General features: G+C 63.8%; 51 protein-coding genes. 13 read left to right on the top strand and 38 right to left on the bottom strand.

Features of this window, described 5'->3' with window-relative positions:
* Positions 1 to 357: 357 nt before the first annotated feature.
* The 4 genes from JQ604_RS38970 to JQ604_RS38955 form a co-directional block, all read right to left on the bottom strand.
* Entirely contained in the window at positions 358 to 1233 is an 876-nt protein-coding gene (locus JQ604_RS38970) for a PCC domain-containing protein (RefSeq protein ID WP_212366062.1), read from the bottom strand.
* Between the two features lie 4 nt (positions 1234 to 1237).
* A complete protein-coding gene (locus JQ604_RS38965; protein WP_249159319.1) occupies positions 1238 to 2818 on the bottom strand; it encodes an acyl-CoA synthetase in 1581 nt (526 codons plus the stop codon).
* Between the two features lie 539 nt (positions 2819 to 3357).
* Positions 3358 to 3759, bottom strand: a complete 402-nt coding sequence (locus JQ604_RS38960; RefSeq protein WP_212366061.1) for an SPW repeat protein — start codon at positions 3757 to 3759, stop codon at positions 3358 to 3360.
* Between the two features lie 165 nt (positions 3760 to 3924).
* Positions 3925 to 4869 carry a tetratricopeptide repeat protein gene (locus tag JQ604_RS38955; RefSeq protein WP_212366060.1) on the bottom strand — a complete coding sequence of 315 codons (945 nt, stop codon included), beginning with the start codon at positions 4867 to 4869 and terminating at the stop codon, positions 3925 to 3927.
* Between the two features lie 100 nt (positions 4870 to 4969).
* Between JQ604_RS38955 and JQ604_RS38950 the strand changes: the two genes are divergently transcribed.
* The gene (locus JQ604_RS38950) at positions 4970 to 5242 is read left to right on the top strand and encodes a GNAT family N-acetyltransferase (protein WP_212366059.1); all 273 of its coding nucleotides are present in this window, start codon (positions 4970 to 4972) and stop codon (positions 5240 to 5242) included.
* Positions 5243 to 5250: 8 nt separating this feature from the next.
* Here the strand turns inward: JQ604_RS38950 and JQ604_RS38945 are convergent, their stop codons facing one another.
* Both JQ604_RS38945 and JQ604_RS38940 read right to left on the bottom strand, forming a co-directional pair.
* Complete coding sequence (locus JQ604_RS38945; RefSeq protein WP_212366058.1) at positions 5251 to 6042, bottom strand: fumarylacetoacetate hydrolase family protein; 792 nt, start codon at positions 6040 to 6042, stop codon at positions 5251 to 5253.
* A gap of 99 nt (positions 6043 to 6141) precedes the next feature.
* Positions 6142 to 6555 (bottom strand): DUF3597 domain-containing protein, encoded by a 414-nt coding sequence (locus JQ604_RS38940; RefSeq protein WP_212366057.1) that lies wholly within the window; start codon positions 6553 to 6555, stop codon positions 6142 to 6144.
* 301 nt (positions 6556 to 6856) lie between these two features.
* On the opposite strand from JQ604_RS38940, the gene JQ604_RS38935 reads away from it, so the two are divergent.
* Together JQ604_RS38935 and JQ604_RS38930 are read left to right on the top strand one after the other, a co-directional pair.
* Positions 6857 to 7777 (top strand): DUF2189 domain-containing protein, encoded by a 921-nt coding sequence (locus JQ604_RS38935; RefSeq protein ID WP_212366056.1) that lies wholly within the window; start codon positions 6857 to 6859, stop codon positions 7775 to 7777.
* Positions 7778 to 7969: 192 nt separating this feature from the next.
* The gene (locus JQ604_RS38930; RefSeq protein ID WP_212366055.1) at positions 7970 to 8794 is read left to right on the top strand and encodes a lytic murein transglycosylase; all 825 of its coding nucleotides are present in this window, start codon (positions 7970 to 7972) and stop codon (positions 8792 to 8794) included.
* 124 nt (positions 8795 to 8918) lie between these two features.
* On the opposite strand, the gene JQ604_RS38925 is transcribed toward JQ604_RS38930, so the two are convergent.
* Positions 8919 to 9179 carry a hypothetical protein gene (locus JQ604_RS38925; RefSeq protein WP_212366054.1) on the bottom strand — a complete coding sequence of 87 codons (261 nt, stop codon included), beginning with the start codon at positions 9177 to 9179 and terminating at the stop codon, positions 8919 to 8921.
* A gap of 19 nt (positions 9180 to 9198) precedes the next feature.
* Positions 9199 to 9441 (bottom strand): hypothetical protein, encoded by a 243-nt coding sequence (locus JQ604_RS38920; protein WP_212366053.1) that lies wholly within the window; start codon positions 9439 to 9441, stop codon positions 9199 to 9201.
* 639 nt (positions 9442 to 10080) lie between these two features.
* On the opposite strand from JQ604_RS38920, the gene JQ604_RS38915 reads away from it, so the two are divergent.
* The 4 genes from JQ604_RS38915 to JQ604_RS38900 all read left to right on the top strand — a co-directional run bounded on the left by JQ604_RS38915 (position 10081) and on the right by JQ604_RS38900 (position 13321).
* Positions 10081 to 10233, top strand: a complete 153-nt coding sequence (locus JQ604_RS38915; protein WP_212366052.1) for a DUF1127 domain-containing protein — start codon at positions 10081 to 10083, stop codon at positions 10231 to 10233.
* Positions 10234 to 10342: 109 nt separating this feature from the next.
* On the top strand, positions 10343 to 11773 hold the full coding sequence (gene trmFO / locus JQ604_RS38910; protein ID WP_212366051.1) for a methylenetetrahydrofolate--tRNA-(uracil(54)-C(5))-methyltransferase (FADH(2)-oxidizing) TrmFO: 1431 nt from the start codon (positions 10343 to 10345) through the stop codon (positions 11771 to 11773).
* 5 nt (positions 11774 to 11778) lie between these two features.
* Positions 11779 to 12882, top strand: a complete 1104-nt coding sequence (locus JQ604_RS38905; protein ID WP_212366050.1) for a serine/threonine protein kinase — start codon at positions 11779 to 11781, stop codon at positions 12880 to 12882.
* Between the two features lie 163 nt (positions 12883 to 13045).
* Positions 13046 to 13321, top strand: a complete 276-nt coding sequence (locus JQ604_RS38900) for a DUF1488 family protein (protein WP_212366049.1) — start codon at positions 13046 to 13048, stop codon at positions 13319 to 13321.
* Positions 13322 to 13327: 6 nt separating this feature from the next.
* Here the strand turns inward: JQ604_RS38900 and JQ604_RS38895 are convergent, their stop codons facing one another.
* The 5 genes from JQ604_RS38895 to yajC are packed head-to-tail and all read right to left on the bottom strand — an operon-like array spanning position 13328 to position 17621.
* A complete protein-coding gene (locus tag JQ604_RS38895; protein ID WP_212366048.1) occupies positions 13328 to 14191 on the bottom strand; it encodes a phytoene/squalene synthase family protein in 864 nt (287 codons plus the stop codon).
* Complete coding sequence (locus JQ604_RS38890) at positions 14188 to 14571, bottom strand: Mth938-like domain-containing protein (RefSeq protein WP_212366047.1); 384 nt, start codon at positions 14569 to 14571, stop codon at positions 14188 to 14190. Before JQ604_RS38890 ends, JQ604_RS38895 begins: the two co-directional genes overlap by 4 nt.
* A 4-nt stretch (positions 14572 to 14575) precedes the next feature.
* Positions 14576 to 15604, bottom strand: coding sequence for a protein translocase subunit SecF (gene secF, locus JQ604_RS38885; protein ID WP_212366046.1), 1029 nt, complete (start codon positions 15602 to 15604; stop codon positions 14576 to 14578).
* Positions 15605 to 15620: 16 nt separating this feature from the next.
* Positions 15621 to 17219: a protein translocase subunit SecD gene (gene secD / locus JQ604_RS38880; RefSeq protein ID WP_212366045.1), complete on the bottom strand. Its 1599-nt coding sequence runs from the start codon at positions 17217 to 17219 to the stop codon at positions 15621 to 15623.
* A 42-nt stretch (positions 17220 to 17261) separates the two neighbouring features.
* Complete coding sequence (gene yajC / locus JQ604_RS38875; RefSeq protein WP_212366044.1) at positions 17262 to 17621, bottom strand: preprotein translocase subunit YajC; 360 nt, start codon at positions 17619 to 17621, stop codon at positions 17262 to 17264.
* Between the two features lie 193 nt (positions 17622 to 17814).
* On the opposite strand from yajC, the gene JQ604_RS38870 reads away from it, so the two are divergent.
* Positions 17815 to 18786 carry an ATP-binding protein gene (locus JQ604_RS38870; RefSeq protein ID WP_212366043.1) on the top strand — a complete coding sequence of 324 codons (972 nt, stop codon included), beginning with the start codon at positions 17815 to 17817 and terminating at the stop codon, positions 18784 to 18786.
* Positions 18787 to 18850: 64 nt separating this feature from the next.
* Here the strand turns inward: JQ604_RS38870 and JQ604_RS38865 are convergent, their stop codons facing one another.
* A complete protein-coding gene (locus tag JQ604_RS38865; protein ID WP_212366042.1) occupies positions 18851 to 20212 on the bottom strand; it encodes a peptidoglycan DD-metalloendopeptidase family protein in 1362 nt (453 codons plus the stop codon).
* A 109-nt stretch (positions 20213 to 20321) separates the two neighbouring features.
* On the bottom strand, positions 20322 to 20942 hold the full coding sequence (locus tag JQ604_RS38860) for a protein-L-isoaspartate(D-aspartate) O-methyltransferase (protein WP_212366041.1): 621 nt from the start codon (positions 20940 to 20942) through the stop codon (positions 20322 to 20324).
* Positions 20943 to 21242: 300 nt separating this feature from the next.
* Here JQ604_RS38860 and JQ604_RS38855 point away from each other — a divergent pair, with 300 nt between their 5' ends.
* Positions 21243 to 21620, top strand: coding sequence for a response regulator (locus JQ604_RS38855; protein ID WP_212366040.1), 378 nt, complete (start codon positions 21243 to 21245; stop codon positions 21618 to 21620).
* A gap of 9 nt (positions 21621 to 21629) precedes the next feature.
* Here JQ604_RS38855 and surE read toward each other — a convergent pair whose 3' ends face one another.
* The 12 genes from surE to JQ604_RS38795 form a co-directional block, all read right to left on the bottom strand.
* On the bottom strand, positions 21630 to 22397 hold the full coding sequence (gene surE, locus JQ604_RS38850) for a 5'/3'-nucleotidase SurE (RefSeq protein ID WP_212366039.1): 768 nt from the start codon (positions 22395 to 22397) through the stop codon (positions 21630 to 21632).
* Positions 22398 to 22578: 181 nt separating this feature from the next.
* The gene (locus JQ604_RS38845) at positions 22579 to 23055 is read right to left on the bottom strand and encodes a hypothetical protein (RefSeq protein WP_212366038.1); all 477 of its coding nucleotides are present in this window, start codon (positions 23053 to 23055) and stop codon (positions 22579 to 22581) included.
* Between the two features lie 15 nt (positions 23056 to 23070).
* Entirely contained in the window at positions 23071 to 24402 is a 1332-nt protein-coding gene (serS, locus tag JQ604_RS38840; protein WP_212366037.1) for a serine--tRNA ligase, read from the bottom strand.
* 84 nt (positions 24403 to 24486) lie between these two features.
* Positions 24487 to 25290 (bottom strand): twin-arginine translocase subunit TatC, encoded by an 804-nt coding sequence (tatC, locus tag JQ604_RS38835; protein WP_212366036.1) that lies wholly within the window; start codon positions 25288 to 25290, stop codon positions 24487 to 24489.
* Positions 25287 to 25787 carry a Sec-independent protein translocase protein TatB gene (gene tatB, locus JQ604_RS38830; RefSeq protein ID WP_212366035.1) on the bottom strand — a complete coding sequence of 167 codons (501 nt, stop codon included), beginning with the start codon at positions 25785 to 25787 and terminating at the stop codon, positions 25287 to 25289. Before tatB ends, tatC begins: the two co-directional genes overlap by 4 nt.
* A gap of 161 nt (positions 25788 to 25948) precedes the next feature.
* A complete protein-coding gene (locus JQ604_RS38825; RefSeq protein ID WP_212366034.1) occupies positions 25949 to 26182 on the bottom strand; it encodes a twin-arginine translocase TatA/TatE family subunit in 234 nt (77 codons plus the stop codon).
* A gap of 149 nt (positions 26183 to 26331) precedes the next feature.
* Positions 26332 to 27153 (bottom strand): SMC-Scp complex subunit ScpB, encoded by an 822-nt coding sequence (gene scpB, locus JQ604_RS38820; RefSeq protein ID WP_212366033.1) that lies wholly within the window; start codon positions 27151 to 27153, stop codon positions 26332 to 26334.
* A 21-nt stretch (positions 27154 to 27174) separates the two neighbouring features.
* Positions 27175 to 28002, bottom strand: a complete 828-nt coding sequence (locus JQ604_RS38815; protein WP_212366032.1) for a segregation and condensation protein A — start codon at positions 28000 to 28002, stop codon at positions 27175 to 27177.
* Complete coding sequence (gene nagZ, locus JQ604_RS38810) at positions 27999 to 29021, bottom strand: beta-N-acetylhexosaminidase (RefSeq protein WP_212366031.1); 1023 nt, start codon at positions 29019 to 29021, stop codon at positions 27999 to 28001. The genes JQ604_RS38815 and nagZ overlap by 4 nt, the downstream gene beginning before the upstream one ends.
* A 46-nt stretch (positions 29022 to 29067) precedes the next feature.
* Positions 29068 to 30540: an SPOR domain-containing protein gene (locus JQ604_RS38805; protein WP_212366030.1), complete on the bottom strand. Its 1473-nt coding sequence runs from the start codon at positions 30538 to 30540 to the stop codon at positions 29068 to 29070.
* A 117-nt stretch (positions 30541 to 30657) separates the two neighbouring features.
* Positions 30658 to 32457 carry an arginine--tRNA ligase gene (argS, locus tag JQ604_RS38800; protein WP_212366029.1) on the bottom strand — a complete coding sequence of 600 codons (1800 nt, stop codon included), beginning with the start codon at positions 32455 to 32457 and terminating at the stop codon, positions 30658 to 30660.
* 9 nt (positions 32458 to 32466) lie between these two features.
* Entirely contained in the window at positions 32467 to 33675 is a 1209-nt protein-coding gene (locus tag JQ604_RS38795; protein WP_212366028.1) for a deoxyguanosinetriphosphate triphosphohydrolase, read from the bottom strand.
* 152 nt (positions 33676 to 33827) lie between these two features.
* On the opposite strand from JQ604_RS38795, the gene erpA reads away from it, so the two are divergent.
* Positions 33828 to 34157, top strand: a complete 330-nt coding sequence (erpA, locus tag JQ604_RS38790; RefSeq protein ID WP_212366027.1) for an iron-sulfur cluster insertion protein ErpA — start codon at positions 33828 to 33830, stop codon at positions 34155 to 34157.
* Positions 34158 to 34163: 6 nt separating this feature from the next.
* Here the strand turns inward: erpA and JQ604_RS38785 are convergent, their stop codons facing one another.
* The 3 genes from JQ604_RS38785 to JQ604_RS38775 are packed head-to-tail and all read right to left on the bottom strand — an operon-like array spanning position 34164 to position 39277.
* Entirely contained in the window at positions 34164 to 35006 is an 843-nt protein-coding gene (locus JQ604_RS38785; RefSeq protein WP_249159307.1) for an amidohydrolase family protein, read from the bottom strand.
* Between the two features lie 2 nt (positions 35007 to 35008).
* Entirely contained in the window at positions 35009 to 38140 is a 3132-nt protein-coding gene (locus JQ604_RS38780) for an efflux RND transporter permease subunit (protein ID WP_212366026.1), read from the bottom strand.
* Between the two features lie 3 nt (positions 38141 to 38143).
* A complete protein-coding gene (locus tag JQ604_RS38775) occupies positions 38144 to 39277 on the bottom strand; it encodes an efflux RND transporter periplasmic adaptor subunit (protein WP_212366025.1) in 1134 nt (377 codons plus the stop codon).
* A gap of 158 nt (positions 39278 to 39435) precedes the next feature.
* On the opposite strand from JQ604_RS38775, the gene xth reads away from it, so the two are divergent.
* Complete coding sequence (xth, locus tag JQ604_RS38770) at positions 39436 to 40233, top strand: exodeoxyribonuclease III (protein ID WP_212366024.1); 798 nt, start codon at positions 39436 to 39438, stop codon at positions 40231 to 40233.
* A gap of 52 nt (positions 40234 to 40285) precedes the next feature.
* Here xth and JQ604_RS38765 read toward each other — a convergent pair whose 3' ends face one another.
* Genes JQ604_RS38765 through JQ604_RS38755 form a run of 3 tightly spaced genes read right to left on the bottom strand, consistent with a single transcriptional unit; the run spans position 40286 to position 43331 of the window.
* A complete protein-coding gene (locus tag JQ604_RS38765) occupies positions 40286 to 41317 on the bottom strand; it encodes an L-idonate 5-dehydrogenase (protein ID WP_212366023.1) in 1032 nt (343 codons plus the stop codon).
* A gap of 42 nt (positions 41318 to 41359) precedes the next feature.
* The gene (locus JQ604_RS38760) at positions 41360 to 42127 is read right to left on the bottom strand and encodes a glucose 1-dehydrogenase (RefSeq protein WP_212366022.1); all 768 of its coding nucleotides are present in this window, start codon (positions 42125 to 42127) and stop codon (positions 41360 to 41362) included.
* A gap of 7 nt (positions 42128 to 42134) precedes the next feature.
* Complete coding sequence (locus JQ604_RS38755; RefSeq protein WP_212366021.1) at positions 42135 to 43331, bottom strand: mandelate racemase/muconate lactonizing enzyme family protein; 1197 nt, start codon at positions 43329 to 43331, stop codon at positions 42135 to 42137.
* Positions 43332 to 43531: 200 nt separating this feature from the next.
* Between JQ604_RS38755 and JQ604_RS38750 the strand changes: the two genes are divergently transcribed.
* Positions 43532 to 44293 carry a GntR family transcriptional regulator gene (locus tag JQ604_RS38750; RefSeq protein ID WP_212366020.1) on the top strand — a complete coding sequence of 254 codons (762 nt, stop codon included), beginning with the start codon at positions 43532 to 43534 and terminating at the stop codon, positions 44291 to 44293.
* A 30-nt stretch (positions 44294 to 44323) separates the two neighbouring features.
* Positions 44324 to 45688: an MFS transporter gene (locus JQ604_RS38745; protein WP_212366019.1), complete on the top strand. Its 1365-nt coding sequence runs from the start codon at positions 44324 to 44326 to the stop codon at positions 45686 to 45688.
* Positions 45689 to 45760: 72 nt separating this feature from the next.
* Here the strand turns inward: JQ604_RS38745 and JQ604_RS38740 are convergent, their stop codons facing one another.
* The 5 genes from JQ604_RS38740 to JQ604_RS38720 form a co-directional block, all read right to left on the bottom strand.
* Positions 45761 to 46582: a tetratricopeptide repeat protein gene (locus JQ604_RS38740; RefSeq protein ID WP_212366018.1), complete on the bottom strand. Its 822-nt coding sequence runs from the start codon at positions 46580 to 46582 to the stop codon at positions 45761 to 45763.
* Complete coding sequence (ilvD, locus tag JQ604_RS38735) at positions 46569 to 48293, bottom strand: dihydroxy-acid dehydratase (RefSeq protein WP_212366017.1); 1725 nt, start codon at positions 48291 to 48293, stop codon at positions 46569 to 46571. The genes JQ604_RS38740 and ilvD overlap by 14 nt, the downstream gene beginning before the upstream one ends.
* Positions 48294 to 49306: 1013 nt before the next feature.
* Positions 49307 to 50431, bottom strand: coding sequence for a DNA methyltransferase (locus tag JQ604_RS38730; RefSeq protein WP_212366016.1), 1125 nt, complete (start codon positions 50429 to 50431; stop codon positions 49307 to 49309).
* Between the two features lie 2 nt (positions 50432 to 50433).
* Entirely contained in the window at positions 50434 to 51306 is an 873-nt protein-coding gene (locus JQ604_RS38725; protein WP_212366015.1) for an SIR2 family protein, read from the bottom strand.
* Positions 51303 to 51929 (bottom strand): ParA family protein, encoded by a 627-nt coding sequence (locus JQ604_RS38720; protein WP_349631187.1) that lies wholly within the window; start codon positions 51927 to 51929, stop codon positions 51303 to 51305. Before JQ604_RS38720 ends, JQ604_RS38725 begins: the two co-directional genes overlap by 4 nt.
* Positions 51930 to 52002: the final 73 nt, after the last annotated feature.

Genomic DNA, 52002 nt, shown 5'->3' with positions numbered 1-52002 from the left:
CATCGCGCAGGGAAGGCCGGATGCCTCCGCCGAACCTGTATGCTCGTGCGCGCACTTTCTTTTGTGCACATGGCGCATGAGACCGCGGGTGCGGCGTGCACCCGGTCTTCCCTGCGCCCTCGTTATCGAGCGAGGGCGGAACGAGATGCAAGACTCGGACAGATCATGTCGCGAGAATGCGAAGCTGCGTCCTCACATTCAGTGTCATCGCCCGCCTTGTGCGCAATTGCGCACTGGAGCGGGCGACCCAGTACGCGGCCCATCGGCCCAATCACAACCGTCTCTGGAATACTGGATCACCCGCGTGCGCGGGTGATGACACCGAGAGTATTGCTCCAGATCCGCCCTACCGGCGTCCTACGGCCGCTCCGCCTCGTCGAGCACTTCCAGCACCAGCTCCATCGTCATCAGCACCGGATTGTCGCCGCGCACCAGCTGCCCCTCGGCGATGCCGCCGAGATAGTCGACCAGCGCAATGTCGAGCTCAGCCGCGAGCCGCCCGTCGGCATCGAGCGCGATGCAGCCTGTGGTCACCGCGAGCTCGGTGGCGAACGGCACCACGCTGCGGCCATCGGTGAAACGCGCGCCGATGGTCGAGCCGACGCCGCCATGCAGCCGCGCGCGCAAAATGCCGTGCTGCCGGCAAAAGCCCTCCAGGGCGCCGGCGAAATCCTGGTTCGGCCGCAGCCGCAGCGCAAAGGCGCGGCTGGCCGTCTTCGCGTCGGTGGGCGGGCTGGCGACCGGGCCGAACAGCTTGAAATTGGTCTCGCTGTCCACCTCGGCCAGGAAGCGCGCGCCGTCGACCCCGAAGGCATGCACCTCGAACGGCCGCGCCACGATCGTCGCCTCCGGCAGCATGTGGCCGCCGTTGAAGCGGCCACCGGCCTCGGTCCACAGGCCATGACAGTGGAAGAACGGCGCGCCGTCGCGCTCACCCAAGGTCAGCGCCGCGAGCTTGAGCTCGGTGACGCCGTCGGGCCGGAACGTGTCGCTGTAGAACGCGGCATTGGCGCCGTCCTTGGAGAGCGCCGGCATCACATAGGCGAACGGGCCGAGCGCCCCGCCCTTCGCCGTCAAGACGCCGCCGGAAAATCCCTCCGCCGCAAATCCACGTCTGACAGCTTCGAGCAAGGGAATGCCGGGATCCAGCATGAATGAGAAGGCGCGGCCGCGCGCTTCGACCCACTGGATGCGCTCGGCGACGGGAGCGCCGGGCTGGGCGATGCTGCGCATCGCCCTAACCGTTCGTCGACTTGGCGATGACCTCGAGCAGCCCGCGCGCCTCGAGCTCGTCGCGGATCAGCCGCTTCGGCACCTTGCCATAGCCGGACTTCGGCAGCGCCTCCCAGAAGAAGAACCGCTTCGGCATCTTGTAGCGCGGCACCTTCGGCGCGAGATACGCCGCAAGCTCGGCTTCATCGACTGCGCTCGCGCCCTCGCGGGCGACGCAGACGGCAACACCGACCTCGCCCCAGAAGGGATCGGGCACGCCGAGCACGGCGACCTCGCCCACGGCCGGATGCGTCAGGATCTTCTCCTCGATCTCCCGCGGGTAGATGTTGGAGCCGCCCGAGATGTACATGTCGGACGCGCGGCCGGTGATATAGACAAACCCCTCCTCGTCCATGTGGCCGAGATCGCCGGTTCGGAACCAGCCGTCGCGGAAGGCCTTCGCATTGGCCTCGGGATTGTCGTAGTAGCCCGCGAACACGCCGGGGCCGATCACGCAGATTTCGCCGGTCTCGAACGGTTTCAGCTCACGGCCGTCGTCGCCCTGGATCTCGACCTGCATGCCGGTGCGCTCGAAACCGCAGGTGCCGATCCGCGCATGCGGGCCGTCCTCGGGATCGTGCAACGCCGGCGGCAGCACGGTGATGTTGCCGGTGACCTCGCCGAGCCCGAAATACTGCACCAGCACGCCGCCAAGCTTGGCCAACGCGGCCTTCTGGTCCTCCCGGTACATCGGCGCGCCCGCATAGATGATGTAGCGCAGCGAGGAATGGTCGTGCTGGTCGGCGGCGGGATGCTCGACCATCATCTTCAAAATCGTCGGCACCGTGAACATGTTGCTGACGCGGTGTTTTGCGATCAGCCGGTAGGCCTCCGCGATATCGAACTTCTCCGACGGCAGCAGGATGGTCGGCACGCCGCGCGCGCTCTGCACCAGCTGGTGCACGCCGGCGCCATGCGACAGCGGCGCCACCACCAGCGAGGCGTCCGCTTCCGTCGTGCCGGGCATCAGGTCGCAGAGATGATTGGTCACCACAAAGGCCATCTGGCCATGGGTCAGCACCGCGGCCTTGGAGCGGCCGGTGGTACCGGAAGTGAAGAAGAACCAGCAGGGATCGTCGTAATCGACCGCGGTATTCTCGACCACGGCGCCGGAATGCTTTGCAATGACGTCGCCGACGGTCGCCTCGCCGAGCGTGCCCTCCTCGCCGATCCGCCAGGTGAATTCCAGCGCGGGATTTTTCGCCGCCTTGGCATGCTCGGGGAAGTCGCCATGGCAGAGGAACGCCTTGGCGCCGGAGGCGATGGCGAGATAGGCGACCTCGTCCGGCATCAGGCGGAAATTGGTGGGCACCCAGACCGCGCCCAGACGAAATGCCGCGAACATCGACCAGAACATCTCGTCGCAGTTCTTGGAATGCACCAGGATGCGGTCGCCCTTGCCGATGCCGCGCGCGGCAAGCCCGGCGGCCAGCGCCGAGACGTTGCGGTCGATATGATGCCAGGACCAGGTCTTCTCGCCCCAGATGAAACCGGGCCGGTCGCCGTGGCGGCGGGCATTCTGGGTCAGCAGGTAGGCGAGGTTCATCACCCGGCGCGACACCCGCGCGATACCGCCGCGCGGTGCTGTCGTCTCGCTGCTCGCCATCTTGGAGCCCAGTGTCTCACCCATACGCATTTCCCCGGCCGAGAACGGGGCCTCTTCGAGCGCCGTCTGATGTATCCGAGACCCGGTTTATCGCCTCGCCGCAGGGTTCGGCAAGGCCCGCAACGTCCTGCCTTGGTTCGGCATTTTGAAGTCGACCGGAGGGCGATCGACTTCGATCCCGTGACCCATGCACGGGATCCCGACGTGATATCGTTCAAGGTGAAACCGGAGACGATCGAGGCCCGCAAGGCATTGATCGCCGTGACGCTCAAAGCCCACGAAAGCCGCAAATTTTCCGCCGACGAGACCGTGCGCTACGACTTCATTCGCGAGGATGGCGTATGGAGGATCGACGACATCCGCTGTCCGGTCGACGGCAAGCCGCGAACGGTTCGAAGCCAGCTCATGGAGAACCTGAGGCCTACAAGGCGGCAGCCGTGCCGGGACGCGCCCGGCAGGGCTCGCCCAGCAAATAAACATCACTGCGGATGCCTGGCCAGGTCCTGCTCGCTCAGATTCCAGTCTTGCCAGAGCTGCAGCGCGCTGATCGCCGCGACCGCAGCGCCGAGCACAGCGTGCCAGAGCTGCAGCAGATGGTCGCCCGCATAGCCGAAGATGAAGGGCGATGCGATCAGCCACAGCCCGAGCACAAGGCTCGCGATCTCCTCCCAACGGTGCAGCGCGACATATTCAAGCTGGGCCAGGCCCAGCACCAGCATGCCGACGATGAAGCTGTTGAGGATCAGGTGACTGCGTTCCGCATCGATGGCGTCACTGGCCTGCATCGGGAACCAGGGCGAGACCATGATCAGCACGCCGAGCAGCATGCCGACCCAGTCCTCCCACGGACGATGGATCCTAAAGAAACGAAAGTCCGACATGGTCAACCTCCTCCGGAAAGAGGCATACGTCGGCGGCCGGCAGAGACACTCCGTACCAAACGACCGTCCGGCCGCGTCAGTGGCGTATGTCTGCCTCAAAGCGTAATCGAGTCCTATCCGCTTGCAAGTCCCTTTGCGGCGGTGCGACCGCAAAGCCCGGCCCGGCTAGCGCCTGGCGCTGACCTGTGCGAGGCCCGATTGGGCGTTGCGCAGGTCCGGCTGCAACTCCAGCGCCTTGCGGAAGTCGGCGGCCGCGCCCTGCATGTCACCCAGCCGCAGTTTGGCCTGGCCGCGGTTGTTCCAGGAATCGGCGTCGGACGGGTCGTATCGCAGCGCCTTGTCGTAATCGGCGATGCCGCCCTTGTTGTCGCCCTTGAACAAGCGGATCAAGCCGCGATTGCGCCAGCCGCGGGCATCGGTCGGCGCGATCTTCGTCGCCTCGCCGTAATCGGCGGCGGCGCGGTCGAGCTGCTCGGCATCGCGGTAGACATTGCCGCGGTTGATATAGGCCAGCAGGTTCGGCTTGAGCCTGATCTCCGTCGTGTAGTCGGCGATCGCGTGCGCAGCGTCGCGCTTGCGGTAGTAGAGGAACCCGCGGTTGGCATAGGCGATCGCAAGCTGCGGATTGAGCTTGATCGCGAGATTGAAATCAGCGAGCGCGTGGTCGAGATCGCCCTTGTTGAACCAGGCATCGCCGCGGTTGTTGTGGGCCAGCGCAAAACCGGGATCGATCCGGATCGCCTCGTCATAATCGGCAATGGCGTGGTCGAGGTCGTCCTTGAAGCCATAGACCCGGCCGCGATTGACATAGAGACAGGCATAGGTCGGGTCGATCTTGATCCCTTCATTGAGGTCGGCGAGCGCGGCGTCCAGCTCACGCTTCTCGGTCAGGCCATGGCCGCGGTTGCAATAGGCCGCGGCGAGCCGCCTGCCCGTCTCGGTCCGCCCCTCGATCACCGTGTTGCAGGCCGAGACCCGATCTGCCGGTGTCGTCGTCATGCCGACGCAGGCCTGCCAGGCCGGATCATCGGCGGCGGAAGCTTTGGGGGCTTGGGAGATCGCGACAACGGTGCCGAGCAAGGCGGCCGTCAGACAGGACAAAAGACGCATTTCTTCAATCCACGAATGCCAATTTGCCGGTTGGTCGCGGCTTTGCACGGAAGGGTTCACGCGCTTACATCAAGGCAACTGAATCAGCCGGGATTTTGCGATGGCCGCCGTGCGCGACAACAGGGATCTGAACCGCTTCGAACTCGACGTCGAGGGCGGCCTCGCCTTTGCCAATTATCGGCTGACGCCGCTGGCTGTCATCATCACCCACACCGAGACACCGCGGGCCCTGCGCGGCCGCGGTATCGCCTCGGAGCTGGTCAAGGGCGCGCTGGATCTGATCCGCGCCGACGGCAACAAGGTGATCGCCGGCTGCGGCTTCGTGGTCGATTACCTGCGCAAGCATCCGGAATACGCGGATATTGCACGCTAAGGACGCCCTCAGACGATCTTGATCGACATGTCAGGCAGGCCGTCGAGCTTGCAGAGCAGCACGTCGCCCTTGACCACCGGGCCGACATTCTCCGGCGTGCCGGAATAGATGATGTCGCCGGCCTTCAGCTCGAAGGCTTCGGAGAGCTTTGCGATCTGCTCGGCGACGCTCCAGATCATGTTCTTCAGATCGGAGCTCTGCTTCACCGTGCCGTTGATCGCAAGCGAGATCGCGCCGGCCGTGAAGTGGCCGGTCTTGCTCGCCGGATGGATCGGGCCGATCACGGCGGCATGGTCGAAGCTCTTGCCGATCTCCCAGGGCTTCTTCTCGGCGGCCATGCCGTTCTGCAGGTCGCGCCGGGTCATGTCGAGGCCGAGCGCGTAGCCGTAGACATGCTCGAGCGCCTTGTCGGCGGGGATGTTGGTGCCGCCCGACTTCAGCGCGGCCACCAGTTCGACCTCGTGGTGGTAGTTCTTGGTCAACGACGGATAGGAATGATCGGCCACGGTGCCGACGGCCACGACCTGGATCGCGTCGGTCGGCTTCTGGAAGAAGAATGGCGGCTCGCGCGTCGGATCGGAGCCGCGCTCGATCGCATGCGCCGCATAGTTGCGGCCGATGCAGTAGATGCGGCGGACCTGGAACACCTCCGCCTCTCCGACGATCGGGATCGTGGTCGCGGACACCGGAAACATCGCCTTCGGCGCGGCCTGCGCCGCGGCCGGGGTGGTCTGCACCGCGGCGCCAGCCAGGGCCAGGGCGCCGGTCGCCAACATGGTCCGGCGGTCGAATTCAGTCATGAGCGTTGTCCTTTTTGTTGTTGGTCTTCTCGTTCTTGTCCGGCCTTACGAAAAAGGCCCGCGTCGCAGCGGGCCTTCCTCGCATCTTGGATCATGCGATCAGTGCTTGATCTCCGGCGGCAGCTTGCCGCCATTGGCCGCGAGCTTGGCCATCATCTGCTTGTGCAGCCAGATGTTCATGCTCGCGGAGTCATTCGTGTCACCGGTGTAGCCGAGCTCCTTGGCGAGTTCCTTGCGCGCCGACAGGCTCGAATCGATGTCGAGCGCTTTCATCAGGTCGACGATCGAAGTCTTCCATTCCAGCTTCTCGTGCTTGGCGGCGACCGCCTTGTCGAGGATCGCGGCAACGTCGACGGTCTCCGCGGGCGCGGAGGCAGGGGCAGCCGCGGGCGACGACGAGGCTCCGGACGATCCCGCGGCGGGCGGAGCTGTGCCCGCGGCCGCTCCGCCAGCCGGCGCGGCGGTCGCGCTGCTGCCGAAGATCGCGCTCATGATTTTTCCGAAAATGCTCATCGTTCGCTCCCAAAGGACTGGAGATGGTGTGAGTGTTTTACGGCGCTGGAGGACCGGCAGCACCTGACCGGGATCGAGTTTGGATTGTACCGACCCCACCCTAGCTTGCCAATGCGACATTCACTGAAGCGTGAGTGCTTTTGTCCGGGTTTGGGAGTACGCTTGATGCTCAGTTCGCGACATGGCCAGTTCCCTGCTCTGTCTTGCGCGTCTGGCCTGCTCGTGACCGGTCTTGAGAAGCGGCACATGTGTGCCCGTCCCCTGGGCGCAGAATGCGGCTGCTCGTAGGGAGACAACGACCATGGCCGCATCATATCAAGGCGCTCCACATCAAAGCACTGTCACATCCATGACGCAGAGCGGACAAACTGTCGCGTCTGCTCCGATCATTCGCACCATCGGCCTGTCCGACCTGCACGAGGCGCTGCGGCTCGGCTGGGAGGATTTCAAGGCGGTGCCGACCCACGCCATCATCCTGTGCCTGATCTATCCCGTGCTCGGCCTCGTGCTGGCGCGCACGGTGCACGGCTATTCCGTGCTGCCCCTGCTGTTTCCAATGGCCGCGGGCTTCGCCCTGCTCGGCCCGTTTGCCGCGATCGGCCTCTACGAGATGAGCCGCCGCCGCGAGACCGGCGAAGAAGCGACCGCGTGGGATGCGATGGAGGTATTCCGCTCGCCGTCGTTCGGCGCAATGCTCGGTCTCGGGGTGCTGCTGTTCGCGTTGTTCGTGACCTGGATTGCGACCGCGCAGGCGGTCTATACCGCCGCTTTCGGCTACGAGACGGCTGCGAACATTCCCGACTTCGCGAAGCGGATCCTGACCACCCCGCAAGGCTGGTGGCTCATCGTGGTCGGCTGCGGCGTCGGCTTCCTGTTCGCGCTGGTGGCGCTGTGCATCAGCGTGGTCTCGTTCCCGATGATGCTGGACCGCCATGCGAGCGCCGGCGAAGCGATCGCGACCTCGCTGCGCGTCGTCGCCCGCAATCCGGTGCCGATGGCGGCCTGGGGCGTGATTGTCGCAGTGCTGCTGGTGTTGGGGACGTTCCCGTTCTTCCTTGGATTGGCGATCGTGCTTCCCCTGCTCGGCCACGCCACCTGGCACCTCTACCGCGAGGTGATCGTCAAGGACGCCAATGTGCGCCCGATCATTCCGAAGCCGCGCGAGCGCAAGCCCGCCGCCGACTTCCCCGCCAACCTCTTCCCATGGAAGCGCAGCCAATAGCCAAACGACCTTCAACGTACCTTAATGACCGCCGGCCTATCCTCAGCCGGCGGTCATGGCGTGACATTTGCCGCATGAGCGGCGGTCGACGGGCCGGTAACGGGCCTTGTTTTAGCCGCTCTTGCCGCGAACATACGGCCGGTTTCCGCGACCAATGTCGATGACGGCATCGACTCCGGAGAATGTGGCCATATGACCTCCCGATTTTCGACCTCCCGATTGTCTCGTTGCGCGCTGGCCCTCGGCGCTTTGTTGCTGGCATCGCCCGCGCTCGCCGCGCCCTGCGGCACCGGTTCGTTCGACGCTTGGCTCGACGACTTCAAGAAGGAAGCCGCCGCCAAGGGTATTTCCAAGAATGCCATCGATGCCGGGCTCGCCGGCGTCACCCAAGACAAGGCGATCCTGCAGCGCGACCATTCGCAGCAGGTGTTCAGCCAGACCTTCGAGCAGTTCTCCGGCCGCATGGTGCCGCCGCGCATGACCCGCGGCTCCAACATGCTCAAGCAATACGGCTCGGTGCTGTCGCGGATCGAGCAGGCCTATGGCGTGCCCGGCGAGGTGATCGTGGCGATCTGGGGCCTGGAGACGGATTTCGGCGTCAACATCGGCAAATTCCCGACCCTGCGCTCGCTGGCGACACTGGCCTATGACTGCCGCCGCTCCGACATGTTCAAGGCCGAGCTGATGGACGCGCTGCGCATCGTCGAGCGCGGCGACATCGCCCCACAAGACATGAAAGGCGCGTGGGCCGGCGAGCTCGGCCAGACCCAGTTCATGCCGTCGTCCTACATCAAGTTCGCCGTCGACTTCGACGGCAACGGCAAGCGCGACCTGATGCGTAGCGCGCCGGACGTGCTGGCCTCGACGGCAAACTATTTGAAGAGCTATGGCTGGAAGAAGGGCAAGGATTGGGAGCCGGGCAGCGAGAATTTTGCGGTGATCCAGCAGTGGAACAAGAGCGAGGTCTACGCCAAGACCGTCGGCTTTTTCGCCTCCCAGCTCGCGCGCGCCCCCTAAAGCGGTTTCGAGCGGATTGGGCGCCGGTTCGCATTAGGAAAACGCGTCAAAATAAAAGACAACCACAGCAAATCAAAAGGGCCGATTGCCCCAGGCAATCGGCCCTTTGCAGTTCAACAATGGCTTACTTCGCCATCGAGGCGCGCGCCGCCTTGCTGAGATGCATGCCGCAGGCACCCATCTTGCCATTGAGCATCGCGTCCTGCGCGAGCGAGATTTCCTTCTCGGCCATGAACTTGACGTCGTTGTCTGCCATGGCTTCCACCGCGCTTTCGGTCTTGGCGAGATTGTCGCCGCTGCAGCCAACGCCGCCCTTGGCGTGAGCGGGGGCGACGGCGAAAGCGACCGCAGCCATTGCAGCTGCGCCGATCAGGTTCTTGAGCATGGTTTTCCACCTTTTGTTTCTAAGCAGAAACAAGCATCATTGCCGGAATCTGCAGCGCGATTATTCGCTGCGAAGCTGCGCCGGCAGAATGAAATTCGCGCGATACGAATGTGATGAGCGCAGCACGCAACACGCGCATGCGTTGCGCGTCATTTTCATTACGCGCAGTTAAGAAATGCGTGCGCTGCAAAACAGAAAGTTGCCCGCGCAACTTATGCGACCGAGATCGGCGCATTCTCGTTCGCAGTTGCAAGATGTACATCATACATCCGCAGCGGTGGGCAGCCGGTGCGCCGCGCTTCGACTCGCCAGGCGTTCGTCTGCCGACGTGAGCGCCGTGCCGCTTGACCACATGTGCTGGAACCATCGCGCACCGACCATGGCTCTTTCGTCAAGCGAGAGAACCTGATCGATGCAAGGCGAGGTCCGGGCCTGCCTGGCGCGGGTCTCAGCCTTGGTGTGCCCTCAACCTACGCAGTCTAGGTGAACCCGTGACCTCGCTATAGAAGTGATTTAAAATTCATCATTATGGCGCGATCCGCACGCGAATCGCGCATCGGCCAAGGTGCTAACTTGGAACCAACTGCCGTCTCGGCCCGGCTCACCTTGATTCTCGGTTACTAATTACCATTTAGAGTCCTATTCCAGTGCATGACGGATTTGAGACGTAGCTGCCTATATCTCGGCAAAATTACGGGAATTGAGGCAGTTAATGGCTGGTTGAAGCTCGCGGATCAGGCACAGGCGCTGATAAGTTAAGCGCTCCTTACCCACGCCATGCGTTTTGCGTTTAGCTGCATCGCAACATAGGAACTTCCGCACTGCGATATATCATCTATATTCACTTCAACGATGAGGCTACTCCAAGGGCTGAATCGGAACTACTAGAAGGACTACACCTATGCTGCTCTCGCTCATCCGCATGATCCAGGCTTTCCGCGACTATCAGCGCAACGTCAGCGAACTGTCCCAGCTCAGCGATCGCGAACTGGCCGATATTGGCCTCGATCGCTCGGACATTCCGCGCGTTGCAGCCGGCACCTACGTCGGCTGATATCGTCAGCCAACTGCTGAACGGATAACGCCCGCTCATCACAGCGGGCGTTGTCGTTTCCGGCTTGATTTCAAATGCATGCCGGATCGAAACGCGCTAACCCAGCGCGATGACTCACACTCCCCCTTCCCAGCCCGTCCACATCGTGGGCGCGGGCCTCGCCGGCTCGGAAGCCGCCTGGCAGGTCGCCAATGCCGGCGTTCGCGTGGTGCTGCATGAGATGCGCCCACAGCGGATGACGGAAGCGCACCGCACCGAAGGCTGCGCCGAACTGGTCTGCTCGAATTCGTTCCGCTCGGATGACGCCGCCAACAACGCGGTCGGCCTGCTGCATGCCGAAATGCGCCGGCTCGGCTCGCTCATCATGCGTTCGGCCGACGCCAACCAGGTGCCAGCCGGCGGCGCGCTGGCGGTCGACCGCGACGGGTTCTCGGCCGCGGTCACCAAGGCGCTGCACGAACATCCCCTGATCGAGATCAGCCGCGAGGAAGTCGCGGGCCTGCCGCCGGCCGACTGGAGCAACGTCGTCGTTGCAACCGGCCCCCTCACCTCGGCGCCGCTGGCGGATGCGATCCGGCAGCTGACCGACGAGAGCGCGCTCGCTTTCTTCGATGCGATCGCGCCGATCGTCCACAGGGACTCCATCGACATGTCGGTGGCCTGGTTCCAGTCGCGCTACGACAAGGTCGGTCCCGGCGGCACCGGCGCCGACTACATCAACTGCCCGATGACCAAGGAGCAGTACGAGACCTTCGTCGCGGATCTTCTGGCCGGCGAGAAGGTCGACTTCAAGGATTGGGAGACCAACACGCCCTATTTCGACGGCTGCCTGCCGGTCGAGGTAATGGCCGAGCGCGGACCAGAGACGCTGCGTCACGGCCCGATGAAGCCGGTCGGGCTGACCAACCCACACAATCCGACGGTGAAGCCTTACGCGATCGTCCAGTTGCGCCAGGACAACAAGCTCGGCACGCTCTACAACATCGTCGGCTTCCAGACCAAATTGAAGCACGGCGCGCAGCAGCGCGTATTCCGCACCATTCCCGGCCTCGAGAAGGCCGAGTTCGCCCGCCTCGGCGGCCTGCATCGCAACACCTTCCTCAACTCGCCCAAGCTGCTCGACAGCCAGCTGCGGCTGCGCGCACAGCCGCGGCTGCGCTTCGCGGGCCAGATGACCGGCTGCGAGGGCTATGTGGAATCGGCCAGCGTCGGATTGATCGCCGGCCTCTGCGCTGCCGCCGATGCCCGTGGCACGGCACTCACGCCGCCGCCGGCGACCACGGCGTTCGGCGCGCTGCTCGGTCATATCACCGGCGGCCACATCGAGACCATCGATGTCGGCCCGCGCTCGTTCCAGCCGATGAACATCAATTTCGGCCTGTTCCCGCCGCTCGCCAGTCCGCCGACCAAGAAGCCTGACGGCTCCCGGCTGCGCGGCAACGAAAAGACGGTGGCCAAGAAGCAGGCCATCAGCGCGCGTGCGCTCGCCGATCTCGACCGCTGGATCGCCGATCATTTGCGCGTCGCAGCGGCGGCCTGACCATCATGAGCCTGCCGAAAGACGACGCCGCCACGCTGTCGGCGCGCTGGAGCCAAGGCGTCCTGCTCAAGCGCGACGTGTTCTCGACCGTCGAGCGCGGCCGTTTCCGCCGCGACGACGGCGAGGTCGATGGCGTGCTGCGCCGGCTCGACCAGGTGCCGTTCTGGTCGTTCCCGCTGGCGCTGCATCTGTTCGCGCGTGAGCGCCGCGCGCTGACATTGGCGCGCGATCTCGACGCGGGCCCCCAACTGCTGTGGGCCGGACGGCGCGCGCTGGTGCGCGGCTTCATCGATGGCGTCGCGCTGCATCTGGCGAAGCCGCATGGCGACGTCGCCTATTTCCGCTCCGCCAAGGCCGCGCTGCGCCGGCTGCATCGCGCCGGCATCTGCCACAACGATCTCGCCAAGGAGCAGAACTGGCTGGTCGGCCGCGACGGCCGCGCCTATGTCACCGACTTCCAGCTCGCCGCCTGCTTCAAGACCCGCAGCCGCCTGTTCCGCGTCGCCGCCTATGAGGACCTGCGGCATCTGCTCAAGCACAAGCGCAGCTACGCGCCGGAGGCGTTGACGCCGAAGGAGCGCAAGGTGCTCGCCAAGAAGTCGGCGGTCGCCAGCATCTGGCTCAAGACCGGCAAGAAGGTCTATCAGGCGATCACCCGCGGCATCTTCAATTTCACTGACCGCGAAGGCGGCGGCCGCCGGCTCGTCAATGACGCACCGGTGCTGGCCGACCTGATCCGCAAAAACCCAGAAGTCCGCGACACCGCGATCGTGGCGTTTGCCGATCGCCGCGTCGGCGTCGGTCTCTATGCCTTCGTCGAGGCCGACGAGACCGCGCTGGAGACTACGCTGCGCACCGAGCTCGCCGCCGCCAAGGGTATCAAGCCACCGGAGCACATCCAGGTGGTGCACGCTTTGCCGCGCGACGCCAGCGGCAAGCCGCGCACCGAGATCCTGCAGCTCGTCGCAATGAACCAGATCGACCTGATCGAGCCGATGATGCGCAGCGACGCCGACCGCGAATTCCTCAAGGACATTCTCGAGCAGCGCAAAAATTTGCGCGACCGCTTCAATTTCGAAGTGGCCGAGATGGACCGGCCGTCGCGCTGAAAAGACTCTGCGCTCGTCCTCGACAATTCCACAATCGCCAAGCACTCTCGATTCAAGGGAGCGCTCTAAAGCGCGATCATCGCGCTTTAGGTCTTTGTTTGAGCATGATCTTTTCGGAAAACCGCTTCGCACTTTTCCGGATCATGCCGTGGGGACAGTTGGGATGCCGCTAAGCCGTGGCAAGATCGGAGGCTACGATTCCGAGCGCATGGCGTTCGGCTTCACGATGCTGGATGCGGATCGGGAGATCGAGTGCCAGATCAGCGACGCCGCGATGGATGAACTGGCGGGCTCGCGCGGCACGCCGAGCATTGCGCGCCAGGGCCAGTTCGTCGCACTGCGCGATGCCATCGAGCAGATCGCATCAAACCTCTACGACCACGGCCCCGCCGTCAAAGGCGCGACGATCCGCATCTTCACCAAGCACATCAAGAAATGACTGCCGTCAGCCGTTGAATGCTGCCTTGCGCGCAGCCCGCCACAGCGTCCAGAGGATGCGCAGCCGCGAGGCAGCCTTCGGCGCGAACGGATCGCTATCGGTGCGCGCGAACCGATCAAGCTCACGCTGCGCGACAGCCAGCGGCAGGAAGACCGGACGGACTTCCGGCGGAACGTCCGCCAGCAGTGTCAGCGCCGTCCTCAGATGGTCCTGCGCTGCACCAACGAGTTCGTTCACGGCGGCGCGGATGTTTGGCGTCGGCTTTCCCGCAAACACCTCTTCGGATCCGCTGCCGTGCTGCTGCAGCACCTGGAGCGGCACGAACAGTTGCCGGCGCGAGGCATCGCGGGGCAGCGATGCGATCACCTGCGCGATGCCCTGGGCAAGTCCGGCATGCCGCGCGAGATGCTCGATCTCCTCCGACGGCCGCGCCATCACGCGCGCGGCGAGCGCAAACAACGCCGACGCGGTCTCGTTGAGATAGCCTTCGAGCGCGGGCATCGAGGGCATCGGGTCGTTGTAGAGGTCGAACTGATGTTCCTCGATCAGCCGCGACATCGGCTCGACCGGCAGGCGGAAGCTGCGAATCGCGTGCAGCAGTTCGGCTGCGACCGGATTGCCTTCGACGCCGCCATGGCCGGGGCCGGCCAGCATGTCGGTCCACCATTGCAGCCGCATCTCGCCGGGCAAGGGCTGGCTGACCTGCTCGTGGACGCGGGAGACTTCGACATTGAAGGCGTAGATCGCGAGCAGCGCACGGCGCTCCGGTCCCGGCAGGAACAGGGTCGAGGCGTAGCGCACGAAATCGTGGCTGCGCACGAGATCGGCGCAGAACGCCGCGCCGTCGCTTCGCCCTTCCGCCGCGCTCATGGCACCGCGATCAGCGCCGCGGCGACCCGTCGTCGCTCGCCCAGCATGATGTTGTAGGTGCGGATTGCCGGTCCCGTCTGCATGGGGTCGAGCACCACCCTCACCGCGCGCAGCGCCTCGCGTAGGCCCTTCGGCGGCACCCAGACCTCGGTGCCGGTGCCGACGATCAGCGTGTCGATGGCATTGGCGGCCGCAAAGACGCGCGCCAGCGAATACTCGTCGATCTCCTGCGGCTTCGTGACCGGCCAGGCCCAGATCGCATCCGGCAGGCACAGCAGCGAGCCACGATGCGACATCTCGGCGAAGACGAAGCCTCCCTTGCCGTAGGCTTCGATCGGTGCCGACCTCGGAAGATGCGGAGCGTCCGAGGGATTGGCCATGCGGCTACTTCTTGGCTGCCGCCGGGGTCTTGGCGGCCGTCTCCGGCGCGTCGCCTCGCGTGGTGTGAACGCCGAGATAGATCAGGATCGGCGCCGCGATGAAGATCGACGTATAGGTGCCGACCAGCACGACGCCGAACATCATCACCGCGGTGAAGCTGTGGATGGCATGACCGCCGAACAGCAGCAGCGCCAGCAGGGCCAGCGTCACCGTGAGGTGGGTGATGATCGAGCGCGACAGCGTCGAGTTGATGGACTCGTTGAGCAGCTGCGGCATCGGCATCTTCTTGTACCGCCGCAGCATTTCGCGGATACGGTCGTAGATGACGACGGTGTCGTTCAAGGAGTAGCCGAGGATGGTCAACAACGCCGCGATGCTGGTCAGGTCGAAATCGACCTGGGTGATCGACATGAATCCGATGGTCAGCACGATGTCGTGGACGTTTGCGATCATGGCGCCGAGTGCGAACTGCCACTCGAAGCGGAACCAGAGATAGATCAGGATCGCGCCGATCGCGAGCATCAGGCCGGCCATGCCCCAACCCAGCAGTTCGCCGGAGACACGCGGGCCCACCACCTCGACGCGGCGATACTCCACGGACTCGCCGAGCGCGCCGCGGACCTTGTCCACGGCGGCCTGCTGCGCCTTGTCGCCGCCCGGCTGCTCGGCAACGCGGAGCAGCACGTCGGCGGGGCCGCCGAATTGCTGCAGCTGAACCTCGCCAAGGCCGAGGCTGCCGAGGGTAGAACGCATCTGCGCGAGGTCGGCCGTGCCTGACTTGGCCCGCACCTCCATCAGGGTGCCGCCCTTGAAGTCGATGCCGAAATTCAGGCCATGGGTGAAGAACAGAACGATGGCAATGATCGACAGCGTCGCCGAGACCGGGAACGAGATGCGACGGAACTGGGTGAAGTCGAAATGCGTATCGTCTGGCACGATGCGCAGCGACGGCAGCAGGCCGAGCACGCTGACTACGGTCAGCGCGGCAATCAGGACGCCGAGGGAGATGAGAACGAGTTGAGTAGTGGTCACAGTCGGCCCCGAATGATCAAATCGGCACGGTCTTCGGCCGCTTCCACTGCACCCACCACGCCACGATCAGGCGGGTCATGGTGAAGGCGGTGAAGACCGTGGTGATGATGCCGATGCCGAGCGTCACTGCGAAGCCGCGCACCGGGCCGGTGCCGATCATGAACAGCACTGCAGCGGCGATGAAGGTGGTGATGTTGGAGTCGAGAATGGTTGCAAGCGCACGGGAGAAGCCGGCGTCGATCGCCGAGATCGGGGTTCTCCCACCACGCAATTCCTCGCGGATGCGCTCATAGATCAGCACGTTGGAATCGACCGCAATGCCGACCGTGAGCACGATGCCGGCGATGCCCGGCAAGGTCAGCGTGGCGCTGAGCAGCGACAACAAGCCGAAGATCATTGCAACGTTGATGCAGACGGCGATGTTGGCGAACACGCCGAACAGGCGGTACGTCACCAGCATGAACACAACGACGAGGATCGAGCCGACATAGGCGGCGAGTTCGCCCTTCTCGATCGAGTCCTGGCCGAGGCCCGGACCGACCGTGCGTTCCTCGACAACCGTCAGCGGCGCCGGCAGCGCGCCGGCGCGCATTAGGACAGCGAGGTCGTTGGCCGACTGCACGGTGAAGCTGCCGGAGATCTGGCCCTGGCCACCTGTGATCGGCGTGCGGATCACGGGTGCGGAGATCACCTCATTGTCGAGTACGATCGCAAAGCGCGTACCGACGTTCTCCGACGTCGCCTGGGCAAACTTGCGGGCGCCGATGGTGTTGAACTTGAAGTTCACCACCGGTTCCTGGGTCTGCGGGTCGAACCCCGGCTGCGCGTCGGTCAGCTCGCCGCCGGACACCAGCACCTGCTTCTTGATCACGTAGGGAATCTTCGGCGAGCTCGAACTCATCAGGATTTCGGAATCAGGCGGGGTGCGGCCCTGCTGGGCCTGGTCCGGCGAAATGGATTCGTCGACCATCCGGAATTCCATCTTGGCGGTCTTGCCGAGAATCTCCTTCAGATGCGTCGGATCCTGCAAGCCGGGCACCTGGACCAGGATGCGGTCGGCGCCCTGACGCTGGATCACCGGCTCGACGGTGCCGAGCTCGTTGACGCGCCTCTCGACGATCTGGATCGACTGCTCGATGGTCCGCCGCAAGAGATCGGTGATCGCCGCCGGCGACATCGACAGCTTGATCAACCCGCCGCCAGCATCGGTCACATCGAGGCTGCGCGCGCCGCTCGGACCCATCAGGCCGCCGAGCGGCTGCGACAGCTCGCGCAGCTTGGTCAGCGCGGCCGGAACATCGCTCGCCTCCCTGGGGCGCACCTCGACGGCGTCATTACGCACCTCCGACCTGTTCAGGATCTTCGCCTCGCGCAGCACTTTCTGCGCATCGGCGCGGATAGAATCCAGCCGCTGCTTCTTCAGGTAGGCGGCATCGACCTCAAGCTGCAGTGAGGACCCGCCCTGCAAGTCGAGGCCGAGCACCAGGCGCCGCTGCGCCCAGGCCGGCCAGCTCTTGACCTGCGCCTCGGGGAAGAAATTCGGAACGGCGCAAAGGCACACCACCAGCGCCGTCAGAATGATCGCCAGTGCCTTCCACCGCGTGAAATACAACATCGAGATGACCTGTCAGAATTCCAGATTGCGAACGCGGGCCGATCAGCTCGCGGCCGCGTCGTCCTTGGCATCCCCCTTGGCCGGCTCGCCCTTGGCGCGTACGCCCGAGATCATCTGGCGCATCTGGCGGACGCGGACGCCGTCGGAGATCTCGAACTCGACCTGGTCGTCGTCGACCACCTTGGTGACCTTGCCGACGAGGCCGCCCGAGGTGACGATGGTGTCGCCGCGGCGGATGTTCTTCACGAGCTCGGCGTGGTCCTTCACCTTCTTCTGCTGCGGACGCAGAATCAGGAAGTACATGATGACGAAGATCAGCGCGAACGGCAGCAGCGACATCAACATGCTGTTGGCATCGCCGCCGGCTCCAGCAGCCTGGGCAAACGCAGGAGTAATCAGCATTCGGACAATCCTCGGGTAAGACGGGGAAGAACCGGCAGCGCCCTCATGTCCCTGGGGCGGTATGGCGGTCCGGGCAAATTCGCGCGGACTATAGCGGCCGCGGTCCCAATTGCAACGTTGAGCGCCCCCTCATTTAGGCCGCTTGCGGCGGCTTCCAAGGCCCGTTAAGGCTGCGCCGTCAGGAACGGGACAAATGCCGAAAAAAGCCCAGAAAACAACGAAGAAAGCCGCGCCCAAGGCCTCCACCAAGGCGCCCGCCAAAACCGCGACAAAACGCCCGTCAGATCAGATGAACGGCGATACCGCCGAGCGGATCGCGGATGCGCTCGAGACCATTGCCCGCCACCTCGCCGTCGCCTCGCCTGCCCCTGATACTGCTGAGTCGTTCGGCTCCGCCGACGCCTTCGTCTGGCACCCGGATGGGCGCCTGGCGCCGGTCCCGCGGGTCAGCCGCGTCGAGATCGACCTGCTCAAGGGCATCGACCGGATGCGCGACATCCTGATCGAGAACACCGAACGCTTCGCCGGCGGCCTGCCCGCCAACAACGCGCTGCTGTGGGGCGCGCGCGGCATGGGCAAGTCGTCGCTGGTGAAAGCTGCGCATGCCAGCATCAATCTCGACCGCAAGCCAGCCGACCGGCTGAAGCTGATCGAGATCCATCGCGAGGACATCGAGAGCCTGCCCGGCCTGATGGACCGCTTACGCAGCGCACCGTTTCGCTTCATCGTATTCTGCGACGACCTCTCCTTCGACGGCAACGACGCCTCCTACAAGTCGCTCAAGGCGGTGCTGGAAGGCGGCATCGAGGGCCGGCCGGACAATGTGATCCTTTACGCCACCTCGAACCGGCGGCATCTGCTGGCGCGCGAGATGATCGAGAACGAACGGTCGACCGCGATCAATCCGGGCGAAGCGGTCGAGGAGAAGGTCTCGCTGTCGGACCGCTTCGGGCTTTGGCTCGGCTTCCACCGCTGCAGCCAGGACGAATACCTCGCGATGGTCCGCGGCTATTGCGGCCATTACGGCATCAAGGTCGCCGACGAAGAGCTCGAGCGCGAGGCGCTGGAATGGTCGACCACCCGCGGCTCGCGCTCGGGCCGCGTCGCCTGGCAGTTCACGCAGGAACTGGCCGGCCGGCTTGGCGTGCGGCTGAGCGGGAAGTAAGTGCCAAAAACGAAATCGCCCGGCGAGGCCGGGCGATGAGTTGAAGAGATCGCGGCGTCTTCTATCAGGCGCCGTTGAGGAACTGCAGCGGATCGACCGGCGACGAGCCCTTGCGGATCTCGAAGTGCAGCTGCGGAGAGCTCACCTCGCCAGACTGGCCGGACTTGGCAATCACTTGACCGCGCTTGATCGTATCGCCGCGCTTCACCATCAACTCGCTGGCGTGAGCGTAAGCGGTGACATAGCCGTTGGAGTGGCGAACCAGGACCAGATTGCCGTAGCCCTTCAGCTCATTGCCGGAATAGGCGACGACGCCGTCTTCGGCGGCCTTGACCGGCGTGCCCTCGGGCACGGCGACGTTGATGCCGTCATTGGATTTGCCGTTGGTCTTGGCGCCATAGCCGGTCACGACCTTGCCACGCACCGGCCAGCGGAAGGTCGGCAGCGCACCGGTCGCCTCGCTCGACTTGACGGCGGGGGCTTCAGCGGCGGCAGCGGGCTCTTCGACATTCGCGGTCGGCTGCACCAGGCGCGCGCTCTGCTGCTGGGTGTTCGCGACCATCTTCGGCGCCGGCGCGGCGGCGACAGGCGCCGGCGCCGCGACGGGCGCGGCCGGAGCGACGGCGGCGGTCTTCGCACCGGGCACGGTGAGCTTCATGCCGAGGCTGAGACGGGCCGTCTGGTCCATATTGTTGGCTCGCGCCAGCTCAGCGACCGGAATGCGATGCTGATGTGCGATGCTGATCAGCGTGTCGCCCTTGTTGACGACATGGACGTTGCTGGGACCAGCCGCGACGGCAACAGGCTTGCTGATGGGTGCCGCGAGCGCCGGTGCAGCGGCGGTCGCCGTCGGACGCGGAATGACCAGCTGCTGGCCGGGCGACAGCGCGCGCGGGCCCTTGTAGCCGTTGGCGCGCAGGATCTCGGCAGTCGAGACGTTGTAGCGCTTCGCCAGCACCTCCAGCGTGTCGCTGGTGCCGACGATGATGGTGGTGCCGTGGTGCTGCACCGGAGCCGGCGCGGCTGCGACCGAACGCGGCACGGTGCCGGTGGTCTCGAGCCGCGGCTGGGCCGGCGGCGCGTAGGACGACATCCCGCGTCCGCCACCCGACACCCCGCCTCCGGACACCGGATAGGATTGCGGCGCCGAGACCGGCGGCGGCAGCGGCTGCGACTGATAGGACTGCTGCTGATACTGCGGCGACTGCGGCCGGGCATATTGCGGCAGCTCGCGGCGCTCGGGTGGAGGCTGCTGCACCGCGCCGGTCGGCTGCGGATCAAACGCGAAGGGATTTTGCGAGTAGGAATTTTGGGAGAAGCGCGACGACATGTCGGCGCTGCAGCCTGCAAAGGCCACTGACATCAGCGCCAGCACCGCGACCTGCGGCACACGGCGCGAGCGAAGCAACTCGACGACACCGGACATGGTTACTCACTCGTACGCAACAAATACCTGTTTTGAGTAAACACGCGCCGAGTAAATAAGCGCTTAACCCTCCGAATAAGATGTTGGCGGCAAGCGAAATTCCGTAGTCCTACAGCTCACGCGCGATTCCCGGCAGCGCCGGCACGAAGCGCACATCGACCAGTGACTTGCGCTCGAAACGATCATCGGTCCTGACGACGCGGATCAGCGTCTGCGTGCCCTGATGCGGCCCGACGGGGGCGATCAGCACCCCACCCTGCTCCAGCCGCTGCAACAGCCGGTCCGGGATCTGCTCCATCGCGGCGGTAACGATGATGCGGTCGAAATCGCCGGCCCCGGCGGGCACGTCGAAGCCGTCCCCGAACAGCACCTCGACGTTGTAATAGCCGAGCTTCTCGAGCCGCTTGCGAGCGGCATCGGCGAGCGTCCGGTAGCGCTCGACGGTCAACACATGCTTGCACAGCCGCGACAGCACGGCGGCCTGGTAACCCGATCCGGTCCCGATCTCGAGCACCCGGTGATCCTTCCCGACCTGCAGTTGCTCGGTCATGTAGGCGACCACGAAGGGCTGGCTGATGGTCTGTCCGCAGGCGATCGGCAGCGCGCTGTCCTGATAGGCGTAAGCGCGATCGCGGTTTTCGACGAAAACCTCGCGCGGCACCTCTTCCAGGGTGCGCAGCACGACCTGATCCGAGATCCCGCGCTGGCGCAGGGTCAGCTGAAACTTCATCTTCTGGGGCGCTTCTGGACTCACGGCCTTGGTCTCACTGGGCAATTTTAGACTTCTGCCATTTGAAATCGAAATTCCCCGTTAAGGAAACATTTCCCGCCGGCTTCGTTCCCGCCAAGGAACCTGCGCGAGCACGTCGCGTTTGTGCCTCCGGCGTTCCCATCCCACATATGGTCAGACGCCAGCGCCCGGTCAAAGCGTGGGACATCGCCGGGGCAAGCCACCCCACGGACGTTTTTACGTTGCGCCTCAGGGCGTTATTTGCGAATTTATTTGGACGTACGGGCAAGGATTCCATTCATGACTGCGACACGGCCGGTGGGCTGTTCTGTGTTCCTCGTAGAGGACGAGGTCATGATCAGGATGATGGTCGCCGACATGCTGGAAGAGCTCGGCCATAGCGTCGCGGCCGAGGCCGGCGAGATCGGCGAAGCGGTCAAACTCGCGCAGTCCACCGAATTCGACCTCGCAATCCTCGACGTCAATGTGAACGGCAAGGTGATCACGCCGGTCGCCGAGCTGATCAACGCGCGCAACCGCCCCTTCATCTTCGCGACCGGCTATGGCTCCTCCGGCCTGCCGCCGGAATATCGCGACCGCCCCGCGCTGCAGAAGCCGTTCCAGCTGGAAACGCTGGCGCAAATCATCAACAGCGCCATGAAGAGCGCGCCGGTTTAGCGCGTCGCCTCACTTCAACGTCTGCACGAGCGCTTCCGCGAACGCTTCATCCGTGCGGTCGAGCCGCAGCGGCGTGACCGACACATAGCGCGCGGCGAGTGCGGCGAGATCAGTGCCCTCCGCCGGCGTATCCATCATCGCGGCGCGCTCGAAGCCGATCCAGAAGTAAGGATTGCCGCGGCCGTCATGACGGCGATCGATCTTGAGGAAGCCGAGATTGCGCTTGCCCTGCCGCGTGATGCGGATGCCCTTGACGTCGTCGGGCATGCAGGACGGGAAGTTGACGTTGACCACCGTGTTCTTCGGCACGCCGGCATCGAGCACCTTGCGGACGATGTCGGGGCCGAACTTCAGTGCGGTGTCCCACAGCGGCGCATTGCGCGTGTCGATCGAGAATTCCTGCGACAGCGCGAATGAGGGAATGCCGAGGATGGTGCCTTCGAGCGCGCCCGCAATGGTACCGGAATAGACCACGTCCTCGGCGACGTTGCGGCCCTTGTTGACGCCACTCAGCACGAGGTCAGGCAGCTTCTCGCCGAGGATGTGGCGCGCGCCCATGATCACGCAATCGGTCGGCGTGCCGCGCACGGCGAAGTGCCGCGGCCCGACTTCGCGCAACCGCAGCGGATCGTTCAGCGACAGCGAATGCGAGACGCCGGACTGATCGAGCTCGGGCGCGACGATCCAGACGTCGTCGGAGAGCGCGCGCGCGATCTGCTCGATCACCTTGAGGCCGGGAGCGTTGATGCCGTCGTCATTGGTGCAGAGAATGCGCATCCGTCAAAATGCCTTTTGTTCTGATTCGTGGCTGACTTAATTGCTGGGGTCCCGTATTAGCCCCCCGCTCCCGCCGAGGCAAACCCGGCGAATTCCGGTTATTTTTGAGCATGATCCCCGCGCAAACGCTACGCGTTTGTCGCGAGGGAAAACCGGTCTCCACTTTTCCGGGATCATGCTGTCAGCGCTTCAGCATCACCCGCCACGGCCGGACGAACCTGGCACTGCCCGCGCCCTTCAGGCGGAATTCGACAATGGCCAGCTTGCGCGGGGCCGGCTGTGGCGCAACCGGCTCCGCGGCTTTCGCAACGGAGCCGTTGACGGCGCGTGCCGGCTTGGGCTCGGCGCGCGGCCGCGGCTTCTGCGGCGGCTCGGCGAGGATGCTCTTGATCAGCGGCAGCACCGGGTCGCTGTTCGTTGCCGCATCCGATGTCGTTTGCGCGTCGGCAAAGCGCGTCCGCGCCAATTCCAGCGCCTTGTCGAAATCGGCCTTGTCGAGCCAGGCCTGCGCCTGCACCGTTGCGAGCAGCGGCTCGTGCCAGAGATGTGCGATCTCGATGTCGAACGCGCCATTCGGCTTCTGGCTGATCAGCTGCAGGCCATACCCCGTGACGGCCCATTGGCGCCCAAGCCAGTGGATGTCACGATGCAGGGGCATGGCATGCGTTCCCGCTCAGCCGTTGTGCTCGATCACCTTGAGCCCGCCCATATAGGGCTGCAGCACGTCGGGGACCGCGATTGAACCGTCCTGCTGCTGATAGGTCTCCATGACCGCGATCAGCGCGCGGCCGACCGCCGTGCCGGAGCCGTTCAGCGTGTGCACGAAGCGCGGCTTGCCGTCGGGACCGCGATAGCGCGCATCCATCCGGCGGGCCTGGAAATCGCCGCACACCGAACAGCTCGAGATCTCGCGATAGGCACCGCCGTCGCCCTGCCCGGGCATCCACACCTCGATGTCGTAGGTCTTCTGCGCGGAGAAGCCCATGTCGCCGGCGCACAAGGTCATCACGCGATAATGCAGGTCGAGCCGGCGCAGCACTTCCTCGGCGCAGGACAGCATGCGCTCGAGTTCGTCCTTGCTGGTTTCGGGCGTCGTGATCGACACCAGCTCGACCTTGGTGAACTGATGCTGGCGGATCATGCCGCGGGTGTCACGGCCGGCCGCACCCGCTTCCGCGCGGAAGCATGGCGTCAGCGCGGTGAGCCGCATCGGCAGCTCCTTGTCGTCGAGAATCGACTCGCGCGCGAGATTGGTCAGTGAGACTTCGGCGGTCGGAATCAAGCCGAGGCGCTCGCCGCGCAGATCGGCATTCGGCGTCGCCAGCAATTCGCCCTTGATCGCCCAGAACTGATCGTCCTCGAATTTCGGCAATTGACCGGTGCCGAACATCACGGCGTCGCGCACCAGGAGCGGCGGATTGATTTCGGTGTAGCCGTGCTCATTGGTGTGCAGGTCGAGCATGAACTGCCCGATCGCGCGCTCGAGCCGCGCGAGCCCCTTCTTCAGTACGACGAAGCGCGCACCGGAGAGCTTGGCTGCCGCCTCGAAGTCCATATAGCCGAGGCCGTTGCCAAGATCGTCGTGCGGCTTGGTCGCAAAACCGTAAGTGCGCTTTTGCCCGAACACGTGACGCTGCACATTGCCGTGCTCGTCGGTCCCATCAGGCACCTCATCGAGCGGCAAATTGGGAATCGACGACAGCTCCTTCGCCAGCTCCTCGTCGGCGGTCTTCGCGGTCGTTTCGAGCTGCGGCATCGTGGTCTTGAGCTCGGCGACCTCGGCCATCAGCCTGGCGGCACGCGCCTCGTCCTTGGCCTTCTTGGCATCGCCGATTTCCTTCGACGCAGCGTTGCGGCGCGCCTGCGCCTGCTCGGACGCCAGGATCGCGGCACGGCGCTTCTCGTCGATCGCCAGCAGCGACGGCGACAGCGGCCCGAGACCACGCCGTTTCAGGCCGGCGTCGAAGGCTGTCGGATTGTCGCGGATCGCTTTGATGTCGTGCATGGCGGGAGTTTCCTGGATTGTGCCGCTTTAGGGCGCGTCTCCAGTACCCCGAATAGACCGATTTTGGAACAGCGAAGACAGGCCCTACTCGGCCGGATTGGCCTCGGTCGGCGTGCCGGACGACGCGGTCGCGGCGGCGGCTTTCTTTTCCACCATGCGCACGGCGACGATCGCGCCCTCATAGAGCAACAGCAGCGGGATCGCGAGCGAGGCCTGGCTTAGCACGTCAGGCGGCGTCAGCACGGCCGCGATGATGAAGGCAACAACGATGAAATAGCGCCGCTTCTCGCGCAGCATCTTTGACGTCACGATGCCGATGCGGCCGAGCAGCGTCAGGATCACCGGCAGCTGGAACGCGATGCCGAAGGCGAAGATCAGCGACATCATCAGCGAGAGATATTCGCCGACCTTGGGCAGCAATTGAATCTGCGCCGTCTCCGCGCTGCCGGCCTGCTGCATGCCGAGCGAGAAACGCGTCAGCATCGGGAAGACGACGAAATAGACCAGCATCGCGCCGAGCACGAAGAAGACCGGTGTCGCGATCAAATACGGCAGGAAGGCATTGCGCTCATGCTTGTAGAGCCCGGGCGCCACGAACATGTAGACCTGCCCGGCGACGATCGGGAACGAGATGAAGGCCGCCCCGAACATGGCAAGCTTGAGCTGGGTGAGGAAATACTCGAGCAGCGCCGTATAGATGAATTTCGAATCCGGTCCTGCCACCCAGAAGAATGGCCAGGTGAGGATATTGAATATCTGCTTGGCGAAGAAGAAGCAGAGGATGAAGGCCAATCCGAAGCCGAGCAGCGCCTTGATCAGCCGCGAGCGCAGCTCGATCAAATGATCCATCAAGGGGGCCTTGCTGGCCTCGATGTCTTCGGCGCTCATGACGCTCTCGCGTCCTTCAGCACTTCGGGCTGCACCGGCGCGACGTCCTGCGGCGCCGGCTGCGGCTGCACTTCGTTGGTGATCGCAAGCGGCTCGTTCGCAGCGGAATGAGCCTCAGCCTCAACAAACGTTTCGGGTGTCGGCTCGGCTGGTGTCGTCGGCGTCACCGGCGCATCGATCGCGGATGCGACCTGGGCATCGACGGGCTTCTCGATCTGCAGGGCGTCGCTGACGTCCTTCTGCAGCGAGGTCATGATGTTGCCGCTGGTCAAGCCGGTGGCGGCTTCCTTGACCTCGTCAAAACTCTTCTTGAGATCGGCCATCTCGGCCTCGCGCATGGCCTCCTGGAACTGGCCCTGGAATTCGGACGCCATCTTGCGGGCCTTGCCCATCCATTGCCCGATCATGCGCAGCACGCCCGGCAATTCCTTCGGGCCGATCGCAATCAGCGCGACGACCGCGATGACGACGAATTCACTCCACCCGATATCGAACATGGAATTGTCTGCCTAAGCGCCACAACAGCCCACCCCCGTTTAGCAGGATTTGGGGCTGTCAGCGTCCTTTCTCAACGGCGTCCATAGCGCTTTCGCACGCAGCCGTCACCGGCCCAAGGCCGGAAAAACGTCCCAAGAAAAAATGTGATCGCGCAAAGGCCTTAGACGGCCTTGCTGCCGACATCCGACCGCGCGGCTGACGGCTGCGCATTGTGGTCGATCGCCTTGGCGGGCTCAGGCTTCTCCGCCGTCTTGTCGTCGTCCTGCATGCCCTTCTTGAAGGCCTTGATGCCCTGGGCGACGTCGCCCATCAGGTCCGAAATCTTGCCGCGCCCGAACAGCAGCAGGACCACTGCGATCACGACGATCCAGTGCCAAATGCTCAACGAACCCATCCTGCAAACCCTCCAGAAATGGCCGGCGGACCGGCCCAAGCTTTGGTCGGAAGGTAGGCCCGCGGGGTGTCAAAAACAAGGACTTCGGCCGCGGCAAATCGCTGTCGCGGCTACGTAATATTGCTACCGTTAACCGGGAATATTCGGGCCTATTCGCCCTTGTCTTCGCCGTCGTCGGAAGCGGCCTCACCGGTCTCGGCGTCCGATTCAGGCTCGCGATCCGGTTCAGCCTCGGCTGCCGCTTCCGCCGCCGGCTCAGCTTCGGCTTCAGCCTCAGCCGCTGGCGCCAACAGCAGTTCCAGCGTATCGCCGGGCTCGAGCGGATCCTCGTCGTCGCGCAAGGTCGCCTCATCCGAGGGCGACGGAACGCTGAAGCCGGTCGGCAGACGCGAATCCAGGAGGCCCGTGCCCTTCAGCTCCTCGAGCCCCGGCAGATCGCCGAGCGCTTCCAGGCTGAACTGCGACAGGAAGCCGTCGGTGGTTCCGAAGGTCAGCGGACGGCCCGGCGTCTTGCGGCGGCCGCGGGGACGAATCCAGCCGGTCTCCAGCAGGACGTCGATCGTTCCCTTCGACGTGACCACGCCGCGGATTTCCTCGATCTCGGCGCGCGTCACCGGCTGGTGATAGGCAATGATCGCCAGCACCTCGATGGCCGCACGCGACAGCTTGCGGGTCTCGGTGCTCTCGCGGGTCATCAGCCACGCCAGGTCGCCGGCGGTGCGGAAGGTCCATTTGTTGGCGACCTTCACGAGGTTGACGCCGCGCGGGGCATATTCGGCCTGCAACTGCGCCAGCGCCGCCTTGATGTCGACGCCGTCGGGCATCCGCTTCGCAAGGGCGGCCTGCTCGATCGGCTCGGCGGAAGCAAACAGCAATGCTTCCAGCAGCCGCAGTTCCTCGGGACGCGCCATCGGATCCGCCGGAGGGGCTTCCTCGGGCTCTTCTATGCGCTTTTCCGCCAGGCTCGCCATGGCCTCGTCTCCTTCTTCCACTTACTCAACCGACAGGTCAGGCGCAGCCATCGCGGCTTGCGCAGGACGCTTCCGGAAATAGATCGGCGCGAACGCCTGCTTCTGGTTGATCTCCATCTCGCCTTCGCGGACCAGCTCGAGGGCGGCCGCAAAGCTCGACGCAAACACGGTCGCCTTCTGGGTGGGATCGGCGACGTAATTCATCAGGAACTCGTCGAGGCAGCTCCAATCCTCGGCAATGCCGACGAGACGTTCGAGCGAGGCCCGCGCCTCGGCGAGCGACCACACCGTACGCTTGGCCAGATGCACCGAGGTCAGCACCCGCGCCTGACGCTGCGTGGCGTAGGCCGACAGCAGGTCGTACAGCGTCGCCGTGAACTTCGGATGGCGGATTTCCGCAATCGATTCCGGATTGCCGCGCGGAAAGATATCGCGCTGGAACTGCGGCCGGTTCATCAGACGGTTCGCGGCCTCGCGGATCGCCTCCAGCCGGCGCAGCCGGTTGGCCAGCGCGGTCGCCATTTCCTCGGCGCTCGGTCCCTCCGCCGTCGGCGGCTCCGGCAGCAGCAGGCGCGACTTCAGGAAGGCGAGCCAGGCCGCCATCACCAGATAGTCGGCCGCGAGCTCCAGGCGGATCTTGCGAGCCTCCTCGATGAACAGCAGGTACTGGTCGGCCAGCGCCAGGATCGAGATCTTGGCGAGATCGACCTTCTGCGACCGCGCCAGCGTCAGCAGCAGGTCGAGCGGGCCCTCATAGCCCTCGACGTCGACGACCAGCGACGGCTCGTCGGGAGGTGTAACCTCCGCCGTCGGACGACCGGTCTCAAACGATAGAATTTCCGCGGTCATACCGTACCCACCCGCTCCATCAACGCGTCCAGTTCCGCCCTTGCCGCCTGCCGATCCAGCGGCTGTGGGGCCCTGCGCGCGGCCAGCGCGCGCTTGGCGCGCACCAGCGCAGTACCGGTCAATTCCGGCGTCTGCCGCGCCACTGCGCGCATCTCATCGATATCGCCGTTGCAGTGCAGGACCATGTCGCAGCCGGCCTTGACGATGGCCGCCGTCCGCTCGCCGATCGAGCCGGCCAAAGCATTCATCGACACGTCATCACTCATCAACAAACCCTGGAACCCAATCACGCCGCGAATCACCTGCGCGATGATTGTCGCAGAAGTCGTGGCCGGATGGACGGGGTCGAGCGCGCTAAACACAACATGTGCGGTCATCGCCATCGGCAGGTCCGCCAGGGGCTGGAACGCCGCGAAATCGGTCCGTTCCAGCTCGGATTTGGCGGTGTCGACCGTCGGAAGCTGGTGATGGCTGTCGGCGGTCGCCCGTCCATGGCCGGGAATGTGCTTGAGAACCGGCAGCACGCCGCCCTGTTCCAATCCTTCCGTGACGGCGCGGGCGATCGCCGCGACCTTGGCCGGCTCGGTTCCATAGGCGCGATTGCCGATCACGGCGTCGGCATCCGCGACCGGCACGTCAGCCAGCGGCAGGCAGTCGACGTTGATGCCGAGGTCGGCCAAGTCAGCCGCGATCAGGCGGTTGCTGAGCCGGGCGGCGGTCAGCCCGAGTTGCGGCTCGATGTCGTAGAGCGCGCTGAAGATCGCCCCGGGCGGATAGACCGGCCAATGCGGCGGACCGAGCCGCTGCACCCGGCCGCCCTCCTGGTCGATCAGGACCGGGGCATCCCCCGCGCCGACGATATGGCGCATTTCCTTCACCAGCGCAGAGACTTGCGCCGGGGTGTCGATGTTGCGTTTGAATAGGATGAAGCCCCATGGCTGCTCGGCGCGCAGAAACTCGCGCTCGGCCTGGTTCAGCGTCAGTCCGGAAACACCGGTGATGAAAGCGCGGCTCGTCATGCGGCGGATTAGGCCGCATGACGCGTACGGGTCAAGGAAACCGCCGCTAATTTCTTTGGATGATGCCCTGCGGCCCGCCAGCCGCCTTCAGATTATTGCGGACCTCGGTGGCCTGCTCCAGGCTGCTGAACGGGCCGGCAAACGCCCGGTAGAAGACGCCCTTTTCGCCGAGATCGACGCGCTTCACCACCGAAGGCTGCGAGCCGAGCACGCTGGCGTATTTGCCCTGCAGCGAGCGGTAGGACGACTGGGCATCCGCCTCGTTCTTCTGCGAGGACACCTGGACAAGGTAGCCACCGCCGCCACCGTTGGTCGGCGTCGGCGTGGTCGTGGCCACGCGGGTCGGAGGTGCTGCTGCCGGAGCCGGATCAGCACCCGGCGCCAGCGACAGCGGCGCGTTGGCGCTGGCATTGGCCGACGCCGGATTGCCCCGCGAGGCCGGAGGTGCTGCGGAGGGTTTCGGTGCAGTCGCCTGCTTGGCGGCAGGCGCGCCGGTGTCTTCGGCGCCCTTGACCGACAGGGTGCGGATCTTGCGCGGCTCGCCGTTCGGCATGGTGCCGTTGGAGGAAGGCGCGACCAGCGGCGGAGCTGTCGTCGTGACGCTTGCGACCGAGGGCGGATTGCCGTTCTGATTCAGCGCAGGGAATACGACGCGGGGAGCGCCGGTCTTGGCGTTGACGTCGACCGGCGTCTCCTCGCGCGACACCAGCTTTTCGGTGCCGTCGCCGGCCGCCATGCGGTCCGGCGTCTTGGCCGGCGCATCGGCGGGGGCCGGAATGACCTTGGTCGGCGTGTTGTCGGCCTTGATGATCGGCGGCTCGCCGCTGCGGGGCGAGCCGACATAGGTGCGGTAGGCGTAGGCGCCACCGGTGCCGAGCACGGCGAGCGCCGTCACGGCGGCCACCGTCATCAGCCCGCTCGCGCGCTTGCGCGGTGCGGGCTCATCCTCGGCATAGTCGTTCTGGTAGGCGTACGGATCGTCCGGATAGGCGGGATCGCGCTGCAAATCCTGCTGCCCGGCTTCAAGCTGGCCGTACAAAGCATCGTCGTAGCGCGACTGATCCTGCTCATGACTGAGCGCCTGGTCGGCCAGTTCTTCATGGTACTCGTACTGGGGCGCCGGCGCAGCCGACGGCTGCTGGGCCGCGTAGCGGTGCAGCGGATGCACGGCGCTCGGCTGATAGTCCGGCTCCGGCTCCTCGTATTGCTGTGGCTCGTATTGCTGCTGCGGCAACACCGGTGGTGCGGTCTCCTGGCGGGCGCGCTGCATCCATGGCGGCGGGCCGGCGACCGGCGCCGCTGCCTCGTCCTCCGCCTGATAAGCCTGCGGCGGCCGCGCATTGGCGCGGGACTGCAGCGGATGCGGCGTCTTGTTGGCACCGCCAAACGGATCGTTCTGGCCGATCAACCGCGCCAGTTCGGCGAGCGGATCGCTCTCCTTCTCCGGCGGATTCGCATACGCACCGCGATCGTACTCATCGGGGGCGGGAAAATGTCGGTCCTGATATCGATCTGCCATCGTGATGATGCATCCCCTTCGGGACAGCGCCAAATCGCCAGTACTCATCTGGTACGACGAATCGGCCCCTGCCAGATGCCCTCACAAATCCCCACTCGTGAGAGCCAAAGCCCCTGCCTACCGCATCTCGGTTGGAGCCTGGACGCCTAGAACAGCTAGACCGGATGCCAGAACCGAGACGACGCCCTGAACCATTGCCAGTCGCGCCCTTGTGACTTCTGCATCATTATTGATAATGAAGCGTAAATAGGGCAAATCGCGCCCTTTGGTCCACAGCGCGTGAAATTCACTGGCCAAATCATATAGATAAAAAGCGATTCGGTGTGGCTCATGTGCCGTGGCCGCCGCTTCAATCATCCGGGGATAAAGCGCGAGCTGCTTCAAAAGCGACAACTCGGCCGGGTCGGTCAACCGCTCCACGTCGGCCGTTCGCAGGTAGGACAGCCGTGCGTCGTCGGCCACCGGCAGGTCCGGAACCGCCTCCTCCCGCGCATTGCGGAAGATCGAGTGGCCGCGGGCGTGGCCGTACTGGACGTAGAACACCGGGTTGTCCTTGGACTGTTCCAGCACCTTGGCCATGTCGAAATCGAGCGGCGCGTCGTTCTTGCGGAACAGCATCATGAAACGCACGGGGTCGGAACCGACCTCGTCGACCACCTCGCGCAACGTCACGAAGTCACCCGAGCGTTTCGACATCTTCACGGGCTGACCGTCGCGCAGCAGATTGACGAGTTGCACGACCTTGACGTCGAGCGTCGCCTTCCCTGACGTCACGGCCTTCACCGCCGCCTGCATGCGCTTGATGTAGCCGCCATGGTCGGCACCGAACACGTCGATCAGATTGGCAAAGCCGCGATCGAACTTGTTCTTGTGGTTGGCGATATCGGACGCGAAGTAGGTGTAGCTGCCGTCCGACTTGATCAGCGGACGATCGACGTCGTCGCCGTAAGCGGTCGCGCGGAACAGCGACTGCTCGCGGTCCTCGTAATCCTCGACGGGCTTGCCCTTGGGCGGTGGCAGCCGGCCCTCATAGATGTCGCCCTTGGCGCGCAGATAGTCGATCGTTTCGGCGACCATGTTGTTGCCGGTCGTAATCAGCGAGCGTTCGGACATGAACACGTCGTGATGGATGTTCAGCGCGGCGAGATCGCCCTTGATCATCTCCATCATCATGGCGATCGCCTTGTCGCGCACGATCGGCAGCCACACGGCGTCCGACATCGCGAGCAGCTTGTCGCCATGCTCCTTCGCCAGCGCCTCGCCGACCGGCTTCAGGTAATCGCCGGGATAAAGCCCGTCCGGGATCGCGCCGATAGCCTCGCCGAGCGCCTCGCGATAGCGCAGGAAGGCCGAGCGCGCGAGCACATCGACCTGGGCGCCGGCGTCGTTGATGTAATATTCTCGCGTGACGTCGAAGCCCGCGAATTGCAGCAGGCTGCACAGCGCATCGCCGAACACGGCGCCACGGCAATGGCCGACATGCATCGGTCCGGTCGGATTGGCCGAGACGTATTCGACATTGACCTTCTCGTCGCCGCCGACACCGCTCTTGCCAAAGCCGTTGCCGGCCGCAAGCACGGCACGCAGCGCGTCGGCCCAGACCTGCGGCTTCAGGGTCAGATTGATGAAGCCGGGACCGGCGACATCGACGCCGGCAACCAGCGCGTCCTCGCGCAGCTTCTCGGCGATCTTGTCGGCGAGCTCGCGCGGCTTGGCCTTGGCGTCCTTGGCCAGCACCATCGCGGCATTGGTCGCCATGTCGCCATGGCTGGCGTCGCGCGGCGGCTCGACCACGACGCGGGAAAAATCGATCCCGACCGGCCAGTTATCGGCAGCGGCGATCGCGGCACAGATGGCATGCACGCGCGAAAGCACGTCGGCGAAGAGATGCGGTGAAGCTATCGAGGTGTCGGACATGGCCGCCGCCTAACGCAAATCCGGGGTCGAGTCAAAAAGCCGCTGATGCTCGATCAGGGCGTAGCGGTCGGTCATTCCGGCGATGAAATTGCCGATCCGCCGCGCCCGCGCCGCCCCGGTCTCCTGCTCCGTTCCCTCGATCCATTCCGGCGGCAGGTCGCCCGGCGAGCGCTGGTAGCGCTCGAACAGGTCGGCGACGATCTGCTCGGCCTCCCCCATGATCCGCACCACCCGCCGGTGGCGGTACATGCGCTGGAACAGGAAGGCCTTGATCGCCGCCTCCTCCCTGGCCACCGCTTCCGGGAACGCGATCAGCGGCGTCGCGTGGCGGCGCACGTCATGCGCCGATTGCGGTTTTGCCAGCTCAAGGCGCCCCGTCGCCTCGGCGAACACGGCGCTGATGAAATGCGAGATCAACTCGCGGACCAACTCGGCACCGCGGCGGATGTCCTGCAGGCCGGGATAGTGCCGGTCGATGTCGCCGATGATCTCCCGCGTCAGCGGCATTTCCCTGAGATCGTCGATCGCAAACAGCCCGGCGCGCAGGCCGTCATCAATGTCGTGGGCGTCATAGGCGATGTCGTCGGCAAACGCCGCGACCTGCGCCTCCAGCGAGGCATAGCTCCACAGCTCGAGGTCGAACTTGCAGTTGAAATCAGCAATCCCGATCGGAATGCCGCTCTCGGCATAGCGCTCGGTCGGCGCGCCATTGCGCTCGGTCAAGGGACCGTTGTGCTTGACGATCCCTTCCAGCGACTCCCAGGTCAGGTTGAGCCCATCGAATTCGGGGTAGCGATGCTCCAGTGCGGTCACGACCCGCAGCGCCTGCGCATTGTGGTCGAAGCCACCATGGGCCTTCAGGCAGGCATCGAGCGCCCGCTCACCGGCATGGCCGAATGGCGGATGGCCGAGGTCGTGCGCCAGCGCCAGCGTCTCGGTCAGGTCCTCATCCAGTCCCAGTTGACGCGCCAGCGCACGGGCGATCTGGGCAACCTCCAGCGAATGGGTCAGTCGGGTCCGGTAGTGGTCGCCCTCGTGGAAGATGAAGACCTGGGTCTTGTGCTTGAGCCGGCGAAACGCGGTGGAGTGGATCACCCGGTCACAATCCCGGCGGAACGGGCTGCGCGTCTTGCTCGGCGGCTCCGAGAACAGCCGGCCGCGGCCGCGCTCGGGATCGCAGGCATAGGGTGCGCGAGGGGCAGCCATTCCGACCGACACGATCTTTTAGTCCTTATCCATTTGATTCCATGGGCTGCGGCACTTAACTATGCCTGAGGTGCCCAACCAAATGAATTGGGTATGACGGTACGAGTTTGCTCGCCCAAACAACGGGAATCAGGCTCGAATCGACCAGGTTTCGGAGACCGGACATGACTGCCGCCATCACTGTCAGCGAGCGGGCCGCCCGCCGCATCGGGCAAATCCTCAGCAAAGAGGGTGACGGCGCCAAGCTGCGCATCTCGGTCGAAGGCGGCGGCTGCTCCGGCTTCCAGTACAAATTCGACGTCGAGCACAGCCAGGCCGACGACGATCTCGTGATCGAGCGCGACAGCGCCGTGGTGCTGATCGATCCGGCCTCGGTGCCGTTCCTCGCCGGCTCCGAGGTCGATTTCGTCGACGATCTGATCGGCGCCTCGTTCCGCGTCGTCAATCCGAACGCGACCGCCTCCTGCGGCTGCGGCACCAGCTTCTCGATCTGATACGCCTCAGCGCTCGGCGAACATCGCGCGCGCATTGCCGTGCGCGATCTTGGCAGCGACATCGGGCGGCAGCTGTTCGAGCCAGCCGCGGTAGCCGGCCATGATCTCGCCATAGCTCGCCCAGCGCTCCGATATCCAGGTGTCCGAGCCGAGCAGGAAGCGATCGGGGTAGCGTTCGAACAGCGCGCGCCATTCTGCGGTGAGCTTCCCTGCCCCGTCGACGATGCCGCCGCGGTAGGACAGCTCGCCCCACAGCTTCGGATATCTGGTCAGCATCGCCGCAACGCGCTCGGTCGGAAGCCCGAAGCCGGTATGCGCCCAGATGATCCTGGCGCGCGGATTGTGCCGCATCAGGATCTCGACGGCCTCGGCGTCGGAATGGGCGTGCAGATAGAGATCGTTGGCGACGGCAAAATCGACGATCTTCTTCACCCATTCGCTCTCGGCGTCCTTGCCGTGGAGATGAAACTCGCCGATGCCGCGATAGTAGCCGCGCTTGAACTCGTCCTGCACGAGTTCGAAGATCGTCGGATCCTTGAACCAGGTCTGCATGTCCGGCCGGACGCGATACGGCCGGAGGAACGGCACGATCTGCAGGCCTTCATGGCTGCCTTCGAACAGCACGTGCGTCCCGGTATTCGGCCTGCTGGTGGCAAGAATGCCGGTGACGCGATGCTTGCGGAACAGCGCCAATACCTCGTCCGGCTGGTAGAACGGCTTCGGCTCGAAATTGTAATGCAGATGCGCGTCGAAGATTTCGATCGGCTCGGCCGCGCGGGCGCCCGAACATGCGAACGCCGCCAGCGCGAGAACGCAGACGGCGCCGGTACGCGTCAGGGCGCGAAGCATCGTCACTCCGCCGCGACCACCTGCGGCCGCGCGACGCGGCCGTCGGCTTCTTCGAGCTGCGGCTGCAGCTTGCGCTTCAGCCGGCGATCGATGCGGTCGAGATAGATGTAGATCACCGGAGTGATGAACAGCGTCAGCAGTTGCGACAGGCAGAGACCGCCGACCACGGCGACGCCGAGCGGCTGACGCAGTTCGGCACCGGCGCCGGCGCCGATCGCGATCGGCAGCGTGCCGAAGATCGCCGCGAACGTCGTCATCATGATCGGGCGGAAGCGCAAGAGCGCCGCCTCGCGGATCGCGTGCTCGGCGCTGAGGCCGACGCGGCGGCGCTCGAGCGCGAAGTCGACCATCATGATGGCGTTCTTCTTGACGATGCCGACCAGCATCACGATGCCGATCATCGCGATGACGGACAGCTCCATCTTGAACAGCATCAGGGTCAGGATCGCGCCGATGCCGGCCGACGGCAGGCCGGAGATGATCGTGATCGGGTGGATGAAGCTCTCGTACAGGATGCCGAGGATCACGAAGGCGGCGAACACGGCCGCCAGGATCAGAACGCCCTGCCCGCTTTTCGAATCTTCGAAGACCTGCGCGGTGCCGGAGAAATTCGTGACGATCGTGGGCGGTAGATTTGCGGTGCGTTCGAGATCCTTGATGCTGTCGGTCGCATAGCCCAGCGAAACGCCGGGCGCGAGATTGAACGAGATGGTCACCGCCGGCTGCTGGCCCTGGTGGTTGATCTGCAGGGGCCCGATGCTGGGCACCATCCTTGCCACCGCATCCAGCGGGATGGTCCGATTGTCTGCCGTCTTGACGTACAGCTTGGACAGGTCGGACGGATCGATACGGAACTGCGGCTGCGCCTCCAGGATGATCTGGTAGTCGTTGGACGGCATGTAGATGGTGCCGACCTGCCGCGCGCCGTAGGCATTGTAGAGCTGGTTGCGGACCTGATCGACGGTGACGCCGTAGACCATGGCCTTCTCGCGATCGATATCGACCGTCATCTGCGGATTCTTGATGTAGAGGTCGGGCGTGACGTCGAGCAGGCCGGGGATCTTCGCGATCTTCTCGACCATCTCCGGCGCGATGCGATACAGCGATTCCGTGTCGCCGCTCTGCAAGACGTACTGATACTGGGCCTTGGAAATGCGGCCGCCGATATTGAGGTTCTGGATCGGCATGAAGAACGCCTGAATGCCGGGAACCTGACGGGCCTTGGCGCGAAGCCGGGCCTTGATCGTATTGAGATCGTCGCGCTCCTTTTTCGGCTTCAGCGCGATGAAGAAGCGGGCGTAATTTGCCGTCGGATTGGGGCCGCCGGAACCAACGGTCGAGTTGAGGTATTCGATCGCCGGATCCTTGCTCAGGATATCCGCCAGCGCATTTTGGCGCTCCTTCATCGCCTCAAAGGAGGTGTCGGTGGCCGCTTCCGTCACGCCGATCAGGAAGCCGGTGTCTTCCTCCGGGAAAAAGCCTTTCGGCACGATCATGTAGAGGTAGACGGTGCCACCGAGCGTCGCGAGCGTCACCAGCAGCATGATGGCCTTGCGTGCCAGCACCCAGTCCAGCGTCACTTCATAGGCGCGGAGCCAGGACTCGAACATCCGTTCGAAGAGGCGCAGCACGATGAACGGCTTCTTGCTGTCGTCATGCTCGTTCAGGACCCGCGCGCACAGCATCGGTGTCAGCGTCAGCGATACGAAGCCCGAGACGATGATGGCAACCGAGATCGTCACCGCGAATTCGCGGAACACGCGGCCGACGATGCCGCCCATCAACAGCACCGGGATGAACACTGCGATCAGCGAGAAGGTGATCGAGATGATGGTGAAGCCGATCTCGCGGGCGCCCTTCAGCGCCGCATCGTACGGCTTCATGCCGTGCTCGATATGGCGGACGATGTTCTCCAGCATGACGATGGCGTCGTCGACCACGAAGCCCACCGAGAGCGTCAGCGCCAGCAGCGTCATGTTGTTGATGGAATAGTCGAGCAGGTACATCATCGCGAAGGTGCCGCACAGCGAGATCGGCACCGCCAGCGCGGGAATGACGGTCGCGGAGATTTTGCGCAGAAACAGGAAGATCACCATGATGACCAGCGCGATCGCGATCATCAGGGTTTCCTCGACGTCGGTGACCGCCTGACGGATCGAGATCGAGCGATCCATCATGACCTGCATGGTCACCGACGGCGGAATGGCTGCGCGCAAGGCCGGCAGCTTGGCCAGCACGGCGTCCACGACCGCCACCGTATTGGCGTCGGGCTGCTTCTGGATAGCCAGCACGACGGCACGTTCGCCGTTCAGCCAGGTCGCGATCTTGTCGTTCTCGACGCTGTCATAGATGCGCGCGACCTCGTTCAGCTTGACCGGCGAGCCGTTCACCCATTTGACGACGATCGAGCTGTAGTCGGCCGCCTTGTCCATCTGGCCGGAGGCCTGCAGGGCCACGTCCTGCTTGGGTCCGTTCAGCGTACCGACCGGGGTCGACGAGTTGGCGCGCGACACCGCGGTACGGATATCCTCCAGCGTCAAGCCGCGGGCGGCCGCGGCTTCCGGATCGGCCTGGACCCGAATGGCGAATTTCTGCGCGCCGTAGATGATCACCTGCGCGACGCCTGGCAGCTGCGACAGCGCCTGCCCGATGGTGATGTCGCCATATTCGTTGACCGTCGACAGCGGCAGCGTGGCCGAGCCAAGCGACACGAACAGCACCGGGAAGTCCGCCGGGTTCACTTTCCGGAAGCTCGGCGGGATCGTCATCTCGATCGGCAGTCGTCGCTGGGCGATCGTCAACGCGGTCTGCACGTCGAGCGCCGCGGCGTCGATGTTGCGGTTGAGGTCGAACTGGATGGTGATGACGCTCGTGCCCTGCGACGAGCTCGACGTCATCGAAGAGATGCCGGAAATGGTCGACAGCTGGCGCTCGATGATGCCGGCGACCGATGCGGCCATGGTGTCGGCACTGGCACCGGGCAAGGTCGCCGTCACGGCGATGGTCGGGAAGTCGACCTTCGGCAGGGCCGAGACCGGCAGCAGGCGGAATCCGAACACGCCAAACGCAATGATCGTCGCCGTGATCAGCGTCGTCATCACCGGCCGGCGGATGCAGAGCTCGGAGAGCGTCATGGCCTACGCTCCCGCCTTCTTCGCCCGAGGCTCGACCCGCGTTCCATCGGTGAGCAGAAGCTGGCCGTCGACCACGACGGTTTCGTCACCGGAAAGGCCTTCCGAGATCACCGAAATGCCCTGGAAGGTCCGATCGACCTTGACGGACGTCTTCCTGGCGGCGCCGTCTTTCACCACGAACACGAAATTGCTGTCCTGGCTGCGCTGAACCGCTACGGTCGGTACCACGATGGCATCCTCACTGCGGATGATCAGCTTGGTCTGCACGATCGTGCCCGGCCACAGTCTCTCGCTGCTGTTGTTCATGACGCCGCGCACCGTGACCATGCCGGTGGTCGCATCGACGGTGTTTTCGATCATGGCCACCTTGCCGTCATCCGAGGTCTGGCGCCCTGGAATGGTCGCGATTACCCGGGAGTCGCCCTTGGCCATGGCCTCGCGGACGTCGACCAGCACGCGCTGCGGAATCGCGAAGGTGACGTAGACCGGCGCCATCTGGTTGATGACCGCAAGCGGCTGCAGATCGGCCGGCCGCACGAAATTGCCGACCTTCACATTGGCGGCACTGATCCGCCCGGCGAAAGGCGCGCGGATCGTGGTGTAGCTCTTCTGGACGCGCAGATTGTCGAGTGCGGCCTGATCGGCCTTGATGGTGCCGATCAGGATATCGGACTGCGTCTTGGCGTTGTCGACATTGACCTGCGTGGTCGCGCCCTTGCCGACCAGCTCGGAGTAGCGCTTGAGGTCACGCTGCGCGCCCTCGAGCTGGGCCTGGTCCTTGGCGAGCACGCCTTCGGCCTGCTCGATCTGGGCGTCGATCGCACGCGCGTCGAGCGTGAACAGCAGGTCGCCGTCATTGACCTTGGCGCCGTCCTCGAAATGCACGGACAGAATGGTGGTCTCCAGCCGCGACTTCAGCGCGACGCTGGAGATCGGCGTCACCTGCCCGATCGCATCGACGTCGACCGGAACCGATCGGCGTTCCGCCTTGGCGATTTCGACCGAGACCGTACGGGGACGTTGCGGTGCCTGGGCGGTGGCGGCAGTGCCGCTCATCCATTGCGACCGGGTGAAGTAGGCGGCCCCGGCGGCAATGCCGAGCACGACGATCAGAAGCAGCCAATTACGTTTTTTCATATTGTTGCACACACGTCGGGTCCACAAAGACCCTGGACGGTTCACAGCTCCCCCTTGACGGCGATTGTTGCGCCTTATTTCTAGACAAATATCACAGCCTTACGGCACATGGTATGCCACAAAGGTGAAATCTGTGGCTTCGATCCGGGTCTTTTGCAATGCGTATTGCTACGTGGAACGTCAATTCCGTCAGGCAGCGGATAGAGTTGCTGGTCGCTTGGCTGAAGGAATGCTCTCCCGACATCGTCTGCCTGCAGGAGATCAAATGCGTCGATGACGCCTTCCCGCGGCTCGAGATCGAGGCGCTCGGCTACAACGTGGTGACCCACGGCCAGAAGACCTTCAACGGCGTCGCACTGCTCTCCAAGCTGCCCTTCGAGGAAACCAAGTCGGGCCTCGCCGGCGACGACGAGGATGCCCATGCCCGCTTCCTCGAGGGCGTCGTGATGCTGAAGCATGGCGTGGTCCGGGTCGCCTGCCTCTACCTGCCCAACGGCAATCCGGCCAACACGGACAAATATCCGTACAAACTCAAATGGATGTCGCGACTTTTTGACTATGCGAAGGAGCGACTTAAGACCGAGGAGCCGCTGATCCTCGCCGGTGATTACAACGTGATTCCGGCCGCCCGCGACGTCTATAACCCCGCCGCCTGGGTCGATGACGCCCTGTTCCGCCCGACCACCCGCGAGGCCTTCCAGTCCCTGCTCGGCCTCGGCCTGACGGACGCGCTCCGGGCCGTCAATGACGAGCCCGGCCAATACACCTTCTGGGACTACCAGGCCGGCGCCTGGCAGAAGAACTGGGGCCTTCGGATCGATCACCTGCTGCTGTCGCCGCAGGCCAGCGATCGCCTGGTCAATGTCGGGATCGACAGCTACGTCCGCGCCTGGGAGAAGCCGTCGGATCACGTTCCGGTCTGGGCCGACCTCGATTTCGAGACGGCCAGCGCATGATCCGGAAAAGTGTGAAGCGGTTTTCCGAGAAGATCATGCGCAAACAACAGGCCTAAAAAGTCAGTTGCACCTTCATCGACTTCGAGCGGTCGGTCGCCAACTCAAAGGCCTCGACGGCCGACTCGAACGGGATGGACGCCGAGACCAGCGGCTTGAGGTCGACCAGGCCCTGTCCCATCAGCCGCAAGGCCAGTTCGAACTCGGGATCGAAGCGGAAGGTTCCGCGGAGCTGCAGTTCCTTGGCGACGATGGTGTTGATCGGCAGCGTCATCTCACCACCGATCCCGACCTGGACGATCACGGCGCCCGGCCGCAGCAGATCAAGCGCCTGCCGCAGTGCCGCCTGGTTGCCCGAGGCCTCGAACAACACGTCGAACGTGCCCTTGCCCGCCTTGTAAGGCTCCAACGCCGCGCCATCGCGCGCGCTGTTGATGGCGCTGGTCGCCCCGAGCTTGCGGGCGGTTGCGAGCGGCGCGTCGGCAATGTCGGTCACCACGATCTCGGACGCGCCGCCGTAGCGCGCCACCACGACCATCAGCGCGCCGATCGGCCCGCAGCCCGTGATCAGCACGCGCTTGCCGAGCAGGCTGCCCGCTTGCCGTCCGGCGTGAAGGCATACCGCAAACGGCTCAGCCATTGCGGCTTCAGCAAACGACAGCGAGTCCGCGATCGGGATCGCCTGCGAGGCATCGACCGTGACGAACTCGCGGAAGCCACCCTGCACATGGGGATTGCGCATCGCGCTGCCCATGAAGCGCATGTCGGTGCACTGGTTGTGCATGCCCTCATGGCAATAGGCGCAACTTCCGCACGGCAAACTCGGATTGACCGCGACGCGCATGCCGGCGCGCAGGTGCGAGACGCCGGAGCCGACGTCGGCGACCGTGCCGGAAATCTCATGTCCCAGCGCCATCGGCTGCTGGATCCGCACCACGCCAAAACCGCCGTGATGGTAGTAATGCAGGTCCGAGCCGCAGATGCCGCCGGCCGCGATCTTCACCCGCACCTGATGCGCCGCTGGCGCCGGATTCTCAAAACTGTCGATCCGGAGATCATGGGGAGCATGAATGACGACGGCGCGCATAGGTCTGGTCTCTCTGTTGGTCTTGAGGTCGGTATACAGCGATCACATCGCCGCCAGCATACCGCCATCGACATAGATAATCTGCCCGTTGACATAGTTGGAAGCGTCGGAGGCGAGGAAAATCGCCGCGCCGACCAATTCGTCCGGCTTGCCCCAGCGCTTTGCGGGGATCCGCGACATCAGCCAGCCGTTGAACTCGGGATTGGAGGTCAGCGCCTCGTTCATGTCGGTCAGCATGTAGCCCGGGCCGATCGCATTGGCCTGGATGCCGCTTGCCGCCCACTCGACCGCCATCGATCGCGTCAGGTTCTTGATGCCACCCTTGGCGGCCGTGTACGGCCCGACTGTCGGCCTGGCCAGTTCGCTGGCGAGCGAGCCGATATTGATGATCTTGCCGCGCTGACGCACCATCATCCGCCGGGCCGCCTCGCGTCCCGCGACGAAAGCGCTGGTGAGGTTCGTCTCGATCACCTTGCGCCACTCATCGGTGGTGAACTCGACCAGCGGCTTGCGACGCTGGATGCCGGCATTGTTGACGAGAATGTCGACCGCGATGCCGTCGCGATCGAGGCGCTCGAAGGCGGCCACGATCGCAGCCTCGTCGGTGACGTCGAAGGCCACGCCTTCCGCTTGATGTCCGGCGGCGCGAAACTCCGCAACCGCGGTTTCCACGCGCGCGGGATCGACGCCGTTGATGAGCAGCCGCGCGCCGGCCTTCGCCATGCCCTCGGCAATGGCGCGGCCGAGGCCGCGGGACGAGCCGGTGACCAGCGCGGTACGGCCGGAGAGATCGAACAGTGCGGTGCTCACGAGACCCTCACGCGTTGGAACGGCGCACGGTCAGATCGGACCGGTCATAGACCGCCGGCAGCAGGTCGACGCCGAGCCCCGGCCCTTCCATCGGATAGACGTAACCGTCCTTGATCACGGGCATCCTGGTGACGAGTTCGTTGTACCAGCCCTTGTAGAACGCGCGCACCGACTCCTGGATCAGTGTGTTCGGCTGGCTGAACGACATGTGGATCGCCGCGATGAAGCCGACCGGGCCAATGCAGTCGTGAGGAGCAAAAGGCCGGTGATAGGTCTCGGCCATCGCCGCGATCTTGCGGCCCTCGGTGAGGCCGCCGGTCCAGCACAGGTCGGCCATCACAACATGCATCGCGTCGCGGTCGAGCATGTCCTTGTAGGGAAAACGCGAGCCCAGCGTCTCGCTGGCGCAGACCCAGACGTCGGTCGAGCGGGCATATTCGGCGAGCGCCTGCGGCGAGTTCATCCGGATCGGATCCTCATACCAGGTCGGCTTGTACGGCTCGAGCGCGCGCGCGATCTGCTTCGCGGTCGGCAGGTTCCACAGCGAGTGGAGCTCGACCATGATCTCCATCTTGTCGCCGACGGCCTTGCGGATCTTCTCGAACGGCTCGATCGCCTGCTTCATCTGGGCGGCGGTGATGTAGAGACCCTTGTTCTCTTGCGCCGCCGGATCGAACGGCCAGATCTTCATCGCCGAGATGCCGCTCTCCAGCAGGCTTTCAGCCAGCGCATCGGCGCGGGTCATGAAGGCGTCGAGGTCTTCGTACTGTCCCTGGGCGCCGCGATTCCAGTTCGCGACCGGGCTGATATTGGTCGAGCGGACATACTGGGTGCCGGCGCAGGTGTTGTAGATGCGCTGCTTGTCGCGACAGAGGCCGCCGAGCATCTGGTGCACCGGCTGGCCGCAGACCTTGCCGAACAGGTCCCACAGCGCGATGTCGATCGCAGACGCCGCGCGATACTCGACGCCGGTCGACGACTGCGCCATCGGCAGATTGAGCATGTCGCGGTGGATCGCCTCGATGTGCAGCGGATTGCGGCCGAGCAGCCGGCCGGCAAACGTATCGTGGATCTGCGCTTCGATCGCGCCCGCGCCGTAGAAGGTCTCGCCGAGCCCGATCAGTCCGGTGTCGGTGTGGACACGGACCCAGATGACGTTGGCGAACTCGTCCGTGCGCAAGGTTTCGATCGCGGTGATCTTCATCGTCATCCTCCCTGAACGGCCACCTTCCCGGCTGGTCCGCATTCTCGCTTCTGGCGCCCGCCTCGCGTCGAAACGTGTCGACGCCGGGGGTCCGCTGGGTCGATTGATACGCCTGCTTGTAAAATATCACAACATGTTTTAATGTGACAGTCAGCAAGATCAGGCTGCATGACAACAAGCGGCCGTTGGGAGGATGCGAAATGGCCCGGCGCAAGCGCGCACTCGAGGTGGTGCGTTCCGGTACGGACGAGACGCCCGGCCGGCGCAATCGCGTCAATTTCTTCGAGCTCGCCTACCAGCGGATCGAGGATCTGCTGGTCAATTGCGAGCTGAAGCCAGGCCAGTCCCTCACCGTGCAGGATCTGCAGGACATCACCGGCTTCGGCCGCACGCCGGTGCACAACGCCGTCAACACGCTCGCCGCCGACACGCTGATCATCATCCGCCCGCGCCACGGCCTGCAGGTCGCGCCGATCGACCTCGCCCGCGAGCGCATGCTGCTGGAGCTGCGCCGCGACATCGAGCGCTTCGTCATCCGCCTCGCCGCCGAGCGCGCCAGCCTCTCCCACCGCAATCAGGCGCTGCACATCGAGCGGGTGCTGAAGGACAAGCGCGCAGCGCTGACGCTCGACGAATTCAACGCGATCGACCGCCGCATCGACAGCCTGATCCTGGCCGCCGCCGGCGAGCCGTTCCTCGCCCATACGCTGCGACCGCTGCACACGATCTACCGCCGCATCGGCTTCATCCATCATCGCCACATGCCGGGACAAGCCGACCTGTCCGGCACCATCGACAGCCACCTCGCCATTCTCAACGCGGTCGCCAACCGCCGCGCCGATCGCGCGATGGCGGCGAGCGATGCGTTGATCGATTTCATGAACTCGATGTTCGACGGCATGGAAGCCGGCATCGATCCGCGGCTGCTCGACTGCAGCATCGAGCCGCTGCTCGGGGCGTAACAACAAACGGGGATAACGGGAGGACTGGGAATGACAACTATGGCAATGCCGCAGCAGGCGGCGATCGACGGGGCGGTCCGCCACCTCATCACCAATTACAGTCCCAAAGGCAACAAGGTCGGCTGGCTGATGATGGCCTCGATCCTGGTCGAGGCCTGGGACCTCTACTCGATCGCCTTCGTGCTGATCTTCATCAAGGAGCAGTACAATCCCGATCCGCTGATGCTTGGCCTCGCCGCGGCCGGCACCCAGGGCGGCGCGCTGATCGGTGCGCTGATCGGCGGCTGGCTGTCGGACAAGATCGGCCGCCGCGTCATGTTCCTGGTCACGATGGTGATGTTCATCATCCTGGCGCTGGCGCAGGCCTTCGTGCCCAGCGTCGGCTGGCTCGTCGTGATCCGCTTCCTGCTCGGCATCCCCTTGGGCAGCGATATCTCGACCGGCTACACCTACATCATGGAATCCATGGCCAAGGGCGAGCGCGAGGTCATGGGCAACCGCTGGCAGTTCATGTTCGCGGTCGGCGAGGTGCTGACGCTTGCGGTCATCATCGCCTTCCTGCTCACCAACATGCACCACGAGACGCTGTGGCGGGTCACGCTCGGCCTCGGCGCCCTGCCCGCGCTGATCATCCTTCTGATGCGCCACGACGTGCCGGAGACCGCGGTCTGGCTGGTGCAGCAGGGCCGCTTCCGCGAGGCCAAGGAGGTCGCGCGGCAGATGTACAATGACGACCTCAAGATGCTGCCGGACCACGACGTCGTGCTGCCGAAGCCGCGCCCGACCGCGTTCCTCGCTGACTTGCGCAAGGATCCGATCCGCTGGCGCGCCACGCTCTATGGCTGGATCGCCTGCTTTGCCCAAGCGAGCGAATTCTCGACCTTCGCGTTCTATCTGCCGGTGCTGTTTGCGATGGTCGGTGTCTCGACCATCCTCGGCAACAATCTCGTGACGATGGCACTGTTCGCCTTTGCGGCGGTCTCCGGCTGGGTCGGCCCGCTGCTGACGCCGAAGATCGGCCATCGCGGCATCGCCATCGCGGGCTTCTCAATCGTGCTGGCGTCGCTGCTGGTGGCGGCGTTCGCGCTCTACACCGACAACAAGATCCTGCTGCCGTTCGCGGCCGCCGGCATGCTGTGGGGCCACTATTGGGATGCGTCGAACTGCATGACGATCCCGACCATGGTGGCGCGCCCGCAATACCGCGGCACGGCGTCGGGCTTCGCCTACATGTTCGTGAAGCTGCCGTCGTTCCTGGCGATCTTCCTGTTTCCCTCGCTGTTCGCAGCGATCGGTCAGGCCAATGCGACGCTGTTCGTCGCGATCTTCCCGCTGATCGGGTTGCTCGCCGCGCTGTTCATCCTGCCGGAAGTCTACGGCTACGAGCACGACTAACGACGCACACGACTGACAACGCAAAAGGCCGCCGGGAAAATCATCCCGGCGGCCTCTCTTATATTCTCGCTGTCAGTCCCGCCGGCCCTGCACCCAGTGCTCGAGCATCTGCAGCGCCATGGCGCGGTCGTCGTCGGAGGCCTTGGCGAAAGCGCGGGTATAGCTTTCCTTGATCCAGGTCTCGTCCGGCAGCGCCTCACGCGCCAGCGTCAGCCACATCAGGCCGCGCGCCCGCTGCGGCGGCAGGCGATCGCCGTTGAACAGCATCTGACCGAGCAGCGCCTGGGCCTGGTGCTGGCCCTTCTGCGCGGCAAGGCCGAGCCAGCGCGCGCCATAGCGGAAGTCGTCGCGCGAGGCGTCCGGCGTCTTCAGGTACAGCCGCGCCAGATCGTACTGGGCGTCGGCATTGCCGAAATACGACGCGGCATAGGAGAACATCTCCCGCGCGCGTTCGGTATCCGCCTTCACCTTCGAGTTCGGGATGCCGTTGAGATAGTAGCGGCCGAGCGCCACGAAGGCGTTCGCCACGATCGAGGCCTGCGGCGCCGACGGACTATCCTCGGCATGCGCATTGGCGATGCGGCTGAAATATTCGAACGCGCGCAGATCGTCCTGGGTGACGCCGTCGCCATCGGCGTACATCTTGCCGAGCCGCCACTGCGCGCCGGGATGGCCGCCCTCTGCGGCATATTGTAGCGAGGTCAGCGAGGGCGCGGTCGTGGCAGGCGCCGTCGTCGGCAGGGCCGCGCGCTTGGCGGTACCCGGCTGCGGCGTGACCACGGGGATCGTTGCGTCCTGGGGATTGACCGGGGCTCCATCGAATCCGAATCCGGGGCCCGCCACCGGAATGGCCCCTAACACAAACGCGAATATCGTACGCTCAAACGTCCGCATAACACTGTTTCTCGTGCGCGCCACCCGGATGGGTAACTGCGCCATCCACCGCCGGCCCGACCTGTTGGGCGTACTTCCACAGCGCACCAGTCGTGTGGTTAGTCGCGCGAGGAGCCCATTTGGTCTTGCGTTCGGCGAGTTCGGCGTCGGTCAAATTTACGTTAAGTATTCCGGCGACCGCATCGATCTCGATGATGTCACCGTCCTGCAACAGCCCGATCGGGCCGCCAATCGCTGCCTCCGGCCCAATATGGCCGATGCAGAACCCTCGTGTGGCACCGGAGAACCGCCCGTCGGTGATCAGAGCGACCTTGCCGCCCATCCCCTGCCCGGTCAGCGCCGCGGTCGTCGCCAGCATCTCCCGCATGCCAGGGCCGCCCTTCGGCCCCTCGTAGCGGATGACGATGACCTCGCCTTCCTTGTAGGTGCGTGTCTTCACGGCCTCGAAGGCATCTTCCTCGCGGTCGAAGCAACGGGCCGGGCCCGTGAACTTCAGATTGGACATGCCCGCGACCTTCACGATCGCACCCTCCGGAGCGAGATTACCCTTCAAGCCAACAACGCCACCCGTCACGGTGATCGGATTGTCGGCAGGCCGCACCACATCCTGGTGCGGATTCCATTTCACGCTTTTGAGGTTTTCGGCGATCGTTCGGCCCGTGACGGTAAGGCAATCCCCGTGCAGGTGGCCATTATCGAGCAGCGTCTTCATCAGCAGCGGAATGCCGCCAACTTCAAACATGTCTTTGGCAACATAACGGCCGCCCGGCTTCAAATCCGCGACGTATGGAGTCTTTTTGAAGATTTCGGCGACGTCGAATAAGTCGAACTTGATCCCGCACTCATGGGCGATCGCCGGCAGATGCAGCGCAGCATTGGTCGAACCGCCCGAGGCCGCCACGACGGCGGCCGCATTCTGCAGCGATTTCAACGTCACGATGTCCCGCGGACGGATGTTCTTGGCGATCAGCTCCATCACCTTCTCGCCGGCAGCAGCGCAGAAACTATCCCTTATTTCGTAGGGCGCGGGAGCCCCCGCAGAATACGGGAGCGCCAGCCCGATCGCCTCGGAGACGGTCGCCATCGTGTTGGCGGTGAACTGGGCGCCGCAGGCGCCGGCCGACGGGCATGCCACCCGCTCGATCTCGTCGAGATCCTCGTCCGACATGGCGCCGACCGAGTGCTTGCCGACCGCCTCGAACATGTCCTGGACGGTGACCTGCTGGCCCCGGAAATTGCCCGGCAGGATCGAGCCGCCGTAGATGAAGACCGAGGGCACGTTGAGCCGGACCATCGCCATCATCATGCCCGGCAGCGACTTGTCGCAGCCGGCCAGGCCAACGAGGGCGTCATAGGCATGGCCGCGGACGGTGAGCTCAACCGAATCGGCGATGCATTCGCGCGACGGCAGCGAGGAGCGCATGCCGTCATGGCCCATCGCAATGCCGTCGGTGACGGTGATGGTGCAGAACTCGCGCGGCGTGCCGCCGGCCGAGGCCACGCCCTTCTTCACCGCCTGCGCCTGGCGCATCAGCGAGATATTGCAGGGGGCGGCTTCATTCCAGCATGAAGCAACGCCGACAAAGGGTTGATGAATCTGGGCTGTCGTCAGCCCCATGGCGTAGAGATACGAGCGATGCGGCGCGCGTTCGGGCCCCTCCGTCACATGACGGCTCGGCAGCCTTCCCTTGATGTTCGTCTTGGCGTCCATCGCGAACCTGTTTTCCGGCCCTTCCCTCCTGACAACGCCGGACGGATCAAAAAATTTCCCGTCGTCGTGAGGGCTGCCGATCAATCTATGGAAACATGATTTCATAGAGGGGTGTGGCCAAAAAGCGGCGCGAGTGGGCACCGGCTGGCTTCAGGGTTAAATGTTCGATCGGTGTGGCAAAGACACAACAATCGTGTCCCTGGGGCAACCATGTATTATGAGGCCTTATGGAACCGGTTCATGCCGATGAGAGATTGTTCTCTTTCAACTGAATGCGTCCAAGTTGTCGAACAAGCCGCCTCCTCCCAGGTGTCATCACCCGCGCACGCGGGTGATCCAGTATTCCAGAGACGCCAGCGATAGAGCCGAGAGGCCTCGGCGTACTGGGTCGCCCGGTCCTTGTGCGCAATTGCGCACAGGCCGGGCGATGACAGCAAGTGTGTGAATACAGCTTCGCGTTCTCGCGACATGATTTGTCCGAGTTTTCCATCTCGTTCCGCCCTCTCTCGAAACTGAGGGCGCAGGGAAGACCGGGTGCACGCCGCACCCGCGGTCTCGTGCGCAATGAGTAGGAAGTTGCGCACACGAGCATCCAGGTTTGGCTGAGACATCCCGGCCTTCCCTGCGCGATGGGTTTACGGCTTATACGTGCTCGCCCTGGTGAGACTCTGCTTTTGTGCCACCATCGACCGCGATCGGCTTTGGGCCTCTCACGGGCTTACCACCAACATCGGGGCGGCAGGCCCACACGACTTCACCGTCCGCCTCACATGCACACGTCTTTGCACGCTCGGCGTCCACCGCATCTTCACCCACGTTCGTGACGTTCGCGAAACGCCCCTCTGTCGGGTGAGATGGGTGGGATTATGGACCAATTTGACCTTCCGATAAAGCGAAATGTTTTTGCGGAGACGACTGGACAACCCAAATCATCTTGATATCATTCGGTAAATTCGATTTTTGGCGCAAACTTGGATCGAGACCGAACCTGGATTTCGCTCCGCCGATGCGGGCTACCCCTTTTTAAGCACGAGAACTAACTCACGCTTTGTTGCCGCCCCCGTTTTTCGGGACCGCCTTACGTCCGGTATCGTATCGCGAATGACCCGCTCAACTTTTAGCTTGGGATACTCTGATGTTAATTTGGCGAGCATGCGCTCTGCGGGATGTGTCTTTATTCGCTTGCGGAGCACGGTCTCACCTACGACAAGAACGCAATACCCTCCCTTACGAAGGTACTTCAACGCGTTGCTTGCAAATGCGGCGGTGATGGCATCGGACTGGATCTGTCGCTCAGTCGGCTCTGGTGAGTAATCTACTGTAGAGCGATCCAAGAACCACATGCGCAGCCTGTTATCCCGAACATAGTCGAGCGCATTCATGTACGGAGGGCTGGTCACAATCGCATCTACTTCGAAATCCAGCTTTAGGTCGGCGACACCGGTCCGAGCTACTTCCAGAACGCTAGAACGATTTATGGCGCCGCCATATTTGTAAGTACGAACAAGCTTAGCAGCCAGCCGAGGAGCTAGCTCGCGTTCGACGTACATCTCGGGGTATTGCACCTTAGGAAATTTACGGTCCCGCAAGTAAGGAACAAGGTGGCTGCTAGGGTACGACAGAAAACCCGGCCTCTGGTGGTGAAGAATACTCAGCAGACAGGCGAGGAGAAACTGATCGTCTTTCTCAATGCATTCGTCCGCAAAGCGTATTGCATTCTGAAGGGTCCTCGGGTGAAAGAACTTTCGAACCCACAAAGGAATTTTTCTTAGGTCATACTGGGAACGCTTCTGAGAATCACAAATCCGCTGAGTGAGCTGCTCGTTGGCCGCCTCCAGTGACAGCGGCGCCTCCAGTTTCGCACGAGTAAGCGCGACAGCATAAGGGTTGGTATCAAAGGCCAGAGTTCGACGTCCGAGCATTACCGCTTCTAGCGGAATGGTTCCTGAGCCCGAGAAGCAATCTAGAACAATATCTCCCGACGAGGTGAACTCCCGGAGTAGCTGGCGCGCGATCACAGGTTTGAGCTTGCCGATATACGGAGCAAGTTGGTGCAATGCTGAGTAATCGATATTCTGCGCAGACCCTCCCCACTCACGAGGAGCTCGCTGAGCGACCGACGAAAGTCGTGGAGACATTGTCACCACCCCGCAGTAGCAGCGAGTTGCTCGCGGGCCGACTCGACTTTGCCTACGAGTTCAGCAACCGAATCTGCGAGTGCCTTGTGATTGTCTGCTGGATCATACACCAGCGCCCTAAGATTCATCGTCTGCTCCAAAACCTGCAAGATTCCCGTTCGCGCTGAATTTTCAGGCATCACCATGTAGTGAGGGCGCGCGCCTTCAAATCGATAAGCGTGATCTTCGAGCAGCAATTGGATGTCAGGGTCACGCATCGAGGCGCCCAAAAATATGAACGTGTGCGTGACAAATAGCCCACGAAGCAATTGGTAGAAATGACCATAATCTCTACGGGCGAGAGCATACTGACTGCGAGTAAAGACAATGCCGTCGGGAGCGTCGATTGTCCCATGAACCTTGATGACCACGCGGTCTTGCCTACGAAATACGTCCGCCACATCCTTATCGTAGTAGCTTTTCACAATAACTGTATTGTCTTGCAGCTGATTTGCGCGGTTCTCGTATAACTTATCGAAGTTCGTTGTCATCACGATTCGAGAGTCGACCAAACTCAAGTCGTCGTGGATCTTTGCATGTCTATAAGCGTTGCTGACAAACTCCTTCAACATTTCCGTTCGGAACGAAGACGACGTTAGGTATTGTCTTGCAAGTTCGCAGGCAGTTAGAAGATCAGCGTCTTTGATACATTGCCTGACTTCAGCGGCTTTCGTCGTGTCCGTGATTCGCGAAGCAAGATGATCCAAAAATTCGGACCATTCTTTCGGATGCACTCCGTGCTCGTTTTGGGCGTTGCGAGATACGCCGGCGCCCAAGAACAGAACGGATCGTCGAGCAGCAATATCTCTCACCAAGTCATCCGGCCAATCAATCATACCCGAATTTCCACGGTGCGACGGAGGTTGCGCATAAGGGATGCAGTAAGTTCACCGATAAACCGTCGATACTGCTCTTGTTGCTGATACTGCCCCCCTGACAGTCCCTCCCGTCCGGTCAACTTATGGATAGGCGTGTGAGCCGTCTGGGCGAGTGGGACCAGGCTGAACATGTGAGGCACATCGCCAAGTCGAACTTCTTCAACCGCCAGTCGCGGAGCCATGAATGGTTTCAAGCTCGTTGCGATTTCGTTTGGGATTTTCTTGAGTATTGCTTCGTAAGCGGCAGTCGCCCTTTTCTGATCGCGAATGGTTTTGGTGATATACTGCTGAACGGTATATCCGACGAAACGAGACATCAGACTCGAGGACGCACGTACTTCGCCCGCGTATTCTTGAAGCGTGGCTTCGTGGTTGGAAATTACTCGCGCGTAGGCTTGGTCATAGTCACCCCTCCATTGGGCGATCCAGTCGGCAATGTTTTGGATGCCGATCAAACTAAAAATGTCGCAGCCCATAGGAGCGAGAAAATAATCAGAGCCGATGAGAATCGATCGATTTAGCGCCCCAAGGCTAGGCCCCACATCGTAGATGATCAGGTCGTATTGCGACTTGAGATGTATCCATTCGGCGTAGGCCGCAGGGTTACCGCTTGAGCAGTCCAGGGTTCTCTTTGTAGAAGCTGATCAGCTCGAT

Source organism: Bradyrhizobium jicamae (assembly GCF_018130695.1).
GTDB classification, from domain to species: Bacteria; Pseudomonadota; Alphaproteobacteria; order Rhizobiales; family Xanthobacteraceae; genus Bradyrhizobium; species Bradyrhizobium jicamae_B.
Note: the sequence above shows the minus strand (reverse complement) of the source record. Positions and strands in the feature narration are given on the sequence as shown.

Excerpts from the sequence above, each read along its gene's own strand:
- JQ604_RS38970 (WP_212366062.1), bottom strand. The coding sequence starts at position 1,233 with ATGCGCAGCATCGCCCAGCCCGGCGCTCCCGTCGCCGAGCGCATCCAG.
- JQ604_RS38965 (WP_249159319.1), bottom strand. The coding sequence starts at position 2,818 with ATGAACCTCGCCTACCTGCTGACCCAGAATGCCCGCCGCCACGGCGAC.
- JQ604_RS38960 (WP_212366061.1), bottom strand. The coding sequence starts at position 3,759 with ATGTCGGACTTTCGTTTCTTTAGGATCCATCGTCCGTGGGAGGACTGG.
- JQ604_RS38955 (WP_212366060.1), bottom strand. The coding sequence starts at position 4,869 with ATGCGTCTTTTGTCCTGTCTGACGGCCGCCTTGCTCGGCACCGTTGTC.
- JQ604_RS38950 (WP_212366059.1), top strand. The coding sequence starts at position 4,970 with ATGGCCGCCGTGCGCGACAACAGGGATCTGAACCGCTTCGAACTCGAC.
- JQ604_RS38945 (WP_212366058.1), bottom strand. The coding sequence starts at position 6,042 with ATGACTGAATTCGACCGCCGGACCATGTTGGCGACCGGCGCCCTGGCC.
- JQ604_RS38940 (WP_212366057.1), bottom strand. The coding sequence starts at position 6,555 with ATGAGCATTTTCGGAAAAATCATGAGCGCGATCTTCGGCAGCAGCGCG.
- JQ604_RS38935 (WP_212366056.1), top strand. The coding sequence starts at position 6,857 with ATGGCCGCATCATATCAAGGCGCTCCACATCAAAGCACTGTCACATCC.
- JQ604_RS38930 (WP_212366055.1), top strand. The coding sequence starts at position 7,970 with ATGACCTCCCGATTTTCGACCTCCCGATTGTCTCGTTGCGCGCTGGCC.
- JQ604_RS38925 (WP_212366054.1), bottom strand. The coding sequence starts at position 9,179 with ATGCTCAAGAACCTGATCGGCGCAGCTGCAATGGCTGCGGTCGCTTTC.
- JQ604_RS38920 (WP_212366053.1), bottom strand. The coding sequence starts at position 9,441 with ATGTACATCTTGCAACTGCGAACGAGAATGCGCCGATCTCGGTCGCAT.
- JQ604_RS38915 (WP_212366052.1), top strand. The coding sequence starts at position 10,081 with ATGCTGCTCTCGCTCATCCGCATGATCCAGGCTTTCCGCGACTATCAG.
- trmFO (WP_212366051.1), top strand. The coding sequence starts at position 10,343 with ATGACTCACACTCCCCCTTCCCAGCCCGTCCACATCGTGGGCGCGGGC.
- JQ604_RS38905 (WP_212366050.1), top strand. The coding sequence starts at position 11,779 with ATGAGCCTGCCGAAAGACGACGCCGCCACGCTGTCGGCGCGCTGGAGC.
- JQ604_RS38900 (WP_212366049.1), top strand. The coding sequence starts at position 13,046 with ATGCCGCTAAGCCGTGGCAAGATCGGAGGCTACGATTCCGAGCGCATG.
- JQ604_RS38895 (WP_212366048.1), bottom strand. The coding sequence starts at position 14,191 with ATGAGCGCGGCGGAAGGGCGAAGCGACGGCGCGGCGTTCTGCGCCGAT.
- JQ604_RS38890 (WP_212366047.1), bottom strand. The coding sequence starts at position 14,571 with ATGGCCAATCCCTCGGACGCTCCGCATCTTCCGAGGTCGGCACCGATC.
- secD (WP_212366045.1), bottom strand. The coding sequence starts at position 17,219 with ATGTTGTATTTCACGCGGTGGAAGGCACTGGCGATCATTCTGACGGCG.
- yajC (WP_212366044.1), bottom strand. The coding sequence starts at position 17,621 with ATGCTGATTACTCCTGCGTTTGCCCAGGCTGCTGGAGCCGGCGGCGAT.
- JQ604_RS38870 (WP_212366043.1), top strand. The coding sequence starts at position 17,815 with ATGCCGAAAAAAGCCCAGAAAACAACGAAGAAAGCCGCGCCCAAGGCC.
- JQ604_RS38865 (WP_212366042.1), bottom strand. The coding sequence starts at position 20,212 with ATGTCCGGTGTCGTCGAGTTGCTTCGCTCGCGCCGTGTGCCGCAGGTC.
- JQ604_RS38860 (WP_212366041.1), bottom strand. The coding sequence starts at position 20,942 with ATGAAGTTTCAGCTGACCCTGCGCCAGCGCGGGATCTCGGATCAGGTC.
- JQ604_RS38855 (WP_212366040.1), top strand. The coding sequence starts at position 21,243 with ATGACTGCGACACGGCCGGTGGGCTGTTCTGTGTTCCTCGTAGAGGAC.
- surE (WP_212366039.1), bottom strand. The coding sequence starts at position 22,397 with ATGCGCATTCTCTGCACCAATGACGACGGCATCAACGCTCCCGGCCTC.
- JQ604_RS38845 (WP_212366038.1), bottom strand. The coding sequence starts at position 23,055 with ATGCCCCTGCATCGTGACATCCACTGGCTTGGGCGCCAATGGGCCGTC.
- serS (WP_212366037.1), bottom strand. The coding sequence starts at position 24,402 with ATGCACGACATCAAAGCGATCCGCGACAATCCGACAGCCTTCGACGCC.
- tatC (WP_212366036.1), bottom strand. The coding sequence starts at position 25,290 with ATGAGCGCCGAAGACATCGAGGCCAGCAAGGCCCCCTTGATGGATCAT.
- tatB (WP_212366035.1), bottom strand. The coding sequence starts at position 25,787 with ATGTTCGATATCGGGTGGAGTGAATTCGTCGTCATCGCGGTCGTCGCG.
- JQ604_RS38825 (WP_212366034.1), bottom strand. The coding sequence starts at position 26,182 with ATGGGTTCGTTGAGCATTTGGCACTGGATCGTCGTGATCGCAGTGGTC.
- scpB (WP_212366033.1), bottom strand. The coding sequence starts at position 27,153 with ATGGCGAGCCTGGCGGAAAAGCGCATAGAAGAGCCCGAGGAAGCCCCT.
- JQ604_RS38815 (WP_212366032.1), bottom strand. The coding sequence starts at position 28,002 with ATGACCGCGGAAATTCTATCGTTTGAGACCGGTCGTCCGACGGCGGAG.
- nagZ (WP_212366031.1), bottom strand. The coding sequence starts at position 29,021 with ATGACGAGCCGCGCTTTCATCACCGGTGTTTCCGGACTGACGCTGAAC.
- JQ604_RS38805 (WP_212366030.1), bottom strand. The coding sequence starts at position 30,540 with ATGGCAGATCGATATCAGGACCGACATTTTCCCGCCCCCGATGAGTAC.
- argS (WP_212366029.1), bottom strand. The coding sequence starts at position 32,457 with ATGTCCGACACCTCGATAGCTTCACCGCATCTCTTCGCCGACGTGCTT.
- erpA (WP_212366027.1), top strand. The coding sequence starts at position 33,828 with ATGACTGCCGCCATCACTGTCAGCGAGCGGGCCGCCCGCCGCATCGGG.
- JQ604_RS38785 (WP_249159307.1), bottom strand. The coding sequence starts at position 35,006 with ATGCTTCGCGCCCTGACGCGTACCGGCGCCGTCTGCGTTCTCGCGCTG.
- JQ604_RS38780 (WP_212366026.1), bottom strand. The coding sequence starts at position 38,140 with ATGACGCTCTCCGAGCTCTGCATCCGCCGGCCGGTGATGACGACGCTG.
- JQ604_RS38775 (WP_212366025.1), bottom strand. The coding sequence starts at position 39,277 with ATGAAAAAACGTAATTGGCTGCTTCTGATCGTCGTGCTCGGCATTGCC.
- xth (WP_212366024.1), top strand. The coding sequence starts at position 39,436 with ATGCGTATTGCTACGTGGAACGTCAATTCCGTCAGGCAGCGGATAGAG.
- JQ604_RS38765 (WP_212366023.1), bottom strand. The coding sequence starts at position 41,317 with ATGCGCGCCGTCGTCATTCATGCTCCCCATGATCTCCGGATCGACAGT.
- JQ604_RS38755 (WP_212366021.1), bottom strand. The coding sequence starts at position 43,331 with ATGAAGATCACCGCGATCGAAACCTTGCGCACGGACGAGTTCGCCAAC.
- JQ604_RS38750 (WP_212366020.1), top strand. The coding sequence starts at position 43,532 with ATGGCCCGGCGCAAGCGCGCACTCGAGGTGGTGCGTTCCGGTACGGAC.
- JQ604_RS38745 (WP_212366019.1), top strand. The coding sequence starts at position 44,324 with ATGACAACTATGGCAATGCCGCAGCAGGCGGCGATCGACGGGGCGGTC.
- JQ604_RS38740 (WP_212366018.1), bottom strand. The coding sequence starts at position 46,582 with ATGCGGACGTTTGAGCGTACGATATTCGCGTTTGTGTTAGGGGCCATT.
- ilvD (WP_212366017.1), bottom strand. The coding sequence starts at position 48,293 with ATGGACGCCAAGACGAACATCAAGGGAAGGCTGCCGAGCCGTCATGTG.
- JQ604_RS38730 (WP_212366016.1), bottom strand. The coding sequence starts at position 50,431 with ATGTCTCCACGACTTTCGTCGGTCGCTCAGCGAGCTCCTCGTGAGTGG.
- JQ604_RS38725 (WP_212366015.1), bottom strand. The coding sequence starts at position 51,306 with ATGATTGATTGGCCGGATGACTTGGTGAGAGATATTGCTGCTCGACGA.